Source organism: Glaciimonas sp. GG7 (assembly GCF_052976905.1).
Genome location: NZ_JBRIIQ010000033.1, coordinates 1 through 41874 on the forward strand (window position 1 = coordinate 1; position 41874 = coordinate 41874).

Annotated in this window: 37 protein-coding genes and 1 other RNA gene; 19 read left to right on the plus strand and 19 right to left on the minus strand. The window is 51.0% G+C overall.

Annotation, left to right across the window (positions count from 1 at the left end; genetic code table 11):
* Positions 1 to 194: 194 nt before the first annotated feature.
* From ACVBEF_RS09930 to ACVBEF_RS09945, 4 genes are all read left to right on the plus strand, one after another.
* Positions 195 to 392, plus strand: coding sequence for a hypothetical protein (locus ACVBEF_RS09930; RefSeq protein ID WP_447123778.1), 198 nt, complete (start codon positions 195 to 197; stop codon positions 390 to 392).
* A 20-nt stretch (positions 393 to 412) separates the two neighbouring features.
* Positions 413 to 838: a DNA polymerase III subunit chi gene (locus ACVBEF_RS09935; RefSeq protein WP_447123779.1), complete on the plus strand. Its 426-nt coding sequence runs from the start codon at positions 413 to 415 to the stop codon at positions 836 to 838.
* A gap of 36 nt (positions 839 to 874) precedes the next feature.
* Positions 875 to 1273 (plus strand): hypothetical protein, encoded by a 399-nt coding sequence (locus tag ACVBEF_RS09940; RefSeq protein WP_447123780.1) that lies wholly within the window; start codon positions 875 to 877, stop codon positions 1271 to 1273.
* A 153-nt stretch (positions 1274 to 1426) separates the two neighbouring features.
* A complete protein-coding gene (locus ACVBEF_RS09945) occupies positions 1427 to 2743 on the plus strand; it encodes a D-amino acid dehydrogenase (RefSeq protein WP_447123781.1) in 1317 nt (438 codons plus the stop codon).
* Positions 2744 to 2934: 191 nt separating this feature from the next.
* On the opposite strand, the gene ACVBEF_RS09950 is transcribed toward ACVBEF_RS09945, so the two are convergent.
* Complete coding sequence (locus tag ACVBEF_RS09950; protein WP_447123782.1) at positions 2935 to 3444, minus strand: Lrp/AsnC family transcriptional regulator; 510 nt, start codon at positions 3442 to 3444, stop codon at positions 2935 to 2937.
* A gap of 182 nt (positions 3445 to 3626) precedes the next feature.
* On the opposite strand from ACVBEF_RS09950, the gene ACVBEF_RS09955 reads away from it, so the two are divergent.
* Complete coding sequence (locus ACVBEF_RS09955) at positions 3627 to 4772, plus strand: branched-chain amino acid ABC transporter substrate-binding protein (protein ID WP_447123783.1); 1146 nt, start codon at positions 3627 to 3629, stop codon at positions 4770 to 4772.
* Between the two features lie 252 nt (positions 4773 to 5024).
* Positions 5025 to 6188, plus strand: coding sequence for a branched-chain amino acid ABC transporter substrate-binding protein (locus ACVBEF_RS09960; protein ID WP_447123784.1), 1164 nt, complete (start codon positions 5025 to 5027; stop codon positions 6186 to 6188).
* A gap of 85 nt (positions 6189 to 6273) precedes the next feature.
* Here the strand turns inward: ACVBEF_RS09960 and ACVBEF_RS09965 are convergent, their stop codons facing one another.
* Complete coding sequence (locus ACVBEF_RS09965; RefSeq protein WP_447123785.1) at positions 6274 to 6753, minus strand: pilin; 480 nt, start codon at positions 6751 to 6753, stop codon at positions 6274 to 6276.
* A 330-nt stretch (positions 6754 to 7083) separates the two neighbouring features.
* On the opposite strand from ACVBEF_RS09965, the gene ACVBEF_RS09970 reads away from it, so the two are divergent.
* Both ACVBEF_RS09970 and ACVBEF_RS09975 read left to right on the plus strand, forming a co-directional pair.
* Complete coding sequence (locus ACVBEF_RS09970; protein ID WP_447123786.1) at positions 7084 to 8229, plus strand: branched-chain amino acid ABC transporter substrate-binding protein; 1146 nt, start codon at positions 7084 to 7086, stop codon at positions 8227 to 8229.
* A 350-nt stretch (positions 8230 to 8579) separates the two neighbouring features.
* Entirely contained in the window at positions 8580 to 10103 is a 1524-nt protein-coding gene (locus tag ACVBEF_RS09975; RefSeq protein ID WP_447123787.1) for a hypothetical protein, read from the plus strand.
* Between the two features lie 242 nt (positions 10104 to 10345).
* Here ACVBEF_RS09975 and ACVBEF_RS09980 read toward each other — a convergent pair whose 3' ends face one another.
* A complete protein-coding gene (locus tag ACVBEF_RS09980) occupies positions 10346 to 10654 on the minus strand; it encodes a c-type cytochrome (protein WP_447123788.1) in 309 nt (102 codons plus the stop codon).
* A 182-nt stretch (positions 10655 to 10836) separates the two neighbouring features.
* Here ACVBEF_RS09980 and ACVBEF_RS09985 point away from each other — a divergent pair, with 182 nt between their 5' ends.
* The 3 genes from ACVBEF_RS09985 (at position 10837) to lgt (ending at position 12916) form a co-directional block, all read left to right on the plus strand.
* A complete protein-coding gene (locus ACVBEF_RS09985; protein WP_447123789.1) occupies positions 10837 to 11076 on the plus strand; it encodes a TIGR04438 family Trp-rich protein in 240 nt (79 codons plus the stop codon).
* A 133-nt stretch (positions 11077 to 11209) separates the two neighbouring features.
* On the plus strand, positions 11210 to 12106 hold the full coding sequence (locus ACVBEF_RS09990; RefSeq protein ID WP_447123790.1) for a LysR substrate-binding domain-containing protein: 897 nt from the start codon (positions 11210 to 11212) through the stop codon (positions 12104 to 12106).
* Positions 12107 to 12916 (plus strand): prolipoprotein diacylglyceryl transferase, encoded by an 810-nt coding sequence (gene lgt, locus ACVBEF_RS09995; protein WP_447123791.1) that lies wholly within the window; start codon positions 12107 to 12109, stop codon positions 12914 to 12916.
* Between the two features lie 5 nt (positions 12917 to 12921).
* Here lgt and ACVBEF_RS10000 read toward each other — a convergent pair whose 3' ends face one another.
* From ACVBEF_RS10000 to ACVBEF_RS10045, 10 genes are all read right to left on the minus strand, one after another.
* Positions 12922 to 13398: an EVE domain-containing protein gene (locus ACVBEF_RS10000; protein ID WP_447123792.1), complete on the minus strand. Its 477-nt coding sequence runs from the start codon at positions 13396 to 13398 to the stop codon at positions 12922 to 12924.
* A gap of 87 nt (positions 13399 to 13485) precedes the next feature.
* A non-coding RNA gene (gene ssrS / locus ACVBEF_RS10005) (6S RNA) lies at positions 13486 to 13664 on the minus strand.
* A 47-nt stretch (positions 13665 to 13711) separates the two neighbouring features.
* The gene (locus ACVBEF_RS10010) at positions 13712 to 14023 is read right to left on the minus strand and encodes a cell division protein ZapA (RefSeq protein ID WP_447123793.1); all 312 of its coding nucleotides are present in this window, start codon (positions 14021 to 14023) and stop codon (positions 13712 to 13714) included.
* Entirely contained in the window at positions 14020 to 14259 is a 240-nt protein-coding gene (locus ACVBEF_RS10015; RefSeq protein ID WP_447123794.1) for a DUF904 domain-containing protein, read from the minus strand. The genes ACVBEF_RS10010 and ACVBEF_RS10015 overlap by 4 nt, the downstream gene beginning before the upstream one ends.
* Positions 14260 to 14482: 223 nt before the next feature.
* The gene (locus tag ACVBEF_RS10020; protein WP_447123795.1) at positions 14483 to 14710 is read right to left on the minus strand and encodes a formate dehydrogenase subunit delta; all 228 of its coding nucleotides are present in this window, start codon (positions 14708 to 14710) and stop codon (positions 14483 to 14485) included.
* Between the two features lie 20 nt (positions 14711 to 14730).
* A complete protein-coding gene (gene fdhD / locus ACVBEF_RS10025) occupies positions 14731 to 15552 on the minus strand; it encodes a formate dehydrogenase accessory sulfurtransferase FdhD (protein ID WP_447123796.1) in 822 nt (273 codons plus the stop codon).
* Positions 15553 to 18411 (minus strand): formate dehydrogenase subunit alpha, encoded by a 2859-nt coding sequence (gene fdhF / locus ACVBEF_RS10030; RefSeq protein ID WP_447123797.1) that lies wholly within the window; start codon positions 18409 to 18411, stop codon positions 15553 to 15555.
* Between the two features lie 51 nt (positions 18412 to 18462).
* Positions 18463 to 20055, minus strand: a complete 1593-nt coding sequence (locus tag ACVBEF_RS10035) for a formate dehydrogenase beta subunit (RefSeq protein WP_447123798.1) — start codon at positions 20053 to 20055, stop codon at positions 18463 to 18465.
* Positions 20055 to 20621, minus strand: a complete 567-nt coding sequence (locus tag ACVBEF_RS10040) for a formate dehydrogenase subunit gamma (RefSeq protein WP_447123799.1) — start codon at positions 20619 to 20621, stop codon at positions 20055 to 20057. Before ACVBEF_RS10040 ends, ACVBEF_RS10035 begins: the two co-directional genes overlap by 1 nt.
* A gap of 58 nt (positions 20622 to 20679) precedes the next feature.
* Complete coding sequence (locus ACVBEF_RS10045; RefSeq protein WP_447123800.1) at positions 20680 to 22317, minus strand: OFA family MFS transporter; 1638 nt, start codon at positions 22315 to 22317, stop codon at positions 20680 to 20682.
* A 194-nt stretch (positions 22318 to 22511) separates the two neighbouring features.
* Here ACVBEF_RS10045 and ACVBEF_RS10050 point away from each other — a divergent pair, with 194 nt between their 5' ends.
* The 7 genes from ACVBEF_RS10050 (at position 22512) to ACVBEF_RS10080 (ending at position 31490) form a co-directional block, all read left to right on the plus strand.
* The gene (locus tag ACVBEF_RS10050) at positions 22512 to 23588 is read left to right on the plus strand and encodes a substrate-binding domain-containing protein (RefSeq protein ID WP_447123801.1); all 1077 of its coding nucleotides are present in this window, start codon (positions 22512 to 22514) and stop codon (positions 23586 to 23588) included.
* A 250-nt stretch (positions 23589 to 23838) separates the two neighbouring features.
* On the plus strand, positions 23839 to 26775 hold the full coding sequence (locus tag ACVBEF_RS10055) for a LodA/GoxA family CTQ-dependent oxidase (RefSeq protein WP_447123802.1): 2937 nt from the start codon (positions 23839 to 23841) through the stop codon (positions 26773 to 26775).
* On the plus strand, positions 26772 to 27935 hold the full coding sequence (locus tag ACVBEF_RS10060; protein ID WP_447123803.1) for an NAD(P)/FAD-dependent oxidoreductase: 1164 nt from the start codon (positions 26772 to 26774) through the stop codon (positions 27933 to 27935). The genes ACVBEF_RS10055 and ACVBEF_RS10060 overlap by 4 nt, the downstream gene beginning before the upstream one ends.
* A gap of 141 nt (positions 27936 to 28076) precedes the next feature.
* Positions 28077 to 28871: a basic amino acid ABC transporter substrate-binding protein gene (locus tag ACVBEF_RS10065; RefSeq protein ID WP_447123804.1), complete on the plus strand. Its 795-nt coding sequence runs from the start codon at positions 28077 to 28079 to the stop codon at positions 28869 to 28871.
* Between the two features lie 4 nt (positions 28872 to 28875).
* Positions 28876 to 29658 carry a transporter substrate-binding domain-containing protein gene (locus ACVBEF_RS10070; RefSeq protein WP_447123805.1) on the plus strand — a complete coding sequence of 261 codons (783 nt, stop codon included), beginning with the start codon at positions 28876 to 28878 and terminating at the stop codon, positions 29656 to 29658.
* Between the two features lie 86 nt (positions 29659 to 29744).
* Positions 29745 to 30563 (plus strand): basic amino acid ABC transporter substrate-binding protein, encoded by an 819-nt coding sequence (locus ACVBEF_RS10075; protein ID WP_447123806.1) that lies wholly within the window; start codon positions 29745 to 29747, stop codon positions 30561 to 30563.
* A gap of 183 nt (positions 30564 to 30746) precedes the next feature.
* On the plus strand, positions 30747 to 31490 hold the full coding sequence (locus ACVBEF_RS10080; protein ID WP_447123807.1) for an amino acid ABC transporter permease: 744 nt from the start codon (positions 30747 to 30749) through the stop codon (positions 31488 to 31490).
* 122 nt (positions 31491 to 31612) lie between these two features.
* Here ACVBEF_RS10080 and ACVBEF_RS10085 read toward each other — a convergent pair whose 3' ends face one another.
* From ACVBEF_RS10085 to ACVBEF_RS10110, 6 genes are all read right to left on the minus strand, one after another.
* Positions 31613 to 32083: a hypothetical protein gene (locus ACVBEF_RS10085; RefSeq protein ID WP_447123808.1), complete on the minus strand. Its 471-nt coding sequence runs from the start codon at positions 32081 to 32083 to the stop codon at positions 31613 to 31615.
* An 833-nt stretch (positions 32084 to 32916) separates the two neighbouring features.
* Positions 32917 to 33411, minus strand: coding sequence for a GNAT family N-acetyltransferase (locus ACVBEF_RS10090; RefSeq protein ID WP_447123809.1), 495 nt, complete (start codon positions 33409 to 33411; stop codon positions 32917 to 32919).
* Positions 33408 to 33680: a type II toxin-antitoxin system TacA family antitoxin gene (locus ACVBEF_RS10095; RefSeq protein ID WP_447123810.1), complete on the minus strand. Its 273-nt coding sequence runs from the start codon at positions 33678 to 33680 to the stop codon at positions 33408 to 33410. Before ACVBEF_RS10095 ends, ACVBEF_RS10090 begins: the two co-directional genes overlap by 4 nt.
* Positions 33681 to 33820: 140 nt before the next feature.
* Positions 33821 to 34213 carry a hypothetical protein gene (locus ACVBEF_RS10100; protein ID WP_447123811.1) on the minus strand — a complete coding sequence of 131 codons (393 nt, stop codon included), beginning with the start codon at positions 34211 to 34213 and terminating at the stop codon, positions 33821 to 33823.
* Positions 34214 to 34922: 709 nt separating this feature from the next.
* Positions 34923 to 38291, minus strand: a complete 3369-nt coding sequence (locus tag ACVBEF_RS10105) for a UvrD-helicase domain-containing protein (protein ID WP_447123812.1) — start codon at positions 38289 to 38291, stop codon at positions 34923 to 34925.
* Complete coding sequence (locus ACVBEF_RS10110) at positions 38291 to 41035, minus strand: PD-(D/E)XK nuclease family protein (RefSeq protein WP_447123813.1); 2745 nt, start codon at positions 41033 to 41035, stop codon at positions 38291 to 38293. The genes ACVBEF_RS10105 and ACVBEF_RS10110 overlap by 1 nt, the downstream gene beginning before the upstream one ends.
* A 340-nt stretch (positions 41036 to 41375) precedes the next feature.
* Between ACVBEF_RS10110 and trxA the strand changes: the two genes are divergently transcribed.
* Positions 41376 to 41702 (plus strand): thioredoxin TrxA, encoded by a 327-nt coding sequence (gene trxA, locus ACVBEF_RS10115; RefSeq protein WP_447123814.1) that lies wholly within the window; start codon positions 41376 to 41378, stop codon positions 41700 to 41702.
* Positions 41703 to 41874: the final 172 nt, after the last annotated feature.

Consider the following 41874-nt stretch of genomic DNA (forward strand, 5'->3'; position numbering starts at 1 on the left):
GCAGTCGGTGATAGCTTCTCTAAGCGCCCGGTTCATCGAGCACGAATCGATGTATTCCATTCAGCGAAAAAACGGTCAATAACAACGAGGACATTGCGCGCGTAAAAGCCATCGGCGGCGAGAACCAACTACCGCTGCTGCTCATAGGAAGCAGGAAAGAAAGCGGTTTTGAAACAAATGCCTGGAACACGGCCTTGAGCGCCGCCGGTTATCCGACCAGCAATCAACTCCCTGGCAACTATCGCAATGGACAGACCACCTCCGCCGCGCCCGCTACCGCCCTTATACCAGCAAAATCCAACGCCGCCGCAGGTAGAGCAACAACTATACATACCGAAAACGACGCGCAATTACCAGCCGCAGGAAATACCCCGCGCGGATTCCAATTTTAGGCCGCAGATTTCAGCACACTATGACGCACATCGATTTTCATACCAACATTGCTGACAAATTTTTATATACCTGTCGGCTTGTACGTAAAGCACGCTCATCGCAATGTCAAATTGTGATTTTGACCAACACTGCCGACGACTTAGCCAAGCTCGATAAAGCGCTTTGGACCTTCTCAGAACACGATTTTTTGCCGCACGTAACAGCGGATGATCCACTCGCGCCACAAACGCCGATCATCTTGACTAGCGACGACAGCGTTACGTTACCGCATCATCAGGTGTTGATTAATTTGTCCGGCAGTACCCCCGCCTGCTTCGCCCTTTTCGAACGCATGGTCGAAATCGTCTCTCTTGATGAGACCGACAAGAACAATAGTCGCCAACGCTATCGTTTCTATCAGCAAGCCGGTCATACATTGACCCACTCGGTTGCTACCAATACCTAAGAATACCAACAAGCTGAGAACGCCGGAGAACAGTTCATGAACAATAACGCGCTTGATGCAAGCATCCCTCTACTGACCGAAATCATTGCGCCAGCGGAACTGGTATCTTTTGATGAGGACTTGCATCCCACCACCATTGTCACAATCGATAAAAACGATGACACACAACAGGGTGCAAAATCTACAACCGCGTTAAGTCCCCTCGATTGGGAAAAACTTCAGTTGGAAGTGTACGAAAAGGTATTGCAAAAACTACAAGCAAGGATCGATGAGGTCATCGAGCAACGTGTGCGTGACAGTCTCGCAGATGTCTTGCAATTGGCGGTTGAAGGAATAGCCGAGCAAATCAAACACGGTTTGCATCAGACCTTAAATACGGTCATTTCCCAAGCCATTATTGAAGAATTATCTGAGTTTCAAAAACAAAAAATATAAGATCTGGATTTTGTTTAATCAACAAATTTTACTAAAATATGATTTTTAAACAAAAATAAAATACATCAATTGATCACCTAAGTAATCCTGAATTTCTTACAATAGCGCCACTGTATTAAGCCACTGCGTTAAGACAATTCGGAGAAATTCAGCATGAAAGTTATCGTATTAGGAGCCGGTATTATCGGCACAACCTCAGCATGGTTCCTGAACAAGGAAGGCAATGACGTCACCGTTATCGACCGTCAGGCAGGCGCAGCGCAAGAAACCAGTTTTGCTAACGGCTGCCAGATCTCGGTATCGCATGCCGAACCGTGGGCCAATCCGCAAGCGCCACTCAAAGTACTGAAATGGCTAGGCAAGGAAGACGCCCCGCTGCTGTATCGCTTCCGTCCGGAATGGCTGCAATGGAAATGGGCGTTGAATTTCTTGCGTGAATGCACACCCTCGCGCACCGCCGCCAACATTCGCCAAATCGTGGCGCTATGCGAATACAGTCGCCAGACCTTAATGTCCGTACGCGCCGAAACCGGTGTCGAATACGATCATCTGGTGCGCGGCATTTTGCATTTCTATACAGAACAAAAAGAATTCGACGATTCATTACCCGCAGCCAAACTGATGCGCGACCTCGGTTGTCCACGCAACTCCATCAGCGCTGACGAAGTTGTCAGAATTGAACCATCCTTGGCCCGCATCCGCGACAAAATTGTTGGCGGCGACTTTACTGACAATGACGAGTCCGGCGACGTCTATAAATTCACCACCGGGCTAGCCGCTAAAGCAGAAGAGGCTGGCGTCAAGTTTCAGTTCAATACAACGATTACACGCTTGATCACAGAAGGTAGCGGTGCCAGCGCAAAAATCACCGGCGTTGAGATCATTACGCCAGACGGCCGCCATCAGGTCTTGCACGCGGATGCTTTTGTGGTCGCCATGGGTAGTTTTTCAGAGCAATTACTCAAGCCCCTCGGCATCAACTTGATGATTTATCCGGGCAAAGGCTATTCCGCCACCTACAAGATCACCAACCCTGACGCAGCGCCGACGGTGTCGTTGACCGATGATGGCTACAAATTGGTGGTATCGCGCCTCGGCGACCGTTTACGTGTGGCAGGTACGTGTGAACTCAACGGCTACACGCGCGAACTCAACACCACTCGTTGCGAAGCTATTACGCGTCGCACCCGCGAATTGTTCCCCGATGCTTGCGACTATGACAATCCGACCTACTGGACCGGCCTGCGCCCATTGACGCCCTCCAACGTGCCCTATATCGGCAAGACCAAAATCGGCAATCTGTTCCTCAATACCGGTCATGGCACCCTCGGCTGGACGATGGGTTGCGGCTCTGGTCGGGCGATTGCTGAAATCATGTCCGGGCGTCAGCCGGAAATTGATTTTGCGTTCACAGGCATGCCACGTCGCGCTCCTCCAGCGCTTATTCAACCCCGAGAAGTGCAAGCCTGAGTCATATAGAAAAACGCGCTCTGCAGAACATACTAAAAAGACTACTTCTGATTTCAGTCGTAGTCTTTTTTATACCCTTTTGATACCTATCGTTTATGGTCTGAAAATTGCTCTTAACGACAGCATTCGTAGCAATAATTTAAATCAGGGATTTTTTTGGGGCGATGAGTGCACCATTGCTGAGCACCAACTTATTTTCCTGCACGCACTTGAATCGTCTCAGCTTTCTCATCAAAGGCCACACGTGTGACAAATTTGGCGCGTTTCATAGGAAATCTGGATTGAAAGTGACGAACATTGCCAGAGCCTGAAATAACTCTTCTGACGAATTGATAATACGCATCCATATCGATGACATGCGCGACCAGAAAATAATCGTAATCGCCAGAGACGAAATAGCATTGCATGACCTCAACCTCTTTATTCATGCGCAACTCAAATTCCTGCATGTGTTCATCGGACTGATGATTTAGCGATATTTCAAGGAAAGCAAGCATCCCGTAACCGAGCGCAAACGGATCGACCAAGGCGACATCAGCGTTTATCACCCCCGCCTCGCGTAAATCCCGGATGCGGCGCAGGCAAGTCGGTTGCGAAATATGGGCTTTCTCGGCAAGAGTTCGAGTGGGTATTTGATTGTCGCGTTGCAGCATGTTGAGCAGCTTGCGGTCTACCTTATCAAGGTTGTGTTGTTTGGTCATATCGGAAAAATAAGGGATTCAAAAAAACGCATAAAACCTCTTTGCGAACTGTTTTTTATGATGTACCTTTTGCATGTTCGCAGCAACCTAATAAGCTGTAAACGGACCGCGAAAGTTTAGAGACAGAGTGTCTATTGCTCTGTATTACTTGGTTTTACTTTACATCCTCAGGAGAGAAATTCATGCAGATCAAGACCAAATTGATTCCACTAGTCGGCGCTATTGCATTTGCTCTGGCTGGTTCGGTATTCGCACAAGAACAAGTCGTCACGATCGGCCACGTTGGTCCCCTCACCGGCCCTAACGCCCACATTGGTAAAGACAATGAAAACGGCGCAAAAATGGCGATCGATGAGTTAAATGCAAAAGGCACCATGATCGGCGGCAAAAAAGTAAAATTTGTGTTGCAAGGAGAAGATGACGTTTCCGATCCTAAAGCAGCAACAACAGTTGCCCAAAAACTGGTTGATGCGCACGTGAATGGCGTCATCGGTCACATGAATTCAGGTACCACCATTCCTGCATCCAAGATTTACTTCGACGCTGGCATTCCACAAATTTCCCCATCAGCAACCAATCCAAAATACACCAAGCAAGGCTTTAACACCGCGTTCCGCGTTGTCGCCAATGATGGTCAATTGGGTGGAACTCTAGGCCGTTACGCAGTCGAAAAACTGCATGCCAAAAACATCGCTGTGATCGATGACCGTACCGCCTACGGTCAAGGCGTTGCCGAAGAGTTCACCAAGGGTGCCAAGAAAGATGGCGCCAACATCGTAGCGACACAGTTCACTAACGACAAGGCGACTGACTTCAACGCCATTTTGACGTCAATTAAATCCAAGAATCCAGATTTGATTTTCTTCGGCGGTATGGATGCCGTTGGTGGCCCAATGTTGCGTCAAATGAACCAACTTGGTATCAAAGCCAAGTTCATGGGTGGCGATGGCCTGTGTACTACAGAGTTGGCAAAATTGGCTGGCGAAGGCCTGAAAGACGATGAAGTTGTTTGCGCCGAAGCTGGTGGTGTACCTGACGCTGGCAAAAAAGCGTTGGAAGACTTTAAAGTTGCCTATCAGGCAAAATTCAACCAGGAAGTCGTGATCTACGCACCGTACGTCTACGATGCGTTGATGACCATGGTGCAGGCAATGCAAGAAGCGAAATCAGCCGATCCGAAAAAATACCTGCCATTTTTGGCTAAGATCAAACATCAAGGTGTGACCGGCCCAATCGCTTTCGATAAGTTTGGCGACATCAAAGACGGTTCGTTGACTTTGTACACATACAAAGACGGCAAACGTACTTTGTTGACAGTGACTAAATAATTGGTCATACGCTGTACCTGAAAAGCAACTGAAATACCATTAAAAACGCCCCGACTTCACCGTCGGGGCGTTTTTTTATTTGATTCTATGCCTGGATGCAGACACTTAAATCATGACCATTTTCTGGTCCATTTTCTAACGTGTAAAATCTTGCCATAAAATGATCCGGCAACATCATCAATACCGACTCAAAAACAACAATCTATGCGTCGCAGGGTTGGCGCAGTCTTTCACACTCCACGAGGAAATTGTATGCAAACAAAGGCCATATTCTTGCCATTGGCGACTGCCATTGCTATAGGGATAGTCGCAACGTCAGGACTTACTTATGCACAGGAACAATCGCTACAACTGGTAAAAATCGGCCACGTTGGACCGCTAACAGGCCCGGTCGCCCATATGGGCAAAGACAATGAAAATGGCGCACGGATGGCCATCGAAGAACTCAATGCCAAGGGTATTACCCTTGCCGGTCAAAAAGTACAATTTGTCTTGCAATCCGAAGACGATGGAAGCGACCCAAAAATGGCTACCGCTGTGGCGCAAAAACTGGTCGACGCCAAAGTCAAAGCCGTCATCGGCCACCTGCAATCAGGAACCTCAATCCCCGCATCCAAAATTTACTACGATGCGGGAATCCCTCAGATATCGCCCTCTGCCACCAGCCGCAAATACACGCAACAAGGATTCAACACAACCTTCCGTGTCGTAGCCAACGATGGACAGCTTGGCGGCATGTTGGGGCGTTACGCAGCAAAGAATCTGCACGCAAAAAATATCGCCGTCATCGATGACCGTACCGCCTATGGACAAGGTCTGGCAGACGAATTCATCAAAAGCACCAAAGCTGCTGGTAGCACGATCGTCACCAGGCAATACATCAGCGACAAAACCACCGACTTCAATGCGATCCTGACGACGATCAAGGGACGCAAACCGGATCTGATCTTCTTTGGTGGCATCGATGCCAGCGCCGGACCCATGCTGCATCAAATGCAGCTACTTGGAATGACGCTTCCCTTGATGGGAGGCGACGCCATCTGTACTAATCAACTACCACTATTGGCCAGTACTAGCCTGCGCGACAATCAGGTAATCTGCGCAGAAGCCGGCGGTGTCGAGAAATCTGGACAGAAAAAACTAGACGCATTCAAGGCCGCCTACCAACAGCGCTATAAGGCTGAGATCAAACAATACGCGCCTTATACCTACGATGCAGTGATGACGATTGCGGATGCAATGCAAAAAGCGGACTCGGCTGATCCAAAAAAATATCTGCCACAACTGGCAAAAATTCATCACCAGGGTGTGACGGGAGAGATCGCTTTTGATGACTTTGGGGATATTAAAAATGGTGCGCTGACGGTCTATACTTTTAGAAATGCGCAACGCACCGTGTTGACGGTTACCAAATAACCGGAATTTTGAAGTAAATATTAAGTATCTCCAGCTAATAAAAAAGTGAGCAATCCAATACAGTGACGGCACGCTTAGACTATTGCTATGGCGTTGATGTAACGGAGCTGGCCGTACAAAGAGCTGGAACTGTTGGATTACTTTGCGCTGTTAAACAGCCACTCATATTTGCAGCTTCATCGTTTCTCCACCTGACAGCACCGCCATCAACATCAGGAAAAAGTATCAAAGTAGAAAGCGCATTAGTCGTAGCCTGTGGCGTCACCGTAATGACGCCATCCGTGACTCCGACGCTCGCGACATGCGTTGTTACGGCCGTCCCGGGAATGCCTTGCTCACCAAGATTACAACCACTTTTTTTACCCGTTACCTGGATACACAAAGCAACGGCAGTTTTATATGGACCGACAATGCCTGGCACTTCCGCAAACTTAGCCTTCAAGGTGTAGTCCTGATAAGCCGGTAATGCGACGGCTGCCAGAATTCCAATAATCGCAACGACGATCATCAATTCGATCAGCGTAAAACCTTTTTGCGCTAGTTGTTTGTATTGAGAAAATTTCATATGTAAACCCTTTTTATTGATATCAGAAAAATGATGTTATTGAAACGCATGCATCGCACATTCGCGGAGGCAAACTATATACGCATCTATCGCGCTAATTAGTGCTGTATTGAAGGCTATTAGGTGAATTACTTACGTACTTATTTTTTCCCGTTTTTCAGACCTCAAAGCAAAATCTCCGATTAAGAGCGCCGGTCATTTACAATGTTTAGCGCACATGAAATATAGTGTTCAATAATCAAGTGTGAATACCATTACAAACACGCACGAATGCGATATCGATTGCGCTGAAATTGTTGACCTTAAATTTAAATCCTTAGGAGAAACCGTATGCCATTTAAAAAACACTTCCTTCCTTTATCCGCTGCGATTGCACTGACATTTTCCGGCACCGCATTTGCGCAAGAACAAGTCATCAAGCTCGCCCATGTCGGCCCCATCACAGGGCCTATCGCACACATTGGTAAAGATACTGAAAACGGGACCAGAATGGCGGTCGAAGAATTAAATACAAAAGGCGTCACGATAGGCGGTAAAAAAATCAAATTTTTGTTGATGACCGAAGACGATGCTGGCGATCCAAAGCAAGGTACAGCGGTGGCGCAAAAGCTGGTCGATGCAAAGGTCAGTGGCGTGATTGGACATTTACAATCGGGCACGACGATCCCGGCATCAAAGATTTATTACGACGCCGGGATTCCGCAAATTTCACCCGCCGCAACCAATCCGAAATACACCCAGCAAGGATTTAATACGGCTTTCCGCGTGGTGGCCAACGACGGCCAATTGGGCGGCACATTGGGACGATATGCGGTCACAACCCTGCATGCTAAAAATATCGCGGTGATTGATGATCGTACTGCCTATGGTCAAGGCTTAGCCGATGAATTTCTTAAAAGTGCCAAGGCTGCAGGCGCAAAGATTGTGGCAACACAATATACCAACGACAAGGCAACGGACTTTAACGCGATCCTGACGTCGATTAAGTCAAAGAAGCCTGACGTAATTTTCTTCGGTGGATTAGATGCAGGCGCCGGACCGATGTTGCGTCAAATGAAGCAACTCGGAATCAAGGCAAAACTGATGGGCGGCGATGCGATTTGTACGACCGAGTTACCAAAGCTTGCCGGCGATGCACTCTCTGACGATCAAGTCATTTGTGCGGAGGCGGGCGGCGTTGATGATGCAGGAAAACCAGCGCTTGATGCCTTCAAAGCGGCCTTCAAAAAGCGTTACGGCCACGATGTTGTCATTTACGCGCCGTATGCCTACGATGCGTTAATGACGATGGTAGACGCCATGCAAAAAGCGGACTCGACCGATCCTAAAAAATACTTACCTGTATTGGCGAAGATCAGTCACAAAGGCGTTACAGGAACGATTGCGTTCGACGCAAAAGGTGATATGAAAAAAGCGACATTAACTTTGTATACCTTTAAAGGAGGGCAACGCACTATCATCGGCGTGACAAAGTAAAAATGCGATCCTGATGCATCGATAAGTGCCGTTTTAAAATCGTCTCGACTTAAATGGTTGAGACGATTTAACGTACCAGCTACGTGTAAAAAATTCGCAAATAAAAGTACATAAGTGTGCTTCCACAATTTCTTTGCGTAAGCATGAAAAACGACACACTCCCGTTGCCTCCCCCAATCCCGCAGATGCGCTTCGCGCTTACATTTCTGGTACCAAAAAAATACTATTGCGCGATATCTAGTATTCAACAACATTATTGATATTTATCATTCGCACCGTATTTTTAACACCCCCTCGTTCGACAAGAACAATCAGATGCCCGGCCGGTCACCTAAACAAGGAAAAATATTATGCCTGTAAATAACAGTAGTGTTAGTAATTACAATCCCCCTGTGGATTACTCAAGTGCAATAACTCCCTATTTCCCTTCCCAAACAAATCATAAAATCAGAGACGCACTTATATCGGCGAGCGAAGATCTCCGCGTAGTGGCTCCGCATAACAACCAAAATATTGTACTGACCAAGGTAACGAACGGTAAGTCACCACGAGAACTAGACGGAAGAATTGTGGGTGATTATTCACCGCATAAAGTCCCCGGCAGTAAAGTTGTGACCAGAAGAGAGAGGATACAAATTGCTATCCAAATCAAGGAAAAGGAAGATCAAATAATCGCCGACCAAAAACAAGTGGAATTAGACGCAGTACTGAACGCATCACTACGTCTGGTGCGGGAGAAACACGGTCTGTTGATGCATCATGAGAATACGACTCCGACAGCTAAGCAGGATGTCCATAAAAATTTACCAGCCATCAGGCAATCTACAGCACTGCAACCCCGTAATAGCCTGGGTACGGATACCGTTAATACAAAAGCAAAGGACAACTCAGCTGATATAAAGGCACGACCGCACGCTATAGCAAAATTTAGATCAGCAAATGTTCCGGATGAGACAGATCATCAGGAAGATCTGACTAATAGGGTTATCAACGAAGCCCAAGAAAGTAATCGTAAAAATCATCAACAACCTATAGTGCAGAAAAAATCTGAACTGTCCGAAAATAGTCGGGATGCGATTACGCCGTATAAGCCGAATACCTCCCGGCATTTGCCAACCCTCAGGTCGCAACCTGAGCAAGTGCACGCGATAGAAAGATTTCAACCGCCAAATATTGCAGATGATATCGAACATGGAAAAGATCTGAAATTTATAAATGGTGCTAAAAAAGAAGCGCTTAGGCTGAGTACTGTCGGCATTCTCATGCAGCCTACTAATCTTCCGCAGCTTCGAGCAAGTCGACAATCTGGAACAGACAAAGAAACGATGAGCGGATTAAGATGGCCTGTCACATTTGAAAATTCAATCTACGGAATATCTTCGGTGCCGAATGGTCATAATTGGAAAAATGTGCTTGAGCAAGTTAATGATGAATATGAAAAAATAGGTGCCCCGCAGGGGGAGGAGGAGAAATTATTAAATATTGCGATTAACTATGTTGATTGGGAAAAAATTCCTCCATCAGAAAGGAGTTCAATCAATAGAATTATTGAAACTATCGACCCTGTTCTTTGGGATGCAGAAGTTCAAGTACATGTAATGAATAAATATATGGATAAGATGACCTTATTGCGTAATCGTTATCAAAATATGCAATACGCATCCGACACCAACGAAACATTAGATATAGAGAAGGCAATACGCGCTTTGTCTAAAGAGAAAGCGGAGGGCCTATACCGGGACATGCGAAAGAATTACTTCACAAGGTTGTGGAGACTTATATCAACCGATTACATCAACAAAAAGGAGCTAAAGGAGCTCCAACATAATCGCATTATATTTCTCCGAATACTTCACCAGCAGAACGTCAGTTGATACATGACAATGAGACCGAAATAAGAAGAATAGCTTCTTTGTCACAAGCACCAGAGATCAATTTACAAAACAACACCACGCATAGAACTATTTAAATAACCGAAAAATGAAGCCTGATTACAGCAAGTCACCTCTTTCTTCCGCCTGATCACTGAGGTATGAAAACCAAAAAAGGACACTCTCATGAGTGTCCTTTTTTAACATCCGGCCGCTTATCGTGCATTAGCTATGCGGCCGACCATCTACTTCAAAGTCAATATCCACTTAACCAGCGTATGCGCTTCTGCATCGCTCACTTGCGCATTTGCAGGCATCGGAATCTGACCCCAAACGCCAGCCCCACCCTTCATTACCTTTTGCACCAATTTATCTTCAGCGTCGCTTTGCCCTGCATATTTCTTAGCCACATCCTTAAACGCCGGACCAACAATTTTGTTGCCGATAGCATGGCAGGCCATGCAATTTTTGGTTCTGGCCAGATCAAGATTCGCCAACGCATTACCGGACACCAACACGCCTAATAAGGTACCAATCAACAGATTGCGCTTCATCACATCTCCCGTAGATAAATAATTTTCTCTGTACCAGCAAGGCCGGATTGTCTCATATCCATCGAATTCGACCGACTATCGAACGGCGGCGACAGCGGCTGGCGTATAAACATATAAAACTACACCAGCGTTGACCAGCCTTACGTTTCACCCTATCCTGCAATGTACTCAAGGGGACTGCAATGCCACTCATTCTGATCATCGTTTTATTCGTTGCTCTGAAATATTTTGCGATTGGGCCGTTCGTCAATCTTTCCTGGTGGTGGCTGGCCGGTTTAATGGCGATTGCGTTTATTTGGTTTGAGTGTGTAGAGCGCATACTCGGCCTCGACAAACGGCGTACCCACAACAAAATGGATAAGATCCGCGCAGAGCGCATCAGAAAAACGTTCGACACGCATAACCGTCCAGGTCACAAGTAAATCTTCTCTTCTTGCATTACCTGAAGGCTGCCGCAAAGGCATCCTTCATACATCCACCGCACTAACTGCTGCCTATCCTGATGTAATCCGGCTATCATGCGGCCAAGACGAATAGAGCGAGTCCAGACTTGATATGACGATAGAAACGCGGCAACTTCGTTACTTCGTGGCCGTTGCTGAAGAAAAGCACTTCGGTCGCGCCGCGATCCGGTTGCACATGACACAACCGCCATTGTCGCAAGCGATACAAGGGCTGGAAGCTGACATTGGCGCAATCCTCTTTGCTCGTACCAAGCGCAGCGTAGCGCTCACGCCAGCAGGTCTGGCCTTGCTGCCCGAAGCCCGTCGGATTTTGCAACAAACCGCTACCCTGCCCGATCTGGTGCGCCGCGCCGCTTCCGGTGAAACCGGTTTATTGACACTGGCCTTTGTATCAACCGCCGACTACAACATTTTGCCACCGTTGCTGCGCGAGTTTCGCCTGGCCTATCCGCATGTCCGGATCGACTTAAGAGAAGCAACGAGCGACTTGCAGTTGGAACAACTCGCGCAAGGTCAGATTGACGCAGGCTTATTAATCCCGCCACTGCCGGATCAGGCAAAACGCGCGCTGGATTATTTGCCTGTATTGTCAGAGCCACTGATACTGGCGGCTCCAGCCGGACATCCAGCATTGCGGGTAAAGGGCAACATCAGTTTAAGCGCGATGAGCGACTTACCGCTCATCATCTTCCCGCGCCGTATTTCACCCGGTTTTCATGACACCATTCTGGCCTGCTTCCGCAACGCTGGTCTGACGCCGCATATCGGTCAGGAAGCGATCCAGATGCAAACCATCATCGGATTAGTGTCCGCCGGCATGGGCTGTGCGCTTGTGCCACAATCTGTCTCCAACTTAAAGCGCCCCGGGGTCGACTACCGCGTACTCGACGATGCAACTTCGCTAATCGAAACCGGTCTGGCCTGGCGCAAAGATAATACATCGCCCGTATTACAAGCCTTTTTAGAACTACTACGAAAGAAACCATAAATGTTCATCCATCCGATGCCCGACCCGATCGCCTTTTCACTAGGGCCCCTACATGTCCGCTGGTACGGTCTGATGTATTTACTAGCGTTCGTCCAGTTCATCTGGGTCGGCAGAATCAGAATCAAGCAGCCCCATATCGCCGCCGCCGGATGGAAAAAAGAAGATCTCGATGACATGCTGTTTTATGGCGTACTCGGCGTCGTCATCGGTGGTCGTCTGGGTCAGGTCTTTTTTTACGATCCCGTCTTTTACTTCCATAATCCATCGCAAATCATCGCGGTCTGGAACGGCGGGATGTCATTCCACGGTGGCTTCCTTGGCGTACTGCTGGCGATGGCGTGGTGGGGCCGCAAAAAGGGCCGCAAGCTCATGGATATCATGGACTTCATTGCGCCGATGGTGCCGCTCGGTTATGCCGCTGGTCGCCTAGGCAATTTTATCAACGCAGAATTACCAGGACGTATCGCCGATGCATCGCTGCCGTGGGCGATGATCTGGCCCAACGTAGACAATCTACCGCGCCATCCCTCACCTATTTATCAAATGCTGGTCGATGGGATTTTGCTATTTATTATTCTCTGGTTGTTTGCCCGCACGCCACGACCACGGATGGCCGTCTCCGGCATGTTTAGCTTGCTGTACGGTTGCGCACGGTTTTTCACGGAATATTTCCGTATCCCGGACTACAACGTAACCTTTGAAGGCGTGACAATTTCTGCCGGACAAATGCTGTCAATACCGATGATCGTATTGGGGATTGTGTTGTTGGTACTGGCGTATCGCACGCCCAGTTACGCCAGCAGCCAGTAGCTTTCTCAGGATGGCGCTGTCAATTGCTGCAAATGCTGCATCAGACAGTGCCATTCTGCGGCAGTAACCGGGGTGATCGAAAGCCGATTTCCCCGGCGCAAGATCTGCATCTCAGCCAGCTCTGGCTGAGCCCGTAATACCGCCAAACCCAATAAACGCGTCTTTTTTAGTGCGCGCACATCGACCAACATCCAACGTGGATTCTCACGACTGGCTTTGGGATCAAAGTACTTACTGTCCGGATCGAACTGAGTCTCGTCTGGATAGGAAATGCTCGCCACCTCTGCAATCCCGGCAATGCCGGGCTCCGCACAACTAGAGTGATAAAACAGTACACCATCACCAACGTGCATGAGGTCGCGCATGAAATTGCGGGCCTGATAATTACGCACGCCATACCAGGGAATCGTTTGATCGGGCATGGCAAGCACGTCGTCAATGCTGGCGTCTGCGGGCTCGGATTTCATTAACCAGTAGGACATTTTTGGTCTTCAGAAAAAATGAGGATAATTTTTCGGAGGCTGCAAAGAAAAAAGCGGCTGCATTTTATATATGCAACCGCTTTCGAAAGAGTTCCCACCAATGCCGCTTTGCCGGCATCCTGAACCAAGAAGGTTCAAGTTGGCTCCAGTTAGTTCAACTTCGGGTTCATCGACTAGCGACGATCACTCCCATCAAACGATATCCCGTAGCCGCTGCGTAAAAATGGTTCAAGGAATTATGGCAATGGCGAACATGGCAGGAGCGATTGAGTCTACTCCAAACGGACGTCATGTCAAACACTTTGGAAAGAATTTAGAACAGTACTTCTTGCGGCCCCAATGCTTCATCGAGCACGATATGCATCGCAGCGATTTTTTGTTTTACCTCGGCCATAGTCAGATCCGATAACGGACCGTCGGGGGCTTTGGCGGACAACATTTCTGCTGCCATACCGAGCGCGGCGATGACTGCAATACGATCGTTGCCGCGAATTTTTCCGGCGTCGCGTATCGCACACATTTTGCCATCCAGATAAGTCACGGCTCCCTGCAATACGGCCTCTTCACCCTCTTTGCACGACAAGGTATAGGGCTGGCCCATGATGTGGACACTTAACTGGCTCATGCGTTCTCCTGATCTTGCGTGTCATCTTGCGTGTCATCTTCCGGCAATGCCGGGAGTTTCTCGAGTAGTGCAGCAACCCGCACATGTGCCGCTGTCATGCGTTGCATCAGGTCGGCATTTTCGCTCACTAACGTTGCTGCATTTAAGCGCAAAGCGGCATTTTCATGCCGCAGTGATTGAGTTAATTCGGCGAGTTGCCGGATTTTTTCGGATAGTTGGTGGAATTCTGAAATCATAGCCGCCACTATAGTGTTGCCTATGAATCTACGTCAATAGATTCAATCAATGAATTTTTGATCTTCTGATTAAGTCTGCAATTAAAACTGCACCCACTCAGAATATGATAGTAAAAACATATTACTTCAGTTATGTTCCCTGACAAATACAAAACGACCACCGCTTCTGTATAGAAGTTAGTGGCCGCTTCTGATCCTTCAGATCAACTATTTGCCGAATAATTTACCGCATCGCATCAACGTGCACCCTGATGCTATCGCGCACAAACTCTTTCAATTCAGTCTCGTCGTCATGTTGCTCGACATACTCCAAAAACGCACGGCGCATGCGGGGTTCCCAAGAGCGCTTGATGTGCAGCGAAAAATCGGTCATCGCCTGAGCTCGGTCAGGCATGGTTTCAAAAAAAGAACCAATCTGATTGGCCATTTTGATCAGGTTATCTACGCGCATTACTTTCTTTCATTTCTACGTTACTTTTCCAACAACCGATGCCCATGCGCATACACAACGTGCGAATGCGTGCGCATAAAACCCAATAGCGTGACATCAGCTTGTTGCGCCAGCCTGATCGCCAATGCGGTCGGAGCCGAGATAGCCGCAATCAGGCCGATCCCCATCGTCGCCGCCTTTTGGACCATTTCATAACTGGCACGACTGGTAATGAGTACAGCGCCACTCGAAAAATCCTGCTTGTCAGCAGCCAACGCGCCAATCAATTTGTCGAGCGCATTGTGTCGCCCGACATCTTCGCGCACGAATACAACCTCGCCATTTTTTTGTACCCACGCTGCGGCATGCGTGGCCCCGGTTGCTTGCTGCAAATGTTGCTGCTGCTGCATGCGCTCAATCGCCATGTGCAAGACCTGGACCGAAAAACGAGCATCCGATATCACCGGTAGCGGCTTGCGAATGGCTTGCGCCAGCGTTTCCGCACCACACAGCCCACACCCGGTGCGGCCTGTCAGATTGCGACGCTTTTCTTTCAGCGCCATAAACCGTTGCGAGGCGACTTGCATCTGGACCTGAATGCCATCCTCAGCATTGACGATCTCACACTCGAACAGCTCACTCGGGTCGGCCAGAATGCCTTCGCTTAATGAAAACCCCAACGCAAAATCTTCCAGATCCGCTGGCGAGGCCATCATCACCGCGTGTGAAATACCGTTGTATTCCAACGCGATAGCGACTTCTTCAGCCACCACGTCACGCTCAAGACTCCCCTGACCATCGCGCCATTTTTCGACAGCGACATCGGCGATGGTCGGATAATCGGGGGTAGCTAAACTGCCCATTTATTTAACATCCGCGGTTTCGGCAGATGCCCCCTGCAACAACCGTAATTGCTCCTCATTGACTTGACTAAAATCATTCTGCCAAGCCGACGGTTGCGTCACCGGCATCACCTGCACCGCCGTGACCTTGTACTCAGGACAATTCGTCGCCCAATCGGAGTTATCGGTGGTAATCACGTTAGCGCCCGACTCCGGATAATGGAAAGTGGTATAGACCACACCCGGCTGCACTTTATCGGTGACCGTCGCCCGCAACACCGTCTGCCCGGCACGCGACGCGATCCCGACCCAATCGTCCTCACGAATGCCACGGTCCTCAGCATCATGTGGATGAATTTCCAGCCGGTCTTCGGTATGCCATGCCACGTTATCGGTGCGCCGCGTTTGTGCGCCGACGTTGTATTGCGAAAGTATCCGCCCCGTGGTCAGAATCAATGGAAATTTCAAGGTAACTTTTTCGTCCGTCGCAAAATATTGCGTGTTGATGAACTTACCCTTGCCGCGCACAAATTCATCGATATGCATGATCGGCGTGCCTTCCGGCGCCGCATCATTGCATGGCCATTGCAGACTACCGGCCTCTTCGAGCTTGGCATAACTGACGCCTTTAAAGGTCGGCGTCAAGGCGGCGATCTCATCCATGATTTCAGACGGATGGTTGTAATGCATCGGATAGCCCAATGCATTGGAGAGCGCCACCGTCACTTCCCAATCCGATTTTCCGGCCTTGGCTGGCATGACTTTACGTACGCGTGAGATGCGTCGTTCAGCATTAGTAAACGTCCCATCTTTTTCAAGGAATGACGAGCCAGGCAAAAATACATGCGCGTATTTAGCGGTTTCGTTAAGGAAAATATCCTGCACCACGATGCACTCCATCGCCTCCATCGCCGCAATCACGTGCTGCGTATCAGGATCGGATTGCACGATATCTTCGCCCTCGCAATACAGGCCCATAAAGCTTCCGTCGAGCGCCGCATCGAACATATTTGGAATCCGCAAACCCGGCTCAGGACTCAGCGTCACGCCCCAGGCCTGCTCAAACTCTGTGCGCACTGTTGTGTCCGATACATGCCGATACCCCGGCAACTCATGCGGAAACGACCCCATATCGCAAGAACCCTGCACGTTGTTTTGACCGCGCAAGGGATTGATACCGACGCCCTCACGACCAACGTTACCGGTGGCCATCGCCAGATTCGCAATCCCGATCACCATCGTCGAGCCTTGCGCATGCTCGGTCACGCCGAGGCCGTAATAAATCGCACCGTTGCCATTGGTCGCAAACAAACGTGCTGCGCCGCGTAATTCTTCAGCCGATACGCCGGTCACGGCCGCCATCGCTTCCGGCGAATTTTCAGGACGCAGAACGAATTTTTTCCATTCAGCGTAGGACGCCGTATCGCAGCGCTCCGCCACAAAGGCCGTATCTTCCAGCCCTTCCGACAACACGACGTGCGCCAGTGCAGTGATGAGCGCGACGTTGGTGCCGGGACGCAATTTCAAATGAAAATCAGCTTCAATATGCGGCGACTTCACCATCTCCGTGGTACGCGGATCGACCACGATCAACTTCGCGCCCTGACGCAAACGGCGCTTCATTTGCGAAGCAAATACCGGATGCGCCACCGCCGGATTGGCACCAATAATCATGATCACATCGGACTTCATGACCGAATCAAAGGTCTGGGTACCGGCAGCCTCGCCGATGGTTTGCTTCAAACCATAGCCAGTCGGGGAATGACAAACCCTCGCACAGGTATCAACGTTGTTGTTGCCAAAAGCGGCACGCACCAACTTCTGTACCAGATAGGTTTCTTCATTCGTACAGCGCGAAGAAGTAATCCCGCCGATGGAATCCTTGCCGTGCTTAGCCTGAATCCGACGGAATTCACTAGCAGCGTAACCGAGCGCCTCATCCCACGACACTTCACGCCACGGATCGGTAATTTTGCTGCGGATCATCGGCTTGGTCATACGGTCTTTATGCGTCGCATAACCCCATGCAAAACGGCCTTTGACGCAAGAATGTCCGTGATTGGCCTTACCGTCTTTATGCGGCACCATGCGCACGACTTCGTTGCCCTTCATCTCGGCCTTGAACGAACAGCCAACGCCGCAATACGCGCACGTCGTAATTTCGCTGTGTTCGGCCTGCCCCAGCATGATCACGGTTTTTTCGGTCAGGGTCGCCGTCGGGCAGGCTTGCACGCACGCGCCGCACGAGACGCATTCAGACTCCATAAAACTATCCATCTGCCCGGCCGAAACACGCGACTCAAAGCCACGGCCATCGATGGTCAGCGCGAACGTGCCCTGTGTTTCTTCACAGGCCCGCACGCAGCGATTGCAGACGATGCATTTGGACGGATCGTAGGTGAAGTATGGATTCGATTCATCCTTCTTCATCTTCAAATGGTTCTCACCCTCATAGCCGTAACGCACATCGCGCAGACCGACTACACCGGCCATATCTTGCAACTCACAATTACCGTTGGTCGGACAGGTCAGGCAATCAAGCGGATGGTCGGAGATATACAGCTCCATGACGCCACGGCGAATATCAGCCAGCTTGGGCGTTTGCGTACGCACTTTCATGCCCGGCTCGCACGGCGTGGTGCAGGACGCCGGATAGCCGCGTTTGCCGTCGATTTCTACCAGACACAAACGACAGGAGCCGAACGGCTCCAGACTGTCGGTCGCACACAGTTTCGGTACATTCACACCGGCTTCGACAGCGGCACGCATGACGGAGGTTCCGGCGGCCACTTCGATGCTCTTGCCATCGATTTCCAGCGTGATGAATTGTGCTGAAATTTTTTCTGGCGTGCCGTAATCGAGTTCATTCATCTGATTCATATATTCCTTTTCACCCGGGAAGGTGGTGCGACACATGGTCGCTAAATATTTTTATAAGGGCTGAGGTGCTTCTTGATCTGCTTCAATACCAAAATCCTCAGGGAAATTATTCAACGCCGACAACACCGGTAACGGCGTCATATTTCCCATGGCACACAACGAGCCATTAATCATGGTGTCGCACAAATCGCGCAGCAAATTGACTTGCTTCGGTTGATCGTAGCCGCCGCTTGATCCGGCGACAATTTTGTCGATCACTTCCACACCACGGGTCGAACCGATCCGGCATGGCGTGCATTTTCCGCAGGATTCCGTTGCGCAAAATTCCATCGCATAACGGGCCTGTTTCGCCATATCCACGGTGTCGTCAAAGACCACAATGCCGCCATGTCCGACCGTGCCGCCAACGGCACTGAAACTCTCATAATCGACTTTGGTATCGAATAACGCTTCCGGCAAATACGGCCCCAACGGTCCGCCCACTTGCACCGCACGGATCACGCGACCGCTGGCTGTGCCGCCACCAAAATCAAACAGCAATTCGCGCAACGTGACGCCAAAGGCTTTCTCCACCAGGCCGCCAAATTTAATATTCCCCGCCAACTGCATCGGCAAGGTTCCAGCCGAACGGCCAATACCGTAGTTCTTATAAAACGCACCGCCGCGCGCCAGAATAATCGGCACCGAGGCCAGCGAAATAACGTTGTTAATCACCGTCGGCTTGCCGAACAGACCTTCCAACGCAGGCAATGGCGGCTTGGCGCGCACCATGCCGCGCTTGCCTTCCAGGCTTTCTAGCAGCGCTGTTTCTTCACCGCAGACGTAGGAGCCAGCGCCCTTGCGAACTTCGAGATAAAAAGTTTTGCCAGAGTCGCAGATATTTGCACCGAGATAACCGCGAGCATTGGCCACGACTATCGCTTCATTCAAGGCAACAATGGCATGCGGATATTCGGAACGCACATAGATGTAACCCTTCGTGGCCCCCACTGCCAGCGCGGCAATCGTCATCCCTTCGATCAATACGAAAGGATCGTCCTCCATCACCATGCGGTCTGAAAATGTGCCGGAGTCGCCTTCGTCAGCGTTACAAACGATGTACTTTTGTCCCGGCGTAGCGTTGGCAACCGTCTTCCATTTGATCCCGGTCGGGAAAGCCGCACCGCCGCGTCCGCGCAGACCAGAATCGAACACCTCTTGCACCACCGCTTCTGGCGTCATCGTCAAAGCACGCGCCAAACCAGCGTAGCCTTCGTGCGCCACATAGTCATCGAGCGATACCGGGTCGGTAATACCGACGCGAGCAAAGGTCAGCCGCTCCTGCTTTTGCAAATACGGGATTTGATCGACCAGACCCAAGGCCAGCGTATGTTTGCCGCCATTCTGAAAGCCCGCATCGAACAAGGCGGCGACATCTTCTGGTTCAACCGGGCCGTAACCGATGCGGCCTTCGGCGGTTGCGATTTCTACCAGCGGCTCGAGCCAAAACATGCCGCGTGAACCGTTGCGGATGAGCTTGATCGCAATCCCGCGTAGCAGTGCAACGGCTACGATGGCGTCAGCGACTTGATTAGCGCCTAGCGCAATGGCGGTAGAGTCACGCGGGACGTAAATAGTGATCGGGGTCGTCATATTAGTCATCATTACGCACCTCTTCTGGCTTGCAGCAGGCGATTGAATTTATCCGTGCTCACGCGGGCATAAATATCGTCACCGATCATGATATTCGGACCGGAGGCACACTGGCCAAGGCAGTACACCGGCTCCAGCGTGAATTGTTGATCGCTGGTAGTGCCGTGATAATCGCAGCCCAAGGCTTGCTTGGCGTGCGCTTCGAGGTGTTCTGAGCCACGCGCCTGACAGGCTTCAGCGCGGCAAATTTGCACGACGTGTTTACCAGCAGGATGTTGACGAAAATGATGGTAGTAGCTGATGACGCCATGCACTTCGGCGCGCGAGACGTTGAGTTGCTCGGCAATGAGCGGCACGATATCGGACGGCACATAACCGACCGCCTCCTGAATCGCATGCAAGATCGGCAGCATGGCACCGGGCATGGTTTTTAGTTCGACGATGATGGCCGCAACCTGTGCCTTGTTTTCTGCTGAAGTTTCAGGTTTTATGGCCACTTTGGATGGCACTTTAACACCGGTATCTGGCTTTACCTGATGCAACATAAATGTCTTTTGCGTAATACTTTGCGTACTCAAACCAACCTCCTGCCAAGAAAAAATAGCGCCCTGGTGGGGGGCGCTAACCCACTATTTCTTACTTAAAAAGCACAACCGCTTTTTGCAATGTCACAGTGATGCCCCAAATCAACGGTAGTCCAACCGCCGCCCAGGAAAGCAACAACACCGCTGGATTTCCGCCAGTACCAATCAAGCTGAAATCAGTAGCCGATGGTGCGGCAATGTTATTGGTCGCTGTTTTTTCGTGCGCCAGATGTTGCTCATGGGCCAGTTCTTCTGAGGTCATGAAATACTTTGCCGCCACCGGCTTGATCAACAAATTGCACACCAGACCCACCACCAACATACCGGCCAAAATGACCATCGTGGTGTTGTAGACCGACTCTCTCGGTACGCCTAGCGACAACTGATACTCTCGCATGTAGTTGACCACAACCGGCCCCAGAATCCCGGCTGTCGCCCAGGCAGTGAGCAAACGACCATGAATCGCACCCACCATCTGCGTGCCGAACAAATCGGCCAGATACGCCGGTGCCGTCGCAAAACCACCGCCGTACATCGACAGAATCAAACATACCGCGGACACGAACAGTGCCATGCTGCCAGCCGCACCAGACCACGGCAGACTCACGAACAAGATAAAACCGAGTACAAAAAACACCGTATAAGTATTTTTACGACCCAGAAAATCCGAACAAGACGCCCACACGAAACGACCACCGATATTGAACAGACTGATCAAGCCGGTGAAGCCCGCTGCAATGGCAGCAATCGCAGCCTTTTGCTCCACTGACAACTCAGTGAACTTGGTCGCCACACCCAATAAACGACCGCCAAACACTTCTTGCAGCATAGGCGAAGCCATCCCGATGACGCCGATCCCGGCCGACACATTCAGACACAACACCAGCCACACCAACCAGAATTGCGGAATGCCCCAGATCTTGCTGACGTGCACATGTTTTTGCGTAATCATGCTGTTACTCGCCGCAGCAGGCGGGGTCCAGCCAGCTGGCTTCCAGCCCGTTGGCGGAATCCGATAGCCAAATGCGCCTGCCATCATGAAGACGAAATACACCAGCGCCAACACCACAAACGTCTGCCAGACGCCGACTTCGGTTGGACTCGCAAAATGCTGCATCAACTTAAACGCCAACGGGCTACCAATCAGTGCACCGCCACCAAAACCCATGATCGCCATGCCGGTCGCCATCCCGCGCCGATCCGGAAACCATTTAATCAGTGTCGATACGGGTGAGATATAACCCAGGCCCAGACCGATCCCGCCAATGACGCCGGAGCCCAGCCACATTAACCAGATTTGATGGGTATAGACTCCAAGCGCAGAAATGAGCAAACCGCCGCACCAGCACAGGGCTGAGACAAAGCCAGCTTTACGCGGACCGACATGCTCAAGCCAGCGGCCCCAGACTGCTGCTGAGGTGCCGAGAATGACAAAAAACATCGTAAAAATCCAACCCAGCATCGAGATCTTCCAATCGCAATTGCTGGCGAATATCTCTGCAAAAAAACCCATATCTTTACTGCATGCAAGCGCCTCTTTAATCCCAATCGCCTTCGACAAAGGCAACCAGAACACCGAAAATCCGTACGCCATGCCGATACATAGATGTATTGCCAGTGCTGCCGGAGGAACCAGCCAGCGGTTAAATCCGGCTTTGGCGATCGTCCGTTCTTTTGCTAGAAAATCCATTGTCCCCACCTTTTTGAGTTTTTCACTATATGTATTTAATTACATATATTTTATAAGGCTTTCATTGTATTTATATACTATGTGAATAATGCATGTTCTTTGACATTTGCTATTCACCGAACAAAGTACCATGTAGATTAGTAATCTACAATAGGTAAAATTTTGCATATTTAATGATTAAAAATGGGGCAATCATGTACAAAGTCATCATCAAACCCCACTGGGAAATTGGTCAGGATGCCAGCGATGCGCTTGACACAGCAGCGCTGCTCACGCTACTGACCGCCATCAGAGCCACCGGCTCCATCGCCAGCGCTGCAAAAGAAACACACCAGTCATACCGCCATGTGTGGGGATTGTTGCGTGTAGCCGAACAACTATTCGGTCATCCGCTAGTGCTCACCGAGCGTGGTCGCGGCAGCGTCTTGACACCGCTTGCCGAGAAATTAATCTGGGCCGACCGCCGTATCGCCGCGCGTTTATCGCCGACGCTGGAGACGTTGGCCTCTGAGCTGGAAGGCGAACTGAGCAAAACCGTCGCAGGCAGCGCCAAAACGATTCGCCTCAACGCCAGCCACGGTTTTGCGGTGGCAGCCTTGCTCAACCAATTAAATGCCATGCATTTACCGCTTGATCTGCGCTATCGCAACAGCACCGACGCCGTCTCCGCACTGTCCCGCGGCGAGTGTGATCTGGCCGGTTTTCACGTACCTTTTGGCGAATTTGAAGATCCCATCGTTGCCCTCTACACCCGCTGGCTGAATAAAAATACGCACTGCCTGATTCATCTGGCGATGCGCAAACAAGGGTTAATGGTCGCACCCGGCAATCCAAAAAATATTCAAACGCTCACCGATCTGGTTGGCGACGGCGTGATATTCGTCAATCGCCAGACCGGCTCTGGCACCCGGTTACTGCTGGAGATGCTGCTCACTGAATCTGGCGTTGCGCAACACACCATCGAAGGATTTGAAAACACCGAGTTCACCCACTCTGCGGTGGCCGCGTTTATCGCCAGCGGCATGGCTGACGTGGGCTTTGGGGTGCAAACGGCTGCCGAACGGTTTGGCCTGGAATTCATCCCCTTGGTGCGTGAGCGCTATTTCTTTGCACTCTCAAAAGCGGCCATGCAAGAGCCGTTAATGCAGCAAGTCATTGCAACAATCCAGTCCGACGCCTTCCGCGCAGTTGTCAATCAACTGGCGGGCTACGATGGCAGCGCGACCGGCGAGATTTTGTCGCTCTCGGAGGCGTTTGCGGTATTGGGCTAACGCAGCCTGAAGATGTTCGATACCCATATATCGGTAAAACGTTCGCTTTACCGCCTCTGCGCTCCCCTCTTAACAGCCGCACTCACGCCATGCGCGCAAGCTCAGCCCCGCGTGCACTACACATTGTTTACATGTTTGTTACCGTAACGTTACTTCCCTGTGGGCATCAGGCACCGTAGGCTCGGATCGCCATAAAAAAAACAACATCCGTCCAAACCAGTCCAGCTAAGTACCCACCAGAAAGAACTCCATGAGCGATGAACAGAGCGCACCAATTCCAACATGCTTTGACAAGGCAGATCAGGCGCCAGAACGGCTCACTGAAATGTTTGTGGATATGGGTCAGGAAAATAGAATAAAGCTAGGACAACGCCCCGCCGAACGTTCCGTATTTCGTAAATTACATGGCGTAGCTTCGGCTCGTCTGGTGATGGAGAAAACCATTCCAGAAGATCTAAAGGTCGGCGTATTTGCCCACGAAAGCCTGCAAGCGTGGGTACGCTTTTCCAGCGACACGCAACCTACATCGCCCGATCTGGCATCGACTATTGGCATTGGGATTAAGTTATTTGGCGTGCCAGGACCAAAAGCGCTGGGCGACGACGGTGATACTGCTGACTTTATTATGCAGAATTACCCCGTATTTTTTGTCAATAACGCCAAAGAAATGGTCGAGTTCACCTACGCTGGCGTGGTCAAGAAAGATTACCCATCGTATTTGAAAACGCATCCAAAGACTGCGGACATTCTCAATAAAATGGAAAAAGTCGAAGGCAGTGTGCTGACCAGTACTTACTGGGCAATTTTGCCGTTTCAATCTGGTGAAGGCCGTTACGTCAAATTTCGTCTGGACCCCGTAACAGCACCCGAGAACGTGCCCAATGAAGCGGGAGACTATTTGGCGCAGGACATGAATCGGCGTCTCAAGAAAAAAGAATACAAATTTAATTTTATGGTGCAGCGGCGTGCCAACGATGGGATGCCGTTGGACGAGGCAACGGTGGAATGGTCGGAATTGGAAAGCCCGTTTATTCATGTAGCGACCCTGATCGTGCCGCAACAAGATATTGAAATGCGAGGTCAGGCCGAATACGGACAAGGGCTAGCTTTCAATATCTGGCGTGTGCCGGTGGCACAAACACCAGTGGGTTCGATCGCTGAAGCCCGGAAAATGGCGTACGCCGCCGGTGCGAATAAGCGCCATGAAGCGAATGGACAGGGTTTACAGGACCCGAGTAAGCCACGAACGATATCAGGCGGACTATCCGTTTTACCAGACGGCAAAGTATCAGCGACATCTCTGCATCCGGATACGTGCATCGTCAAAGCGGTCATTTACCCGTCCATTGGCGTGGCCAGAGTCGGTTCCAGCCCAAAGCAATGGTTTATTGGTCCCGAGGTGCCTAATCCACCGGTGGAAGCGCCCGGCTACTACCGCGATCAAGAAAAAAGACTCAAGCGTCAGGCCGCAAAGTTTCGGGTCTATGGCGTCAATGCTAAAGGCGACATCATTAAGGAGTTGACCGCTGACAACGCAACAATTAACTGGCATGTGCAATTAGCCAATACCAAGGCCGAGTGGTACAGCTTCCAATTAGCGCTCGACATTCCCGAGGCGGCTACGGCCCCGCCGACGACGCTGCGCAATGCAGAGATTGCTGATCGTAAGCGATTAGCAATCACGCCTCCGGCGCAAACCGTGACGGGGAGAAATGCGGATCCGAAATGTTTCAACGGTGAGTTCATGGAAAAATCCGTCTATCTGGGCGAAGCATTTACCGACCCCGAAGGTCATCTCATTGTGCTCGGCGGACATGGCGTCTCCGCCTCCTACGATCATAGTCGCGCCATCACTTTTGCCAACAATGAGGGCTGGTATGACGATACCTCTGATGGTCCGATCAGCGCGGATGTCACGTATGAAGGACAAGCGCTGCTAGTCGATCCGGCCTGGGTCATTGTGGGGCCACCAAACTATGGCCCGCAAAGAAAATCGGTGCGCACCATGTGGGATTTGATGCGTGACGTCGCCATTACGGCCGGCACATTACCAATGCCACTACAGCCTGGTTTTACGCAGGATATTTTGCCGTTATTTGAACGACTGACAGGTTTGCAATGGGTCAACGCCGGTTTCGCTGCCGGCTTTGGCTGGAAGGGAGCAATCGACCTGCACAGCCCAGAAGCGTTGGCACGATTATCGAGTGCCGATGCCGCCTACGCAGATCTGCGTCGTACTATTTCTAATCAGTTCCGTAATTATGCGATTGATTCAACCTCACCGAAACCGTGGCCATGGCTGTATGGCGATGCGGTTGAGATCCCTGATTCTCCACGTCAAAACTCCTCACTCAGCGCAACCCAGCTGGCGATGTTAAAAGAGTGGGCACTTGGTAACTTTATTGAGGACTATGATCCGACGGTCGTCGCACCGGATCGGATTGAACACGTTCCGCTGGCACAGCAAGGCGATGCGCTGACGAAGGCCGCGCTTGATTTTTGCCTTGCTGATGCGTTCCATCCGGGTTGTGAAATGACGTGGCCGGTACGTACAAAAACCATGTACATGGCGCCGTTCCGCTTTAAACACGCTCCGGTTGGCTGGATCGCACCCACCATCGGCGCCGTTCTCAACAGCAGCAATATGACGATGCGAAATGGTCCCTTATATGGTCAGCAAGCCGGTGGCATTACGCGCTGGATGGCCGTGCCATGGCAAACCGATACTGCCAGTTGCCGCTCTGGCTATGATCCGAGTTATGACCCTTACCTTCCTAGCTTCTGGCCGGCACGGGTACCGAATCAGGTCTTGACCAAAGAAAACTATGCCATTGTCATGGACATGAAAAAACCGCTCAGCGGAAGGCTGGCCGCCTTTGCTAATCGGGCGTCCTGGGATGCCCCTTTGGGCAATACCAATGGCACTGAGGAAATGAATAATATGGTGCATCATTTTGATCATTTAGGTGTCGTGGAAGTCCATCCCGGTCCTAAAGATATTCCACCGATTTTTCCGCACCGGATCGAAGTGGAAGATCAGCATCTTCCGATTGAGGACATGATCAGTCCGGCTGAGGAGGCGGCTAAAAGAGCCCATCATCCATTCAATCCCTCTATCTATACCGGTACTGAATCGGCAGAGGTAATAGAAAAGGTGGGGGGATTTTCACTCGGCGATCCGGAGTGACAGCCATCCCCTGTATAGAAACAGATGTCGTAGTATGTGGCGCGGGGCCTGCGGGCTCCGCTTTTGCGCTCAATCTGGCCGCGTTTTATAAAGTCGTGCTGCTCGATAACAATCCGCCAGCGATGGAAACTCAGCCAGCGCCCGGTTTACGTATCGGTGAATCGTTACCTGCGGCCGCAGGCAACTTACTCAAAGATATGGGATTGTGGGAGCAATTTCAGGCACAGCAGCATCGACCTTGCCACTTACACCGCAGCGTGTGGGGTAATGACACCGTCAACGAACAAGACGCCATGCGTAATCTGGATGGACATGGCTGGTTTTTGGATCGGGTGATGTTTGATCGCTGGCTACAAAAAACCGCACAACATCGAGGCGCGACCTTACTGAGCAAGACTAAATTAATTGGATTGCGACAAGCTGACGATGGCGTCAAATGGCACGTCACGCTGACCTTTCACGGCAAGCCAGTAACGTTCATCACCCGCTTCTTAGTCGACGCCAGTGGCCGCAATGCGACTATTGCCAAACAGCTAGGAAGCAAACGCGAAATCCAGGATAAATTAGTCTGCGGCTGGGTCTATGGGCACGACTCGCAGGACAGTGGCGCTAAAAACAGTGGCGGCAGCAGCGAACTTCAGGCCGAAGCTGGCGGTTGGTGGTACACCTCTCCACTACCCGATAATGGCCGTATTGTGTCGTTTTATACAGACGCAGATTTGCCCCAAGCCAAAAGTGCACATAACCGAGAAGCATTATTACAACGACTTAACACTATGCCGTGGTTACAGCAGCAACTGCGTGACTATGGCTTTGTCGCCGAGCAACAATATGGCTTTTGTGCAGCGCACAGCACGCACTTAGACTCCCCTGTCGGAAAAAATTGGCTCGCTATCGGTGATGCCGCGCTCGCTTTCGATCCATTGTCTTCTCAAGGTTTGTTTAATGCGCTCTATACAGGTTTGACTGCTGCTCACAGCGTATACCAGTATTTGGGTGGCGATGTCATGGCATTAACAAGCTATCGCGCTGAGTTAAATGACATTCATGCCGCCTATGCTAATCATCTGGATTCCTGGTATGCAGAAGAAACGCGTTGGTGCGATCACCCCTTCTGGCAGCGGCGTCACGCAAAGCTACCGACTCACTCAACCGCATGAAGCCTTTTTTGTGATGATTTTCACAATTAAATAAAAGCACTCAGAAAATAGCCAAAATTCACTGATTTTATTTATCCCTTTTTCAGTCCACACTTTAAAATAGCCAACACCCCGTGAATAGTGGATTTAAAGGAAATTGTGATGAAAAAATTATCGAAAACGTTACTCTGCATTGCGTCTAGCGTTGTCCTGTTGACAGCATGCGGTAAGCAAGAAAACAAGGAAGCCAACACCGCCGCCGCACCAGCGCCAACTGAATACATCGTTGGTGCCGAGGCAACTTTTGCACCATTTGAATTCCAAAACGAGCAAAAAGAAATCGTTGGCTTCGACGTCGATCTTATGCATGCCATCGCCGACAAAGAAGGTTTCAAAGTGAGGTTCGTCAATACCCCTTTTGAAGGTATTTTCAATTTCCTCGCACAAGGCGATCGCGACCTGCTGGCATCCGCAATTACGATCACTCCGGAACGCAAACAAACGGTTGATTTCTCTGAACCGTATTACGAATCTACCCAATTAATCGTTGTACCCAAAGACTCCACCGTCACCAAATTCACCGATTTAAAAACCATGACCGTCGGCGTGCAAAGCGCTACTACGGGTGACGAAACGGTGCAAAAACTGCTCGGAAAAAGCAATCCAAAAATCAAACGGTTAGAGTCCGCAACACTAGCGCTGAAAGAGCTCGAAGGCGGTGGCGTGGATGCCGTTGTTCTTGATACCGGCCCGGTAAAAAATTACGTCAAAAACAATCCTGCGCTGGGCTTTCACTTCATCTCAGATCCGGATTTTCCGAAAGAATATTACGGTATCGCCGTCAAAAAAGGCAATGCGGACTTGCTCGCCAAAATCAATCAAGGTTTAGCCGCGATCAAAGCCGATGGCACTTATCAAAAAATATTCAGTAAATATTTTGCCGATGAAGCGAAGTAACGCCATGAAAAAAAATATCCTCTCCATGCTGGCCTTGACTTGCCTATGCGCAGCATTAGTTGCTTGCGGAAAAAGCGATCCAAAGCCAGCCACAACAACATCCGCAGCTCAGACTGTGGAATATGTGGTCGGCACAGACGCCGCGTATGCGCCCTTCTCATCGATGAACGAGCAAAAACAAGCGGTTGGTTTTGAAATCGACATGATCAACGCTATCGCTGATCGTGCCGGGCTAAAAATAAAAATCGAAAATACACCCTTCGATGGGATTTTTAATGCGCTGGCGCAAGGCGATCGTGACATTCTGATTTCTAGCATCACGATCACCGATCTGCGCAAACAAACGGTGGATTTCAGCGATCCCTACTTTGAAGCAAATCAATTAATCGCCGTACCGCTGAGCTCCATAGTAGAAAAATTTGCCGACCTGAAAACCCTGACAATTGGCGTCCAAAGCGCCACAACCGGAGACGAAGCATCGCAACAACTGCTTGGCAAAAATAGTCCCCACGTTAAACGTTTTGAATCCATGCCATTGGCATTTCAAGAGCTAGAAGGCGGCGGTGTTGATGCGGTCGTCGGGGATAACGGCGTGGTCGTCAATTACATCAAAAACAACGCTGGCAAAAACTTCAAGATCGTCACCGATCCATCGTTCCCAAAAGAGTATTACGGCATCGCCGTAAAAAAAGGCAACACGCCATTGCTGGAAAAACTCAACAAGGGATTAGCCGATATCAAAGCCGATGGCACGGCTGACAAGATTTATGCGAAGTATTTTTCATAAAGCATAGCCCCGCCGGACCTCAGTCCATATTGTAAATAGTCGGCCAGGCCAAACCACGCTTGGCCGACATTTTTTTAAGGATCATCATGAAACACATTTTTCGCCGTTATCTACCCGCTTGCGCGGTTGCACTGACACTCATAACACTGGCCGCATGCAATCGACAAGACGCAACTCCGGATATCAAACAAACGGCGGCACCGAGCGCCGTTAAACATGCCGCCTACGTTGTTGGCGTCGAATCTGCCTACGCGCCGTTTTCGTCAGAAAATGAAAACAAAGAAGTCGTCGGCTTCGATATTGAAGTCATGAAAGTCCTGGCCGACAAAATCGGGATAGACGTCAAATTCGTACCGACGCCGTTCGAAGGGATTTTTAATTTTCTGGCCCAGGGCGACCGTGATTTGCTTATCTCTGCCATCACCATTACCGATGAACGCAAACAGACTGTCGATTTTTCTACGCCCTATTTTGAGGCCAGCCAATTGATTGCGGTGCCCTTCAATAACACCACGGTGCACAAATTCACCGACTTGAAAAACCTGAAAATAGGCGTCCAAAGCGCCACCACCGGGGATCAGCTCGTACAGAATCTGGTCGGTAAAAACAATCCCAACATCAAGCGGCTTGACTCGACACCTTTGGTGCTGAAGGAACTTGAGAGCGGTGGCGTCGATGCCGTCGTCGCCGATGATGCCGTGGTGCAAAACTACATCGCCAATAATCCAACGGCGCGCTTTCGGGTGGTATCGGACGCTGACTTTCCGAAAGAGTATTACGGTATCGCTGTGAGCAAAAGCAATCCGGAGTTACTGGCGAAAATAAATCAGGGACTGGCAGAGATCAAGGCCGATGGCAGTTTTGACAAAATTAGCGAAAAGTACTTTGGCCCGACCAAGAAATAGTTAATTGCTCATCCGACATCTAAACTAAGTCTTTACCTATGTCTACGGTATAATTTTTTGCCTCATTTTTACGCGCCAAAATGCGTTACCTGAAAGAAATTGTCGACCTGTTTTTATAACGACAAACCTCGCAGGTTACGCATTTTTTATTCATCCCCTCGCATTATTTCCTCTTAACAAAATATGGATTTTCGCTGGAGCATCATCCAAGGCTACGCGCCGCTGTTCGTCCAGGGTTTCTTGATGACACTACAGGTTGCCCTGATCAGCATCATCATCGGGACGCTACTTGGCCTCTTTCTGGGAATGTTGCGGGTCGCCGACGTGAAACACGGGCCTTGGAAATGGCCGTTCCGTGTTGTCAAAGCACTAGCAAGTTTTTACGTCGCTTTTTTTCGGGGTACGCCGCTCTTCGTACAAATTCTGCTAATCCATTTTGCTGTCATGCCGGTTCTGATCCATCAGGATAACGGGCTACTGATTTCCGGTGAGCTGGCGCGCACGATCAAACAAAACTACGGTGCGTTTATTTCCGGCGTGGTCGCACTGTCGCTCAATGCAGGCGCTTATATTTCAGAAATTTTCCGCGCAGGGATTCAGTCGATTGACCGTGGACAGACGTACGCTGCGTCCAGCCTTGGAATGGGCTATCGGACGACTATGCGCTATGTGGTGCTGCCGCAGGCGTTTCGTCGGATGTTGCCGCCGTTGGGTAACGAGGCGATTACTTTGCTCAAGGATTCGTCGCTGGTGTCGGCTATTGGATTGGCGGAACTGGCTTATGCGGCACGCACGGTGGCGGGGGCTTACTCGCGTTATTGGGAGCCGTATATTACGATTTCGGTGGTGTATTTTGCTATGACGATTTGTTTGGCTTCGTTGGTGTCGCGGTTGGAGCGGAAGTATGCTGCGCCGGGGAGGCATTGAGGGGGCGTTTAATATCTTTGGTTTTAGTTAGAGGATTGATCCTATCGGTGATATTGAAACTGTCGCTGGTTGGTGCTCCACAGAAGCACCAACAGTTTCAATTAACGAAAATAACGACCTGCTCAATTCAACGTTATTTTTTTCCCTGTTTTTCCTGCTTGTCGCTCCCCATATTTATCCAACAACCCATTTGTCAACACGACAAATTTCTTCAAGGCTTCAACCTGATCGAGGCTAAGTAACAGTGATGCTGCATCATCGGCATGCAAATTGACCACATTGCTCGCTTTTGCCGCCAGAGCATGTTGTGCGCGTAGCCGCTCGCTGTCCTTAATGAGCTTGTGGCAAACCTCAATACCTTCACTAACTTCCCTATTGAGTTTGACTAATTTAGCCTGGGCCTCATCAATAGAGAGACTATCTGACTGCCCAAGAGAGTTGAGGTAGTCGTACCGGGATTCTAATTCTCCGGGTGGTTTAGATGACATCGTGGCTATCCTTTTATCGGTTACGCCCAGCTCGTTATTGAACGAGAATGGGCAGAGAATAACTCGAAAGACTGGTGAAGAAACAAGGCCAGTATTAGCTTCCATCGCCATCCAGAGGGACTAACGTTGCGTACCGACCGCATGACGTGTTTTGTATTGCTTCCAAATCAGACTTTCAAACTGTGCTCCTTAACAGGAACGCGATCACGATAAACCCACTAAAAATCGAGGTCAATCAATAGCTACCTAAAACCCTGGATTTTTTTAACAGTCCTTCAATTTGTTTGCACTTTTACTTCGGTTTGTATCAACTTTACTTCGGTTGACAAGAGTGCAGTTAAAACGGCTCTATCGCATTAACCAAACCTGCGTGCCGATCAGTCAGACTGCTGTGTCCCTGACTAATAGAGGAATCGCTATGCTTAATTTCAAAGGAATGCGTTTCTTGATCGATGTAATTTTGTTATGAGGAAAATCACACTTCATTCGATTCGGACTTACGCAAAATTGTCCCGGCGAGGCAGACTGACGAAGACAGTACTTTAGATAACGCCGCTGGGGCGGTTTTGCGTAAGTCCTATCAATGCATTATCCGGAAAAAGGCAACTAATGATCGATATCATAAAAGTTACTTTGGCGCTAATCCTAGGTTATGCACGGTAACCGTCAATATCGAATCCAAGCTGGAGTATCCTAAGAATGTCGCACTAGAGAACCATATGATGACTATCGAGGGTTTTGTCGCGTCAGCAGAGACAAATCAAACTGCTAGCAGGCTTTTGAACCAGCTTTAAACTGAATGGATTTTTCCTGCCAAAACATAAAACTGGTCGACAAACGACATCCTATTCTCTGCTATGACGTCCATCTGTCTTTTATCAGGATACCGCCCTCATCAGACGCAGATAGCGGGAGAGGCCGGGCAAGGTCCGTGACAATCATCCCTTCACAGTGGTCAAGCGCAGCATCAGAGTCATAGGATGCTGCGGTGACTCTTGAAATCCGTAATGCTCATAGAACGCCTTAGCCCGTTCATTAAGCGCATGTACCAGCAGCGCTCTGACACCGGTGTTCTGAGAAACCACCACAGCTCGGTTGACGGCGTCCTGTAGCAGAGAAGCGCCTAGTTTGATGCCCTGGGCCCGATGGTCAACCGCGAGTCGGGCCAGAACCATCACCGGAATTGGATCGGGCATGTTCCGGCGCACCGAACTGGTTGCCATCTGGTGGATGACCGCGCCCGCAGCCATGGCGTAATAGCCATAAACACGGCCTTCATGATCGGCCACTACAAACGTACGGCTGGCACCGCTCAATTGGTTAGTCATTGCGCGGCGCTTGAGCCACTCGTCGAGAACGGCCTCGCCGCACTCAAATCCATTCAGAAGGTGAGCCGCTGCAAGCGGTTGAGGTGCGTTGAGTTGCAAACTCATGTCTTGGCAATGACCCAGGGAGCCGTCACGCTCATGAGGCGCTCAAGCCCCGGGTTATGGTGCGGTGGAGCATCGAGCATTGCAGTGAACTGCTCAAACTTGTCGGTATTGAGGCTGAAAAAAACTTGATCAAGCACCACCGCCTGCGCTTTGTCACAAGCGGCCTCAAGCATGAAGTCCGAACGATTCTTGCCCAATAGAGTTGCAGCGTGATCAATCAAGTCTCGCTGCTCGGGCAAAGCACGCAGATTGATAGCAGCGTCGCGCATTACACTCTCCTTTCGATGCATACACAATAGATATACGGAGTGTAGTTGGGTGTATAGACGTTGTCAATACGCCTCATCAAAAGTGTTAGCCATAAAGTCTCAGCATTTATGGCGTGACTTTCCGGGTGTAATGCTTTTGCTTACTCTTCGCACCCTTTTGTGGCTTGTTTCAGGGCGGCTTTTCTGGCTTTGCGTAGGGTACTGCTGTGTTCATCGAGGGCTGCGGTGGCCTCAATCAGATGTTCGCCGAATAGCGCGATGGCGTCGAGAGCGAAGGCTTTTAATTTTATGCGCGCGTTAGTGTCGATGGCTAGTGCGTCGGCTTCGGGGGTATTGCGATCGGGGTTGGTGGCGTAGGTTTCGTTGACTTCAAAGATATCAAGACACACACCAAGACCACCTGCGAACTTGTCTGAGCGTTCGATGCAATCCATCATCAGCATCTGCTGTTCGCGGTCGATGGCGTCGCTGAGTTTTTCATGCGCGGGGTTTTCTGAAGGGGAGCTTGAAGGGGAGGCGTTGGTGTTAGGCACGGTTCGATCCTTTAGTCTGGTGTTGACCAGTCCCGTCGGATGACGGGGTGGGCGACAAATGGCGGGATTGACAGACTGGACGTAATAAACCATAAACCAGCAAGCCCGAAGGCTTCCCCGCCAATGCCGCCCAGAGAGGACGAACTTAAGGCCCAGACCGCATGACACGGTCCGGGTTTATTACGAAACAGGCTGTCAAACCTGAGTCCCTTTGTGAGGAACTGTCGACACAATACCTCCGCAGAAGTGCGACGGTCAACCGCTAAATTGCTCTTTTTGGTGACGGGTCTTCATCCTGCATCAGTGGCACTGCAAAGCCTTTGCAAAGCCCGTAAGGTTGCGACTCTATGCTTTGATATACCTGGCACGACGAGCCTTAAACCCGCTCATAGCGCAGTTTAATCACCGGTCAAATGCGTGATGTGATCCGACAGGCTGCTACGGCATTGCCCATTTCAAATGATGTTCAATATTGGTTCAGACGATGGTCAATCTTGCGGCCATTAATCGCCAAAGGGGCATAGAACGGAACGGGAGTGACGGCTTTCCTGCTTTCTGAAGAGGTGCGACAACGTTATGAATTTGGGCCTGGTGAGGTAGATCTGACAGTCACGGCCTTAGCCGCAGGGCTTGGCATTGGCAATATGTCCGCGGGATTTTTACGGCGTCTGTGTCGGCGCGAAGAGGTATCGCTGGTCGTCATCATCACTCACCCCATTTCCCACAACCGCCCATCCGCCGTAATCACCGCAATCCTCAGCGCCTTTCCAACAAAGATCGGCTGAGCAGCCACCCGGTACCCATCCAACTGCGCCTGATATCCAGCCCGTTCGCTTTCCAGCAATTGCCGCTTGTAATCCAATATCCAGACTTCCTTCTCAAACATCACAACCCGATCAAAGCGCAGCAAAACATCTGCCATCACTTCCATTTCATTACGCGCAGCAAGATGTAAGCCGGGATCAAAAAAGTGTGTCAGCGCCGGTTGCGTGAGTATCGTTTTGGCCTGCTGTTGCACGATCAGCGCCAAGGTCGATGTGCACGGCAACCAGCGTGCGATGGTGGCGACGTCTGGCACATTGATCGGCCAGTGTCCGTGTTGCGTTAGTCTTTCCAACAAGGCGTGCAAGGCAATGCCTTCTTCAATGGCGTCATCATTGATGGCCATCTCTTCATCACGCACATTACTGCTAAGCGCCTGCTTCAATGGCAAAGGGGCTGGATCGAATATCGGCAAAACAAAGCCTGAATCCAGCGCGACATCAAGGTTGATAACAGCGTCATCTGCTTCATCTTCCCATAGCATTTCCGGCATCCATTCAAGCCGTGCATACCAACTGCCCTCGGTCACCCCGCCAACAGCACTACTACGCGCACCGGCGACGCCGCTGATGATCAGCAATTGCTTGGCACGGGTAGTGGCGACATACAGCAAGTTCCAGTCTTCCTGCGCCTTAAAGCCTTCTTCGGCGGCAAACAATCGGTCCCGCGCAGCACCGCGCTCGGCGACGCGGCCGAATGCGGAAAAATGCACCGGTGCGTCGGCGTCTTGCGGCCAGTCGCACAGAATGCCGATATCGTCGCGGGCCGGATCGCTGTGATTGGCGTCGAGCAAGACAACGACCGGCGCTTCCAATCCTTTGGCGCTATGCACGGTGAGTATGCGCACGGCGTCGATGGAAGCATCGATACTGGCCTCGTCCGGGGCATCGCTTTCGGCAGTGCGTTGCAGCACGCGCAAGGCGTCGATAAACTTTGGCAGACTTGGATAGCGTCCGGCGTCCATGTTCAGTGCCAGCGCGACAAACGCTTCGATATTGCCTATCGCCTGACTACGCGTCATGGGCGTGGCGGCTTGGGCGTAACGTTCAATCAACTGGCCTTGATGCAGCATCACGTCGAGTAAATCGTGGACCGACAAACGCGGCGAGAGTGTCAGCCAATGCGCTAGCAAATGCGCTGCGCTTTGCAAGGCAGTTGACGCTAATCCAGCCGCGTCCAATGCCAGCAACCGCGGCCACCATCCACGCTCTGTGCGCAGCGCTAAGGCGATCAAATCATCATCGCTGGCAGCAAAAATCGGCGACTTCAAGACATGCGCCAAAGCGCGGTTGTCGTCGGGCGTGATCAAAAATGTCAGCAACGCAATCAGGTCTGAAATCTCCAGCGATTCGAGCAAACCGCCGCGTCGATCTGACATAAATGGAATGCCTGCATTACGTAGCGCGTTCTCATAAGCGCCAAGATGCGTGCGCTTTTTTACCAGCAGCATGACATCGGACCAGCGCAGTTTGCGGCTGTCGTTACCGTTCTTGATCTGTATTCTTTGACGCGCTGCATTTAAGGCTTCTGCGACGCTATCGCCTTCGTCACGACGCCTTGCATCTTCCGATTCTTCACGCGCAGTAATAAGAGGGTTGCGCAAGCCTGGCTGCATTTCTACGGCATCGGCTTTGGTCTGTCGGATCAGCGGCAAACGCCACACTGCACCGCCTTCTTCACCCAATGTGGTTTGGGCTGAAAATAAAGGATTCGCATAAAAACTGTCATTCAATACCTCGATAATCGCCGTGGCATTGCGACGGGTCTGATTGGCTTGCAAGACGGTTGCGCCCTGCTGTTGCAGCATATCGCGGGCGGCTACGAATACCCGTGGTTCAGCGCGCCGGAAGCGATAAATCGATTGTTTCGGGTCGCCCACCACGAACACGCTGGGTTGAGCAGCATCGTCGCCATAGGCGTTGAGCCAGGCGCGTACGATGCTCCATTGCAGTGGATTGGTGTCCTGAAATTCGTCGAGCAAAATATGTTTGTAGCGCGTATCGAGCCGACTTTGTACGTAGGCGGCCGTCTCGGGATTGGTCAGCAAACGATAAGCTTGCCATTCCAGATCGGCGAAATCGAAGACGCGCTGTTCGGCCTTGATCGCCTGATAGGTTTCAACAAAGGCATGGCCGACGATGAACAAGGCTTGATTGAGCGCCAGTACGCCGCGCTCGCCACTACGGCGGCGTAATAATTTGAGCGCTTCACCGATGTCCAAAAACGCGTCATCGAAGACGCTCACACCATCGCCGCCGAAATTGTCTTCTAACGCTTTTTTAAGACTGTTAGTTTTAGTGTTGCCGCGAGGCTTGCCGTTGTCGTCAAAAAATTGATGGCATAGCGCGTCAAAATTTTCTAGTGCGGCACCTAAGGTCAACGCTGTTTCAATCGCTGTTGCGCGTTTTTGATTGGTCGCCGTGCCGTGTCCTAGCAGCCAGGAAATATTGTGTATTCTGTCGATCAGTTTGGCGTCATCCCACAACGCCAGCCGGGCGTCTGTTTGTGCATCAGCGCCGCACATATCGGTCAGCCATTGCAGTGGCGTGGCGATGTCACCGGGTGCCATACTGCTAGCCCACCATTCGGCACGCTTGTTGGCGAAAGCGTTGAGCAGCTTGCGGGCATTGGCGTCGCCAACCTGGCCGTACAAACCGAGCATCGTTTGTTTAAGCTCGCCATTATTTTTGTCGTTGAGCGACTGCATGAAGCGCCGATACGCGTCGGCTAACAATTCGCCCGTTTTGTCGGTCAGCGTATAGCCGTGCGGCACGCCGGAATTGAGCGGCGCAATTTGTAGCAGGCGCGCAAACCAACTATGAAAAGTATCGATGGAGAGACTTTGCGGGCTCGACAAAACGCGCTCATACAGACCGCGTGCGAGCGGCATGGTTGACGTCAAATGCTTAGCCTCGATACCGCGTTCCTGCAACAAAATGCGTACTTCTGCATCCGGCTGTAATGCCAGATCGTGCAACAGTTCAAGCAAGCGCTCGCGCATTTCCTGCGCGGCCTTGCGGGTGAACGTAATGGCCAACAATTCGGATGGGGCAGCGCCAGCCAACAACAGACGCAACATGCGGGCGACTAACAGCCAGGTTTTGCCGCTACCGGCGCAGGCTTCTACCACGACCGAATGATGCGGGTCGCAGGCGGCGTTAATAAATATCTGCGAGGCGACCGGCGCGCCATTCATTTGATAGGCGTGCGGCAAGGCTGAGTCTTCCTGCGCTGACGTATTGTTCAGATCATCCATTACCACGCTCCTTTACGGCATAAACCGCGTACATCGCAGTATTGGCAGACCGAGCCTGTGCCATTTGCGGGCAATGGCGCGCCGTCAGATATTGCTTGCATCGTGAATTGAATGTGTTGCTCCAATGTAGTCTGAGCCTGCGCATAATCGGGCGCGCTGATGTCGCCGCATTTTTCCTTGCTGGTTTCGAGCGCGACGTAATGCGCGGCCTCTACCGGCAGGTCTGAGAGCAGGCCATAAAAGGCGAGTTGATGATCTTCGTGATCGCTCAGTTTTTTGTTTAATGCTGAGAGGCTGCTGGATTTGTAATCGAGGACGGCGCGTTCACCGGCGTCATTTTCATCAATCCGATCGACGCGGCCATGCAGGGTAATGTCGCCGCTTGATAACGGCAGATTTTTTTCGTAAGCCTGCTCTCCAAAGACAAAATGCCAACCTGATGCTTCGCGCTCGTTGGCCCAGGTGACGTAGGCTGAAATGACTTTTTTCCAGCGTGCGTAATAGCCGAGGGCCGCCGCATTTTTAGCGATGATTTTGTCGAATAATTGCTCAGAAATAGCGATCAGTATGGCGACGCGTTCGTCTTGTGCATTGACGACAGATTGGTCCCGCAGGGTTTCGTGATAGGTATGGAGAATCTGATGCAGCCAGCCGCCGTAATCGCGCTTTTCTGGGATGTCCGATAGTTCATCAAGCGAGGCTAGCGCCAACATGCGCTTGGCGAAAAATTGATACGGGCAGGCGATGAAACTGTTGAACCCACTGGCTGAAAGACGTCCCGGACGCAGCATGGCGGCAATCGGAGCGGGCATGAGCGCTGGCGTTGCTTGTAAATTCCGTTCGACGATACTGGCACGATGGCGTGGCAAGGTAGCTACGCAATTTTGCGCCAACGTCAGCTCCAGACGCTCTATCCACGGGCTGACCGGGTTAGGCTCGCCGTCCTGATGGGCTTGCCATGACAGCACTACTTCGGGATTCATCGCCAACAACTCGGCCAGATCGCGCATTTGCTGGCGCTGACGACTTTCTCGTGTAGCCAGATCCAACTCGCGCCGCACGGTATTGGCAAAGAATAGTGTTTCTTTCGGCTGCGACGGAAGATGGCTGGCATCGGCGCCGACCAGCAACACCGCATCGAAATGTCGCAAGCGTGCGCCATTGAGCGGCAGCATGACGACGCGGCGGTCGCCTGCAGGACTAATAAAACTGGTGTCGTCGAGTTGCAGGTTGACCAGCGCACGCCATTCGGGGAAGGAGAACAGCGTTGCATCGTCACTGCTTTCGTCGCCCTCGAATTCCGGGCTGGCGATATTTTGCAGCATCTGCAGAACTTGCTGACCGGCCAGGTCGCGGCTCAACGCGCTGGCAATGCCGATGGCTTCCAATGCGCTGCCGGTATTGATCCATCCGCGCAGTGTTTTGCGACCCGCATATACAGTCGCTTGTTGCGCTAGCAGGGAGACCGTTTTTTGCGCATCCGGCAGAGCAGCCAACGCGTGGATGACGCTGCCCCACTCGCCTAAAACATTGGCGCGCCGTAGCGCAATTTCGATCGCCATGACCTGGCCTGCTTTGTCCGGCAACTCGGTGAGCACAAACGGCGACTTGAGCAGATCGAGCAAGGCCGTGGTTTCGCCACGTTGGGTAACCACGTCAAACCAGGCGGCGATGGCCGAGGCGGCGCGGGTGGTCGATAGTTTCCAGCCGGTTTCGTCGGCGACGTGGACCTCTGCGCGTTCCAGCAAGGCGCGGATGCGTCGGGCGACAACCCGATCCTGGGCCACAATCGCGAGCCGGGTTTTACCGGCCTGTAACCAGTCGAGTATGGTCTGCGCACCCTGCACCGCTTCGTCTTCGATGCTGTGCGCCGGGCATAGGGCGAGGCCGGATGGGAGCGTAACGTTGAATGCTGCTGCGGCGAATAAATCGTGCATGGGTGCTGGCTCTGGTGCAGAGTCGAGCAACTCCGGCCATGCTGCGGCGAAGGCTGTGGCAATGCTCTCGACGCGCCAGTCCAGCGTGATCTGCAAAACCGGTTGATGCTGCGCGTAGGCTTGCAAGAAGGCGCGCTCCATCGGCTCAGGCGCGACAGAGCTGATCCATGCCAGAGGTGAATTCGCCTGCTCGGCAAATTGCAGCATTTGTTCGAACCGCAGGGCAACCGCATCATCGCCGTCGAGCTGACTTTTCCAGATCGACCAGACTAATTGGGTCTCGTCCGACAGTAACTGACGGGCGTCGGGCGTGAGTTGTTCCAGCGCGGCTTCCCAACGCTGATCGATGTCGGTCTCAGCGCGGATCGACGGTAACAATGCTTGCGTCAACTCATCTGACAACGCCAGTAACGTTTGCGCCAGCGGTAACAAATCGGTATTACGACGTGCTGTAAATATTTTCTTTAGCCATGCGTGCTGGCGCAGTTCTGAATACAAACGCATTAAACGTTCACTGCCAGCGCTAGCCGTTGGCGCATTGGGGGCTGGCGGCAAGGTTTGCAGCAACGCCGACAATGTATTGATACGCGGCGGTATAAATGCACCCGGCAAGGCGCAAGCCAAAGCATCTTTAAATAAATGGGCGTGCACAAAGGCTGGCACTATCACGCGCCAGCCGGACAGGTCGCGCGCATTGTCGCCACCGTTTTCACGACAAGCGTTAGATAAAGCACGGGCCGCCTCGGGCCAAAACGCGCTCGATGGGGCAATCGACAGGGAGGTAAGCAAGGCAGGCGTATTCAGCATGAAAACTCAAAAAAGGGGGGGGTGCGAAGAAGTCAGCCCCGCCGCAACAAACGTACGACGCAGCTCTTTTGCAACAAGCGCTTTGCATTTTATGCGAGCAATCCGTCTAAATAATTAAAAAATAAGAGCGTGTCCGCTTCTTTTTATTAAAATCGGTTACTATTTATCGCAACATCCCGCCGTAATACCTCTTACCACACCCGCAAACCTTGAAGTCCCGTACGGCATCCCCACTTGTTCATTAGAATAGGGACAGGGAACCGCCGCAGATGACCATCAAGTCGAATGGATAAGTTGTCTTGGCAAACATTAATTCTTTTTCCCTCCATCCGAGGAAACCATGAGCGAAAACATTAAACACATTACCGACGCATCTTTTGACGCAGATGTACTCAAATCAGACAAACCCGTATTGGTCGATTTTTGGGCCGAATGGTGCGGTCCTTGCAAAATGATTGCACCGATTTTGGAAGATGTCGCCAAAGAATATGACGGCAAAATCCTGATCGCTAAATTGGATGTTGACGCCAATACCCTCATTCCTGCGAAGCATGGTATTCGTGGTATCCCGACGCTCATCCTGTTCAAGAACGGTGTTGCCGTCGCCCAAAAAGTCGGCGCATTGGCAAAAGGCCAGCTGACTTCATTCATCGATAGCAATATTTGATGTATTTGCTGTAAGCTGCGAACAATCGCGGCGGTGCGCCCGCACCGCCGTTTATAATTATTATTAGACGACACCGTAAAAGTACGTTACTAAAGTACGTTATTAAGACAGTTACCTACCGCTACTTACAGTTACTGACAGTTACTCACACCACGTAGTCCCCACCCCCACC

Excerpts from the sequence above, each read along its gene's own strand:
- ACVBEF_RS09935 (WP_447123779.1), top strand. The coding sequence starts at position 413 with ATGACGCACATCGATTTTCATACCAACATTGCTGACAAATTTTTATAT.
- ACVBEF_RS09940 (WP_447123780.1), top strand. The coding sequence starts at position 875 with ATGAACAATAACGCGCTTGATGCAAGCATCCCTCTACTGACCGAAATC.
- ACVBEF_RS09945 (WP_447123781.1), top strand. The coding sequence starts at position 1,427 with ATGAAAGTTATCGTATTAGGAGCCGGTATTATCGGCACAACCTCAGCA.
- ACVBEF_RS09950 (WP_447123782.1), bottom strand. The coding sequence starts at position 3,444 with ATGACCAAACAACACAACCTTGATAAGGTAGACCGCAAGCTGCTCAAC.
- ACVBEF_RS09955 (WP_447123783.1), top strand. The coding sequence starts at position 3,627 with ATGCAGATCAAGACCAAATTGATTCCACTAGTCGGCGCTATTGCATTT.
- ACVBEF_RS09960 (WP_447123784.1), top strand. The coding sequence starts at position 5,025 with ATGCAAACAAAGGCCATATTCTTGCCATTGGCGACTGCCATTGCTATA.
- ACVBEF_RS09965 (WP_447123785.1), bottom strand. The coding sequence starts at position 6,753 with ATGAAATTTTCTCAATACAAACAACTAGCGCAAAAAGGTTTTACGCTG.
- ACVBEF_RS09970 (WP_447123786.1), top strand. The coding sequence starts at position 7,084 with ATGCCATTTAAAAAACACTTCCTTCCTTTATCCGCTGCGATTGCACTG.
- ACVBEF_RS09975 (WP_447123787.1), top strand. The coding sequence starts at position 8,580 with ATGCCTGTAAATAACAGTAGTGTTAGTAATTACAATCCCCCTGTGGAT.
- ACVBEF_RS09980 (WP_447123788.1), bottom strand. The coding sequence starts at position 10,654 with ATGAAGCGCAATCTGTTGATTGGTACCTTATTAGGCGTGTTGGTGTCC.
- ACVBEF_RS09985 (WP_447123789.1), top strand. The coding sequence starts at position 10,837 with ATGCCACTCATTCTGATCATCGTTTTATTCGTTGCTCTGAAATATTTT.
- ACVBEF_RS09990 (WP_447123790.1), top strand. The coding sequence starts at position 11,210 with ATGACGATAGAAACGCGGCAACTTCGTTACTTCGTGGCCGTTGCTGAA.
- lgt (WP_447123791.1), top strand. The coding sequence starts at position 12,107 with ATGTTCATCCATCCGATGCCCGACCCGATCGCCTTTTCACTAGGGCCC.
- ACVBEF_RS10000 (WP_447123792.1), bottom strand. The coding sequence starts at position 13,398 with ATGTCCTACTGGTTAATGAAATCCGAGCCCGCAGACGCCAGCATTGAC.
- ACVBEF_RS10010 (WP_447123793.1), bottom strand. The coding sequence starts at position 14,023 with ATGAGCCAGTTAAGTGTCCACATCATGGGCCAGCCCTATACCTTGTCG.
- ACVBEF_RS10015 (WP_447123794.1), bottom strand. The coding sequence starts at position 14,259 with ATGATTTCAGAATTCCACCAACTATCCGAAAAAATCCGGCAACTCGCC.
- ACVBEF_RS10020 (WP_447123795.1), bottom strand. The coding sequence starts at position 14,710 with ATGCGCGTAGATAACCTGATCAAAATGGCCAATCAGATTGGTTCTTTT.
- fdhD (WP_447123796.1), bottom strand. The coding sequence starts at position 15,552 with ATGGGCAGTTTAGCTACCCCCGATTATCCGACCATCGCCGATGTCGCT.
- fdhF (WP_447123797.1), bottom strand. The coding sequence starts at position 18,411 with ATGAATCAGATGAATGAACTCGATTACGGCACGCCAGAAAAAATTTCA.
- ACVBEF_RS10035 (WP_447123798.1), bottom strand. The coding sequence starts at position 20,055 with ATGATGACTAATATGACGACCCCGATCACTATTTACGTCCCGCGTGAC.
- ACVBEF_RS10045 (WP_447123800.1), bottom strand. The coding sequence starts at position 22,317 with ATGGATTTTCTAGCAAAAGAACGGACGATCGCCAAAGCCGGATTTAAC.
- ACVBEF_RS10050 (WP_447123801.1), top strand. The coding sequence starts at position 22,512 with ATGTACAAAGTCATCATCAAACCCCACTGGGAAATTGGTCAGGATGCC.
- ACVBEF_RS10055 (WP_447123802.1), top strand. The coding sequence starts at position 23,839 with ATGAGCGATGAACAGAGCGCACCAATTCCAACATGCTTTGACAAGGCA.
- ACVBEF_RS10065 (WP_447123804.1), top strand. The coding sequence starts at position 28,077 with ATGAAAAAATTATCGAAAACGTTACTCTGCATTGCGTCTAGCGTTGTC.
- ACVBEF_RS10070 (WP_447123805.1), top strand. The coding sequence starts at position 28,876 with ATGAAAAAAAATATCCTCTCCATGCTGGCCTTGACTTGCCTATGCGCA.
- ACVBEF_RS10075 (WP_447123806.1), top strand. The coding sequence starts at position 29,745 with ATGAAACACATTTTTCGCCGTTATCTACCCGCTTGCGCGGTTGCACTG.
- ACVBEF_RS10080 (WP_447123807.1), top strand. The coding sequence starts at position 30,747 with ATGGATTTTCGCTGGAGCATCATCCAAGGCTACGCGCCGCTGTTCGTC.
- ACVBEF_RS10085 (WP_447123808.1), bottom strand. The coding sequence starts at position 32,083 with ATGGAAGCTAATACTGGCCTTGTTTCTTCACCAGTCTTTCGAGTTATT.
- ACVBEF_RS10090 (WP_447123809.1), bottom strand. The coding sequence starts at position 33,411 with ATGAGTTTGCAACTCAACGCACCTCAACCGCTTGCAGCGGCTCACCTT.
- ACVBEF_RS10095 (WP_447123810.1), bottom strand. The coding sequence starts at position 33,680 with ATGCGCGACGCTGCTATCAATCTGCGTGCTTTGCCCGAGCAGCGAGAC.
- ACVBEF_RS10105 (WP_447123812.1), bottom strand. The coding sequence starts at position 38,291 with ATGGATGATCTGAACAATACGTCAGCGCAGGAAGACTCAGCCTTGCCG.
- ACVBEF_RS10110 (WP_447123813.1), bottom strand. The coding sequence starts at position 41,035 with ATGCTGAATACGCCTGCCTTGCTTACCTCCCTGTCGATTGCCCCATCG.
- trxA (WP_447123814.1), top strand. The coding sequence starts at position 41,376 with ATGAGCGAAAACATTAAACACATTACCGACGCATCTTTTGACGCAGAT.